This is a genomic window from Streptomyces sp. NPDC016469, from assembly GCF_040632905.1.
Taxonomy (GTDB): domain Bacteria; phylum Actinomycetota; class Actinomycetes; order Streptomycetales; family Streptomycetaceae; genus Streptomyces.
In genome coordinates this window covers 54,670-112,340 of the sequence record NZ_JBEYCQ010000021.1, presented here as the reverse complement: position 1 = coordinate 112,340, position 57,671 = coordinate 54,670, and the positions used below count along the sequence as shown (strand labels likewise).

The 57,671-nt window shown below is 72.8% G+C and carries 39 protein-coding genes (2 of these 39 only partly in view); 20 read left to right on the top strand and 19 right to left on the bottom strand.

Annotation, left to right across the window (positions count from 1 at the left end):
• The 4 genes from ABZ565_RS23865 to ABZ565_RS23850 form a co-directional block, all read right to left on the bottom strand.
• Window positions 1–283, bottom strand: the 5' portion of a protein-coding gene (locus ABZ565_RS23865) for a GNAT family N-acetyltransferase (protein ID WP_361030335.1). 221 nt of this gene lie to the left of the window's left edge; only the first 283 of its 504 coding nucleotides appear in the window; the start codon lies at window positions 281–283; its stop codon lies off the left edge, out of view.
• Between the two features lie 43 nt (window positions 284–326).
• A complete protein-coding gene (locus ABZ565_RS23860; RefSeq protein WP_361030332.1) occupies window positions 327–2,621 on the bottom strand; it encodes an excinuclease ABC subunit UvrA in 2,295 nt (764 codons plus the stop codon).
• Between the two features lie 77 nt (window positions 2,622–2,698).
• Entirely contained in the window at window positions 2,699–4,147 is a 1,449-nt protein-coding gene (locus ABZ565_RS23855; protein ID WP_361030329.1) for a glycoside hydrolase family 76 protein, read from the bottom strand.
• A gap of 229 nt (window positions 4,148–4,376) precedes the next feature.
• Window positions 4,377–5,156: an NAD(P)H-dependent oxidoreductase gene (locus tag ABZ565_RS23850; RefSeq protein WP_361030326.1), complete on the bottom strand. Its 780-nt coding sequence runs from the start codon at window positions 5,154–5,156 to the stop codon at window positions 4,377–4,379.
• A 144-nt stretch (window positions 5,157–5,300) separates the two neighbouring features.
• Between ABZ565_RS23850 and ABZ565_RS23845 the strand changes: the two genes are divergently transcribed.
• Entirely contained in the window at window positions 5,301–6,167 is an 867-nt protein-coding gene (locus tag ABZ565_RS23845) for a helix-turn-helix transcriptional regulator (protein ID WP_361030323.1), read from the top strand.
• Here the strand turns inward: ABZ565_RS23845 and ABZ565_RS23840 are convergent.
• Entirely contained in the window at window positions 6,164–7,102 is a 939-nt protein-coding gene (locus ABZ565_RS23840) for an aldo/keto reductase (RefSeq protein WP_361030413.1), read from the bottom strand. The genes ABZ565_RS23845 and ABZ565_RS23840 overlap by 4 nt on opposite strands.
• A gap of 113 nt (window positions 7,103–7,215) precedes the next feature.
• On the opposite strand from ABZ565_RS23840, the gene ABZ565_RS23835 reads away from it, so the two are divergent.
• Together ABZ565_RS23835 and ABZ565_RS23830 are read left to right on the top strand one after the other, a co-directional pair.
• Window positions 7,216–8,016 carry a GNAT family N-acetyltransferase gene (locus ABZ565_RS23835; RefSeq protein WP_361030320.1) on the top strand — a complete coding sequence of 267 codons (801 nt, stop codon included), beginning with the start codon at window positions 7,216–7,218 and terminating at the stop codon, window positions 8,014–8,016.
• 176 nt (window positions 8,017–8,192) lie between these two features.
• Window positions 8,193–9,359 carry a hypothetical protein gene (locus tag ABZ565_RS23830; protein ID WP_361030317.1) on the top strand — a complete coding sequence of 389 codons (1,167 nt, stop codon included), beginning with the start codon at window positions 8,193–8,195 and terminating at the stop codon, window positions 9,357–9,359.
• A 69-nt stretch (window positions 9,360–9,428) separates the two neighbouring features.
• Here the strand turns inward: ABZ565_RS23830 and ABZ565_RS23825 are convergent, their stop codons facing one another.
• Window positions 9,429–10,157, bottom strand: coding sequence for an alpha/beta fold hydrolase (locus tag ABZ565_RS23825; RefSeq protein WP_361030314.1), 729 nt, complete (start codon window positions 10,155–10,157; stop codon window positions 9,429–9,431).
• Between the two features lie 338 nt (window positions 10,158–10,495).
• Here ABZ565_RS23825 and ABZ565_RS23820 point away from each other — a divergent pair, with 338 nt between their 5' ends.
• Window positions 10,496–13,693 (top strand): TIM-barrel domain-containing protein, encoded by a 3,198-nt coding sequence (locus tag ABZ565_RS23820; protein WP_361030410.1) that lies wholly within the window; start codon window positions 10,496–10,498, stop codon window positions 13,691–13,693.
• An 18-nt stretch (window positions 13,694–13,711) separates the two neighbouring features.
• On the opposite strand, the gene ABZ565_RS23815 is transcribed toward ABZ565_RS23820, so the two are convergent.
• The 5 genes from ABZ565_RS23815 to ABZ565_RS23795 form a co-directional block, all read right to left on the bottom strand.
• Window positions 13,712–14,914, bottom strand: a complete 1,203-nt coding sequence (locus ABZ565_RS23815; protein WP_361030311.1) for a TerD family protein — start codon at window positions 14,912–14,914, stop codon at window positions 13,712–13,714.
• Between the two features lie 131 nt (window positions 14,915–15,045).
• Window positions 15,046–15,495: a spore-associated protein gene (locus tag ABZ565_RS23810; protein WP_361030308.1), complete on the bottom strand. Its 450-nt coding sequence runs from the start codon at window positions 15,493–15,495 to the stop codon at window positions 15,046–15,048.
• 107 nt (window positions 15,496–15,602) lie between these two features.
• Window positions 15,603–23,126 carry an amino acid adenylation domain-containing protein gene (locus tag ABZ565_RS23805; RefSeq protein WP_361030305.1) on the bottom strand — a complete coding sequence of 2,508 codons (7,524 nt, stop codon included), beginning with the start codon at window positions 23,124–23,126 and terminating at the stop codon, window positions 15,603–15,605.
• Window positions 23,123–37,420, bottom strand: a complete 14,298-nt coding sequence (locus ABZ565_RS23800) for an amino acid adenylation domain-containing protein (protein ID WP_361030302.1) — start codon at window positions 37,418–37,420, stop codon at window positions 23,123–23,125. The genes ABZ565_RS23805 and ABZ565_RS23800 overlap by 4 nt, the downstream gene beginning before the upstream one ends.
• A 384-nt stretch (window positions 37,421–37,804) precedes the next feature.
• Window positions 37,805–38,023 (bottom strand): MbtH family NRPS accessory protein, encoded by a 219-nt coding sequence (locus tag ABZ565_RS23795; protein WP_361030299.1) that lies wholly within the window; start codon window positions 38,021–38,023, stop codon window positions 37,805–37,807.
• Window positions 38,024–38,581: 558 nt separating this feature from the next.
• Here ABZ565_RS23795 and thpR point away from each other — a divergent pair.
• Window positions 38,582–39,211: an RNA 2',3'-cyclic phosphodiesterase gene (gene thpR, locus ABZ565_RS23790; RefSeq protein ID WP_361030296.1), complete on the top strand. Its 630-nt coding sequence runs from the start codon at window positions 38,582–38,584 to the stop codon at window positions 39,209–39,211.
• A gap of 137 nt (window positions 39,212–39,348) precedes the next feature.
• Window positions 39,349–39,909 carry a hemerythrin domain-containing protein gene (locus ABZ565_RS23785; RefSeq protein ID WP_361030293.1) on the top strand — a complete coding sequence of 187 codons (561 nt, stop codon included), beginning with the start codon at window positions 39,349–39,351 and terminating at the stop codon, window positions 39,907–39,909.
• Window positions 39,910–39,933: 24 nt separating this feature from the next.
• Here ABZ565_RS23785 and ABZ565_RS23780 read toward each other — a convergent pair whose 3' ends face one another.
• On the bottom strand, window positions 39,934–40,461 hold the full coding sequence (locus ABZ565_RS23780; RefSeq protein ID WP_361030290.1) for a hypothetical protein: 528 nt from the start codon (window positions 40,459–40,461) through the stop codon (window positions 39,934–39,936).
• A 144-nt stretch (window positions 40,462–40,605) separates the two neighbouring features.
• On the opposite strand from ABZ565_RS23780, the gene ABZ565_RS23775 reads away from it, so the two are divergent.
• Window positions 40,606–42,159 carry an FAD-dependent oxidoreductase gene (locus ABZ565_RS23775; RefSeq protein WP_361030287.1) on the top strand — a complete coding sequence of 518 codons (1,554 nt, stop codon included), beginning with the start codon at window positions 40,606–40,608 and terminating at the stop codon, window positions 42,157–42,159.
• A 16-nt stretch (window positions 42,160–42,175) separates the two neighbouring features.
• Here the strand turns inward: ABZ565_RS23775 and ABZ565_RS23770 are convergent, their stop codons facing one another.
• Genes ABZ565_RS23770 through ABZ565_RS23760 form a run of 3 tightly spaced genes read right to left on the bottom strand, consistent with a single transcriptional unit; the run spans window position 42,176 to window position 45,430 of the window.
• Entirely contained in the window at window positions 42,176–43,297 is a 1,122-nt protein-coding gene (locus ABZ565_RS23770; protein ID WP_361030284.1) for a peptidoglycan bridge formation glycyltransferase FemA/FemB family protein, read from the bottom strand.
• 40 nt (window positions 43,298–43,337) lie between these two features.
• Window positions 43,338–44,762, bottom strand: a complete 1,425-nt coding sequence (locus ABZ565_RS23765) for an MFS transporter (protein ID WP_361030281.1) — start codon at window positions 44,760–44,762, stop codon at window positions 43,338–43,340.
• Window positions 44,759–45,430 carry a TetR/AcrR family transcriptional regulator gene (locus ABZ565_RS23760; protein ID WP_361030278.1) on the bottom strand — a complete coding sequence of 224 codons (672 nt, stop codon included), beginning with the start codon at window positions 45,428–45,430 and terminating at the stop codon, window positions 44,759–44,761. Before ABZ565_RS23760 ends, ABZ565_RS23765 begins: the two co-directional genes overlap by 4 nt.
• A 125-nt stretch (window positions 45,431–45,555) precedes the next feature.
• Between ABZ565_RS23760 and ABZ565_RS23755 the strand changes: the two genes are divergently transcribed.
• From ABZ565_RS23755 to ABZ565_RS23705, 11 genes are all read left to right on the top strand, one after another.
• Window positions 45,556–45,876 carry a gas vesicle protein gene (locus tag ABZ565_RS23755; RefSeq protein ID WP_361030275.1) on the top strand — a complete coding sequence of 107 codons (321 nt, stop codon included), beginning with the start codon at window positions 45,556–45,558 and terminating at the stop codon, window positions 45,874–45,876.
• 33 nt (window positions 45,877–45,909) lie between these two features.
• A complete protein-coding gene (locus ABZ565_RS23750) occupies window positions 45,910–46,347 on the top strand; it encodes a gas vesicle structural protein GvpA (protein WP_361030272.1) in 438 nt (145 codons plus the stop codon).
• Window positions 46,348–46,350: 3 nt separating this feature from the next.
• A complete protein-coding gene (locus ABZ565_RS23745; protein WP_361030270.1) occupies window positions 46,351–47,100 on the top strand; it encodes a GvpL/GvpF family gas vesicle protein in 750 nt (249 codons plus the stop codon).
• A gap of 1 nt (window position 47,101) precedes the next feature.
• Window positions 47,102–47,359 (top strand): gas vesicle protein GvpG, encoded by a 258-nt coding sequence (locus tag ABZ565_RS23740; protein WP_361030267.1) that lies wholly within the window; start codon window positions 47,102–47,104, stop codon window positions 47,357–47,359.
• Window positions 47,360–47,366: 7 nt separating this feature from the next.
• Window positions 47,367–48,275: a histone protein gene (locus tag ABZ565_RS23735; protein WP_361030264.1), complete on the top strand. Its 909-nt coding sequence runs from the start codon at window positions 47,367–47,369 to the stop codon at window positions 48,273–48,275.
• A 6-nt stretch (window positions 48,276–48,281) separates the two neighbouring features.
• Window positions 48,282–49,382 carry an SRPBCC family protein gene (locus tag ABZ565_RS23730; protein ID WP_361030261.1) on the top strand — a complete coding sequence of 367 codons (1,101 nt, stop codon included), beginning with the start codon at window positions 48,282–48,284 and terminating at the stop codon, window positions 49,380–49,382.
• Window positions 49,375–49,725 carry a gas vesicle protein gene (locus ABZ565_RS23725; protein WP_361030258.1) on the top strand — a complete coding sequence of 117 codons (351 nt, stop codon included), beginning with the start codon at window positions 49,375–49,377 and terminating at the stop codon, window positions 49,723–49,725. Before ABZ565_RS23730 ends, ABZ565_RS23725 begins: the two co-directional genes overlap by 8 nt.
• 19 nt (window positions 49,726–49,744) lie before the next feature.
• Window positions 49,745–50,539 carry a GvpL/GvpF family gas vesicle protein gene (locus tag ABZ565_RS23720; protein WP_361030256.1) on the top strand — a complete coding sequence of 265 codons (795 nt, stop codon included), beginning with the start codon at window positions 49,745–49,747 and terminating at the stop codon, window positions 50,537–50,539.
• Window positions 50,540–50,541: 2 nt separating this feature from the next.
• Window positions 50,542–50,769 (top strand): gas vesicle protein, encoded by a 228-nt coding sequence (locus tag ABZ565_RS23715; RefSeq protein ID WP_164641421.1) that lies wholly within the window; start codon window positions 50,542–50,544, stop codon window positions 50,767–50,769.
• On the top strand, window positions 50,766–51,044 hold the full coding sequence (locus ABZ565_RS23710; RefSeq protein ID WP_361030253.1) for a gas vesicle protein K: 279 nt from the start codon (window positions 50,766–50,768) through the stop codon (window positions 51,042–51,044). Before ABZ565_RS23715 ends, ABZ565_RS23710 begins: the two co-directional genes overlap by 4 nt.
• Before the next feature lie 140 nt (window positions 51,045–51,184).
• Window positions 51,185–51,640: an Asp23/Gls24 family envelope stress response protein gene (locus tag ABZ565_RS23705; protein ID WP_361030250.1), complete on the top strand. Its 456-nt coding sequence runs from the start codon at window positions 51,185–51,187 to the stop codon at window positions 51,638–51,640.
• Between the two features lie 21 nt (window positions 51,641–51,661).
• On the opposite strand, the gene ABZ565_RS23700 is transcribed toward ABZ565_RS23705, so the two are convergent.
• Both ABZ565_RS23700 and ABZ565_RS23695 read right to left on the bottom strand, forming a co-directional pair.
• The gene (locus ABZ565_RS23700) at window positions 51,662–52,543 is read right to left on the bottom strand and encodes an RNA polymerase sigma factor SigF (protein ID WP_361030247.1); all 882 of its coding nucleotides are present in this window, start codon (window positions 52,541–52,543) and stop codon (window positions 51,662–51,664) included.
• Between the two features lie 128 nt (window positions 52,544–52,671).
• Window positions 52,672–53,274, bottom strand: a complete 603-nt coding sequence (locus tag ABZ565_RS23695) for an NAD(P)H-dependent oxidoreductase (RefSeq protein ID WP_361030244.1) — start codon at window positions 53,272–53,274, stop codon at window positions 52,672–52,674.
• A 194-nt stretch (window positions 53,275–53,468) separates the two neighbouring features.
• On the opposite strand from ABZ565_RS23695, the gene ABZ565_RS23690 reads away from it, so the two are divergent.
• Together ABZ565_RS23690 and ABZ565_RS23685 are read left to right on the top strand one after the other, a co-directional pair.
• Window positions 53,469–53,639 carry a hypothetical protein gene (locus tag ABZ565_RS23690; RefSeq protein ID WP_026171501.1) on the top strand — a complete coding sequence of 57 codons (171 nt, stop codon included), beginning with the start codon at window positions 53,469–53,471 and terminating at the stop codon, window positions 53,637–53,639.
• A 195-nt stretch (window positions 53,640–53,834) separates the two neighbouring features.
• Window positions 53,835–55,028, top strand: coding sequence for a PP2C family protein-serine/threonine phosphatase (locus ABZ565_RS23685; RefSeq protein WP_361030241.1), 1,194 nt, complete (start codon window positions 53,835–53,837; stop codon window positions 55,026–55,028).
• 12 nt (window positions 55,029–55,040) lie between these two features.
• Here the strand turns inward: ABZ565_RS23685 and ABZ565_RS23680 are convergent, their stop codons facing one another.
• The gene (locus ABZ565_RS23680) at window positions 55,041–57,077 is read right to left on the bottom strand and encodes a CocE/NonD family hydrolase (RefSeq protein WP_361030238.1); all 2,037 of its coding nucleotides are present in this window, start codon (window positions 57,075–57,077) and stop codon (window positions 55,041–55,043) included.
• A gap of 35 nt (window positions 57,078–57,112) precedes the next feature.
• Window positions 57,113–57,671, bottom strand: partial view of an ATP-grasp domain-containing protein gene (locus ABZ565_RS23675; RefSeq protein WP_361030235.1) — the 3' end only. It continues 755 nt past the right edge of the window; only the last 559 of its 1,314 coding nucleotides appear in the window; its start codon lies off the right edge, out of view; it ends in the stop codon at window positions 57,113–57,115.

The window sequence follows — 57,671 nt, the reverse complement described above, 5'->3', positions numbered from 1 at the left end:
AGGCGATCTCGGGCTCCTCCAGGGTGGAGCGGCCGATGATCAGTCCGCAGTACCCGATGAAGTCGCCCTCGTCGCGGCGCTGGATGGGCAGGAGTGCGATGCCGGTGTTCTCCGTGCCGGCGAGCAGACCGGCGATGCCCTTGCGGGCGCGCTCCACCGTGTAGGTCTCCTCGCCGCGTTCGGAGAGGAGTTCGCTGAACCGGGGTGCGTCGGTCCCGGCCCAGGGCCGCAGGATCAGCCGCTCGGTCTCCAGGTGGTACGGCATGGTCGCGTAGGTCGGCATGGACCTACTCTGCCGCACGGCCACGGGCCGCCTTCCACCGAGGTCAGGTCTCCGGTGCGGAGGCGAGCCGCAGCGCGCGGCCGGTCGGCGATGCGGCGTCACCCAGCAGGGCGGCGGGGGTGCCGGTGAAGACCACCCGGCCGCCGTCGTTGCCGGCGCCGGGCCCGATGTCGATGACGTGGTCGGCGCGGGCGATGACGCGGAGGTTGTGCTCGACCACGACGAGCGTGGCACCGGCCCCCAGGAGGTCGTCGAAGAGCACGTTGATCCGGTCCACGTCGCTGGGGTGCAGTCCGGTGGTCGGCTCGTCCAGGACGATCCGCTCGCCGGCCATGTCGTCCACGCCGTTGAGGTGGCGCGCGAGGAGCAGGCGCTGCTTCTCCCCGCCGGAGAGGGTGTCGAGGGACTGGCCGACGGCGATGTAGCCGAGGCCCACGCGTCGCTGCCAGGACATCGCCGCGACGATCTCGGGGTCATCGGGGAACTGGTCCGCGAGTTCGTGTGCGGCCATGGAGAGCACGTCGGCGATGGTCCTGCCGCGGACCGTGACGGCGAGGGCGGTGTCGTTGAAGCGCCGGCCCCCGCAGACGTCGCACGGCGTGGAGACGTCGTCCAGGAACGCCAGCTCGGTGGTGAGGTGGCCCTTGCCCCGGCAGGCCGGGCACGCGCCCTTGGAGTTGAAGCTGAACCAGGACGGGTCCAGGTCCGACGCCCGCGCGAACGCGCCCCTGACGTGGTCGGCCACGCCGAGGATGGACAGCGAGGTGGACCGCTGCCCGCCGCGCAGGGGGTCCTGGCCCACGACGGTGAACTCGGGGTGCTGGAAGGGCAGTTCCCGGGTGGCGAATGAGCTCTTGCCGGAGCCGGCGACTCCGGTGACGGCGGTGAGGACGCCGAGCGGGATTTCGGCGTCGAAACCCGTCAGGTTGTTGGCCCGGGCCTTCCGGACGACGACGGAGCCCTGCCACGGGCGGGCGGTCGTCGCGATCTCCAGCGGTGTCCCGAGCAGCCGCCCGGTCACCGTCCCGCTCGCGCGGAGGGCGTCGGGCGTGCCCTCGAACTCGATGCGCCCGCCGTCGCTCCCGGCGCCCGGGCCGACGTCGATGACGTGGTCCGCGATGCCGATCATCTGCCGGTGGTGCTCGACCACCAGCACGGTGTTGCCCGAGTCCCGCAGCCGGAGCAGCAGATGGGTGAGGAGGTGTACGTCCACGGGGTGCAGGCCGACCGAGGGCTCGTCGAACACATAGGTGACGTCGGTGAGGGCGCTGCCCAGGTGCCGGACGATCTTCACGCGCTGGGCCTCGCCGCCGGAGAGGGTGGAGGAGGCCCGGTCCAGGGAGAGGTAGCCCAGGCCGACGGAGCGGAGGGCGTCGAGCGTGGCGCGGATGCCGTCGAGCGCGGGTTCGACGCGCGGGTCGTGGGTGTCCTCCAGCAGCTCTCGTAACCGGGTGACCGACATGGCCGACCAGTCCGCGAGGGAACGGCCGTCGATCAGGCTGGACCTGGCCGCCTCGTTGAGCCGGGTGCCGTGGCACTCCGGGCAGGTGTGGCGGGTGGTGATGCGGTCCAGCTCCTCGCGGACCTGTGGCGAGATCTTCGTCGGGTGGTTCTTGACGAAGGTGTCGCGTACACGGGTGACGACCCCGTCGAACCGGGCGGTCTTCGGGAACTCCGGGTCCGGGTTCGGCGGTTTCAGCTGCTCGGCGTGGAGGAAGAGGTCCATCTCCTCGTCCGTGTAGTCCTTCAGCGGCTTGTCCCGGTCGAACAGACCGCAGTACGCGAACCGCTTCCACCGGTATCCGCCCCGCCGGAACAGGCTGAACCGGACGGGTCCCTCGTCGATGGACTTCTGCGGGTCGATGAGTTCGGCGGGGTCGATGTCGACCACGGTGCCGATGCCCTCGCACTCCGGGCACATCCCGGTCGGGTCGTTGAACGAGTACGCGGGCGTGTAGCCGGCGGAGGGTTCACCGATGCGTGAGAACACGAGCCGCATCAGCGGTGCGACATCGCAGGCGGTGGCCACCACCGACCGGGCGTTCCCGGTGAAGCGGCGCTGGTCGATGAGTGCGGTGAAGGTGAGCCCGTCCATCGACTGGACCTCGGGCGCGGGCAGTTGCGGCAGCCGGTTGCGTACGAACGTCGGGTAGGCGTCGTTGACCAGCCGCTGGGCCTCGGCCGCGATCGTGTCCAGCACCAGCGACGACTTGCCCGAGCCGGACACGCCCGTGACGACGGTGAGCGCCTTCTTGGGCACCTCTACGGTGATGTCCTTGAGGTTGTTCGTCGCCGCGCCGACCACGCGGATCACCCCGGCCGCATGCGCATCGCTCATCAGGGGAGCGTACCCAGCCGCCTGTGCCCTCATGGGTGAGGGCGCCCGGCATTTCGCGTACCGGGCGCCCCGGAAGGTCAGCCCGCGGCGGCGTTGAGCAGGTCGAGCGCGCTCTGCTGGCAGCCGTAGTCGGTGGTTCCGCCGCCGCCGTTCCAGTGCGGGCCGTACTGGTCGAGGGCGTTGCGGTCCCGGTCGTGGGCGCTGTCCGCCCAGCGGTCGAGCGGCACGGCGTACGGGTGGTCGGAGAGCGCGCGGTCGAGGGTGCCGAGTCCGCGCACATAGGCGCCCTTGAAGCTGGGGCCGTCTCCGGTGCAGCCGTCGCCCTCGCCGGGTTCGCGCAGGACGCCGTCCGTCTGGAGCCGGACGGTGGACGCGTCGGCCAGACCGCGCGCGGTCGTCAGGAGACCCTGGTCGCCGGTGGCCCGGTGCAGTTCGGTGAGCGCGCCCAGGATGACGCCCTGGTTGTAGGTCCAGGTGGGCTGGCCGTTGTTGGCGCAGTTGCCGTCCAGCCCATCGTTGATCATGCGGTCACCGTTGATCATGCCGCTGCGCCGGAACCAGTCCCACTCGTTCTTCGCCCGCTCCAGGTAGACGGTGTCGCCGGGGATGCGGTTGTGCAGGGCCGCGGTGAGGCCGAGGAAGAGTTCGTTGGTGATGGCGTTCTTGTAGTTGCCTCCGGTGTTCCACCGGACCCCGCCGCCGCAGGTGCCGTTCCAGTTGGCGAACATGTGGTCCGCGTCGGCCCGTGCGGTGTCGAGGTAGCGGCTCTCCCCCGTCAGGTCGTACGCGGCGATCCAGGCGAGGCCCCACCATCCGGTGTCGTCCAGGTATTCGTTGCGGAACCGGCCGCCCTGGGCGTTGATGTTCTTCTCGTACGTGTCGGAGATGGCGTACCGGTAGCTGCCCATGCCGCTGATCCGGATGTTGCCGATGACGGCGGTCAGCGCGTTGGCGGCCGTCCACCAGCCGTTGCCGCCGAAGAGTTTGGTGTTCCGGTCGTACGACATCATCAGGGCGGTCGCGGCGGCGGTGCTCCTGCTGCCCGCGTTCCAGGTGGTGCGGGCCCAGGGGGTGCACGCGATGGCGCCACCGCCCGCCGGTTGCCCGCAGGCGCGGAGGGCTCCGACACCCTGTGTGTTCCAGTCGTCCACGTTGTACATCTGGGTGCGCCAGCCCCGGCCCCCGGACGGCACGGCGGTGTCACCCAGCTTGCTGCCCGACGCCCAGGTCCTGCCGCCGTCCATGGACCGGTCCAGCCAGACGCGGTCACCCGCCCCGCCGTTGTCGAGGGAGCCCCAGCCCATCGCGTCGGTGTCGTCGAAGTGGAGGGCGATCGTGCGGGAGCCGACGGTGGCGGTGACAGGGGTCCGGTCCTGAGGGCTGAGCGCCGGGTCCCGCGCGTCGCAGTACGTGTTGCACACCGCCGCCTCCGGGGCAGCGGCGGCGGGCACGGCGCCGACGAGAAGCGTGGACAACGTTGTCAGGACGGCACCGACGAGGGCCGCCCGGGGGCGCGCAGGCTTCATGAAGGACTCCCGGAACGAGTGGGGGCGGCGGAGGGCACTCCGCCGAGGCTCAGGAGAACGCTCTCCGACGCTAGCGAAGCGCCATGGGCACGTCAACACTTCGGGCCTCCTGCCCCGGCCGCGGGCGCGCTCGGGGCAGGATCGAGCCGGCATGGCCGCCGTCGACGCGGAGGGCGCCGCCCGTGGTGGCGGCCGGATGCGGGCGGGGCCGCAAAGGGCAGCGGTCCCGTCAGCCCGACACGTGCAGCCCGAAACCCGTACGGCCCACCGGTTCCAGGCCCTCCTTCAGGTGCAGGGAGGGGATCTCGTAGTCGCCGAAGTTCTGGCGGCGGTACGGGATCGGGGCGGTCGACTCCAGCGTGAGCAGGCGTTCCTGCCATGCCTTGGCCGCTTCCGGGTAGTCCGTGGCGGTCATCCGGTCGGTGCCGTACAGGACGAACGGCGGAAGGACCTCCAGGCCGGGGTAGTGGAGGATGCCGTGCTGGATCGGGAACAGCAGGTCGTCGATGGGGCCGTTGATGCCTCGGGGCGAGTAGTGGGATTCCAGGCCGCCGACGGTCACCGAGAGGAGGGCGCGGCGGCCCGCGAGCGTGCCCTCGCCGTAGCGCTCGCCGTACTTGGTGTCGCTGTGCTCGCCGACGCCGTACGCGAAGTGGTACGTGAACACGCGGTCCACCCAGCCCTTGAGGATCGCCGGCATCGTGTACCACCACAGGGGGAACTGGAAGATGACGGTGTCCGCCCACAGCAGCTTCTCCTGTTCGGCGCGCACGTCCGGGGTGAGCGTGCCGGCATCGAAGGCGCGGCCGGAGTCGCGGGCCGGCTTGAGCGGGTCCGAGGCGTCGGGCCCGTAGTCCGCCGCGTCGACGGTGGTCTTCCAGTTCATCGCGTACAGGTCGCTCACCCGCACCTCGTGCCCGGCGGTCTCCAGGGTCGAGACCGCGAGGTCCTTGAGCGAGCCGTTGAGGGACTTCGGCTCGGGGTGGGCGTGGACGATGAGCGTCTTCATGGGAACCGCACTCCTTCGGATCGGATGGGTTCGATCCTGGACGCCCGGGCGCCCGGTGTTCAGGGGCGCCGCTTCCGTCGGACGGGACTTCCTGGTAACGGCAGGGCCACCCTTGTGCGGGACGGGCGTGGCCATACTGGGAGCATGGACGATCTCGCGGGATTCCTGCGGACCCGGCGCTCCCGGGTCGACCCGGCCTCGGCCGGCATCTCCGCCGACAGCCGTCGCCGGGTCGCCGGACTGCGCCGCGAGGAAGTCGCGCACCTGTCCGGAGTGAGCGTCGACTACTACGTACGCCTGGAGCAGGGGCGCGCGACCCAGCCCTCGGAGCAGGTCCTGGACGCGCTCGCCCGTGTCCTCGGCCTGGACGAGACCGAGCGCGAGCACCTCGACCGGCTCGCCCGCCAGCGGCGCCGGCGCGCGAAGATGCCCGGCGGGCGGGTGCGGCCGGAGCTGCTGCGCGTGCTCGGCCTGGTCACCGACGCACCCGCGCTGCTCATTGACCACCGCATGGACGTCCTCGCGGGCAACCGCCTGGCCCGGCTGCTGTACGGCCGGCCCCTGCCGGGCATGAACACCGCCCGGCACCTCTTCCTGGAGGAGACCGAGCGGGGTCTGTACGCGGAGTGGGAGCAGTGCACCCTGGACGCGGTCGGCCACCTGCGGCTGGCCGCCGGAAAGTATCCGGACGACGCGCGGCTGGCCTCGCTCATCGGGGAGCTGTCGATGGGCAGCGACCGTTTCCGCCGGCTGTGGGCCCGCGCGGACGTGCGCGCACGTACGCATGGGCGCAAGGTGTACCGGCACCCGCTCGTCGGCGTGTTGGAGCTGCACCAGGAGAACTTCAACCTGGCGGACGCGTCGGGCCGGGAGATGGTGGTGCTGTCGGCGGCCCCCGGCAGCCCGGCGGAGGACGGGCTGCGGCTGCTGGCCGGGCTGGGGGCCGACGCGGACTTGGAGAGCCGCAGCACACCCAGCCGGTCCCCCGTCCCCGAGGAACGCCCCCGTTAGCGCGCCGCCTCGAAGCGCGCGAGGTGGTCGTCGCTGAGCCGGACGTCCCGGGCGGCGAGTGCCTCCTCGACGTGTTGTACGCGGCTCACCCCGACGATCGGGGCGATGCCCTGGTGCAGCAGCCACGCCAGGACGACCTGGTTCCTGGTCGCGGAGACCTCATCGGCCACCTCGTCCAGGACCGCGAGCACCCTGGTGGTGCCGGGGTGGTCGTACGTGTCCGGGAACGGCTTGTCCGGGCGCGTGTAGGAGCCCCAGAGCAGGGAGCTGTACGCCCACACCTCAAGCCCTTCCGTCTCGGCGAGGTCCAGGTCCTCGGCGGTGAGCAGTCGGTGGCCGCCCTCGGCGAGCGGGGTGAGCGGGCGCGGCTGGACGAGGGAGTGGCGCAGTTGCAGGGCGGTCCACGGCTCCGCGCTCTGCTCGCGGGCCAGGGCCCGGGCCCGCTCGACGCGCCAGGCGGTGTGGTTCGCGGCGCCGACCCGCAACGCCACGCCCTTGGTGACCAGTTCGCCGAAGGCTCCGACCGTCTCGGTCAGGGGGACGGCCCGGTCCTCGGCGTGGGCCCACAGCAGGTCGACGTGGTCGACGCCGAGGCGTTCCAGGCTCTCCGCCACGCCCGCGTGGACGGCCCGGGCGGACAGCCCCTCCGCGCTCTGCGGCCAGGAGTGCGGGACGAGCGGGTTCTGCCGCACCTTGGTCGCGATCCGCACGGCTTCGCGAGCGCCGGGGCGGGCCGCGAGCCAGGCACCTATGACGCGCTCGCTGGCGCCGCCGACGCCGCTGGGGTCGGCCCAGAAGGAGTAGCAGTTGGCGGTGTCGAGCCAGTCGCCGCCGCCGGCGACATAGGCGTCGAGGATCGCGAAGGAGGTGTCGGAGTCGACCTGCGTGCCGAAGCCCATGGTGCCCAGAACGATCCGGGGGCTCATGTCGTTCATGTTCGTGTGGTTCATGTTCGCGTGGTTCGTGTCTGCGTGGTCCATGTCCGTCATGCTCGGCGTTGAAGTGCGCTCCAGGTCAAGCCGGCAGTTCGAAACCCTCAGGAGTCGTGGTGGCGGATCTCGCGGAATCGGTCGAGTCGATGGAACAACTCACCGTCGGCTGGCGGACCATGGTGCTGGACCGGAACGCCGGCGCGGATGTACGGGACCTGCCCGGGATCGCCGTGCGCTGGGCCGACTGCGGCTTCGTGTTCTGGAACTGCGTCACCCTCACCGATGTCGGCGCGGACGCGGCGCTCGCCGCCCGGCGCATGAGTGAGGCGGCCGATATCATGCGGACGAAGAGGCGGCCCGGCTTCCTCTGGGTCTTCGAGGGGCTGCTCGACGCGGAGGCGCGCGCCTCGCTGGACACGGCGGCCGAGCGCGCCGGTCTGGCGTACGCCTTCTCCGGCACGGGCATGGCGGGCGACCTGTTCCCGCTGCCCGAACCGGTCCACCCCGAGCTGGAGTTCGTTCGCGTGAGCGAGGAGGACCAGCTGTTGGCGTACGCGGATCTGAACTCGCGCGCGTACGGCTTCCCCCTGGAGGCGGGCCGCGACGGGCTGGCGGGGTCCTCGTTGTGGAGGAGCGGGGTGCACGCCTATCTGGGCCTGCGGCGGGGGGTGCCGGTGACGTGCGCCGCGACGGTGGAGGCGGCGGGCCGGCTCTTCGTCGTACTGGTCGCCACCGATCCGGCCTGGGAGCGCCGGGGGTACGGGGAGGCGGTGACGCGCAAGGCGCTGTACGAGGGAGCCCGCGCCACGGGCCTGACCCGGGCCACCCTGCACGCGACGGCGGCGGGTGCTCCGGTGTACCCCCGGATCGGCTTCACCCCGAATTCGGCCATGCGCTTCTACGGCTCGCAGGGGTGAGGCGAGGCGGCCGGCGCTGTCACAGAACCATGACATCCGGGGTCACAACCCGGGGCCCGGGTGGCCTGTCGAACTGTGTGAGACGGCGGGCCGATCCACCCGTCGCCGGCGGGACGCGGCAACCGGCCGCGCCGCCCACACTTCCTGGGGGAATCTTGCACACCCTTGCGCGCACCGTGCGTTCGTCCGTCGTCGCCTCGGCCGCCGGGCTGCTGCTGACCATCACCGGAGCCGCCCTGGCCCCGGGCGCCCTGGCCGACACCGCCCCGCCGGAGCTGGCGGTGTCCACCGAGGCACCCGCGGAGATCGGCCTCGGCGGCCTGCCGGTCGCCTTCACCACCACCGCGTCGAACACCGGCATGTCCGACACGTCCTCGGCCCGGTTGATCTACCGCATCGACGGCGGGGTTGCCCTGCCGGACAACGCGCTGAGTCTGGAGTACCGGCTCGACGGCTCGACGTGGAAGAAGATCCCGTTGGGTATCGTCGAGGGCACCGTCTGGGGCGGTGAGCTGCCCGAACAGCTCGCCCTGGCCGCGGGGAAGTCGCAGACCGTGCAGATGCGGATCGGCCTGCCCATGGGTACCCCGCACAACGGTGCCAGTAACGGGGGCACGGAGCATCTGAAGCTGACGACGATGATCTCCTACGGGGCCTCCGGCGCCGCCAATGCCACCGATTTCGACTTCGTCGGTGTGAACGGGCTGACCACCCGCCTGATCAACGTGCCCACCACCGCGACCGCCGGAGGGGCAGCGATCACCTTCAAAGCCACCGTCAACAACCCGACCTCGTCGGCGTACGAGAACGTCACGGACGTCCTGTTCACCAACCGCTACACCACCGTCCAGGTACGGCGCTCGGGCACGTGGACGACGCTGAAGCCGGTCACCGCCGCCGCCGAACCCGATGTCTACGGCTACGACGTCATCGGCAAGGACGCCTCCCTCGCCGCGCACGGCACCGCGACCGCCGACGTCCGCGTCTCCTACCGCAAGGACGCGCCACTGGGCAAGACCGAGCTGTCCCCGTGCGCGATCGTCAACGAGGGCTCGATCCCGTTCAGGGGCATCACCAGCTGCGGCGCGAAGGCCACGGTCACCGTGCAGAAGGCAGCGGCCACAACCGGCACCGCGTCCCCGTCCCCCTCCGCCACCGCGTCGTCCTCCCCCGCCACGACGGGCAACGGGGCCGACGCGACCTCCTCCGGCATGACCGCGCAGCTGGCCGAGACCGGGAGCAGCGGCCTCTCGGCGACGGCGCTGGGCGCGGCGGGCCTGGTCGCGGCCGGGGCGGGCGCCGTGGGCTTCACCGCGGTACGCCGCCGGCACGGCCGGGCCTGAGCGCACGGCGGACGGGCCCGGTCCCCGGCGGCAAGGCGTCGGGGGCCGGGCCCGTCCGGTCACGCGGGGTCAGGAGGCGATGAACCGCGCGACCTGGCCGAGGACGACCGTGTCGGCCAGGTACCCGATGTGGGTCTGGCAGAGCACGTTGTTGTTCGTCGCGCCGCTCAGGCGGGTGCTGGTGTACGGGAGGATGATGCCGTCGCACGCCGAGTACCAGGTGGCGTACTTGGTGTCGCCGGGGGTCTCGTCACCTGAGGTGATCTGCGAGATGAACGAGGAGCCCGGGTACATCTGCTGGCAGGTGGTGTAGATCAGGCAGGCACCGGCGTACGTGGTGCCGTGGTTGGCACCGGCGATGGACGCGAGGTGACTGACGCTGGTGTTGCCGCCGAGTACCTTCAGGTAGTACTGGCTGACGAGACCGCCCATGGAGTGGTTGACGATCGCGACCTTGCTCGCCCCGGTCCGGGACTTCACGTTGTTGACGAAAGCGGCCAGGCCCTGGGCGTTGGTGATGTTGTTGCCGTAGGAGTCGTACTCGTACGCGAACAGGTTGGAGCTCGACCAGCCGTTGAGGCGGAAGACGCTCATGGCGGTGACCCAGTTGGAGGCGCTGCCGGTGTAGCCGTGGACGAAGACGACCGGGGTGCTGGTCGACAGCGGCTGCACCGCGGCCGCGCGGGCCGGGGCGGGCGTCTCGGCGGCGCCGGCCGCGGACGCCGGGGAGAACAGGGTGAACGCGACCGTGACGGCCGCGAGGACGCCGAGGAGCCGACGCGGTGAACGACGAGGCATGGGGCACTCCTGAGGGGAACGCGGGGATGTGGTTGCCTGCCCGCACAAGGTGCCGGGCACCGGGTGCCCACGCCATCGGCTAAATCACCGGTCTTCGGGCCCGTCGCCTCCGCCGCGGCGGTGACGACGAGTCGTTGCCGTCCTTATGGACACCGCGCCATGGGCGTGCTCTCATGCCACTTGCACTTTTCCAACGATGCACAACGAGCGGCGCGGTGCTGAAGGACCTGCCGGTCGGCGTGAGAACGGAGTCCCACATGAAACCTCCATCAGCGAGGCGGCGCAGAGGGCTGCGGCGGTGGATCGGTGGAGCCGCCGTCCTCGGGACCGCCGCGGCCATGACGGTGACGGGCACGGCGGGCCCGGCGTCGGCGGGCGGTCCGCACAGCCACCGGATCCCGACGGTCACCTCGGGCGACGCCCGGTTCCAGGTGCTGTCCCCCACGCTGATCCGGACCGAGTACGCGGGTGACGGCGCGTTCACCGACGAGGCGACGTTCAACGCCATCGGCCGCGACTCCTTCGCCCCGGCGGCGTACACCGCGAAGACGGCGGACGGCTGGCTCACCCTCAGGACGAGCGCGGTGACGCTGCGGTACAAGGTCGGCTCCGGGCCGTTCGACGCGAAGAACCTGTCGGTCCGGCTCAATGCCGGCGACTCCCCCGTGGCCGCCACCCCCTGGCACCGGATCACCTGCGCGCCCGGTGCGCTCTGCGAGGCGGAGAACCTGCGGGCGGGCGGGGTCTCCGTGGCGTCGGACCACGACGGCTACACCGGGTCCGGGTTCGCCGCCGGCTTCGAGAGCACCGGCGCCTCCCTGTCCTCTGACATCGATGTCAAAGGGGCGGGCGCTTACCGGTTCGCCGTGCGGTACGCCAATGCGCGCGGCGGCGACGGCAAGAGCGAGCCGCGCACCCTCACCCTGTCGGTGGACGGCGGCGACGAGCAGCGGGTGACGCTGCCGCCGACGGCGGACTGGGACACCTGGGACACCGCCTTCGCCGATGTCCGGCTGGACGCCGGGCACCACACGGTGGGCCTGACCCGGGGCGCCGCGGACTCCGGCAGTGTGAACGTGGACAGCGTCGCGCTGCTGGGCGGGGGCGAGGCATACCCGCCCGCTTCCAGCACGGCGATCGCCGACTGCCGGTTCGGGGTGAGCTGTGAGGCGGAGGCCGGGCGCGTCATCGGTTCGGCGGCCGCCGCCACCGATCACCAGGGCTTCGCCGGGACGGGCTTCGTCGCCGAGCTCAACCAGGGCTCCTCGCTGACCACGCGTGTCGTGGAGGTCCCCTCGGCCGGCCCGTACACCCTGCGCGTCCGCTACGCCAACGGCCCGGGCGGCGACGGCCGGCACGAGACGCGCACCGCCACCGTGTCCGCGGGCGGCGCCACCGGCACCCTGTCGCTCCCCGCGACGGACAGCTGGGACACGTGGTCCACGGCCACCCTGCCCGTCCACCTCGATGCGGGCGCCAACGACGTCACCCTCGCCTGCCCGGACGCGGGGAGCTGCCATGTGAACGCGGACACCGTGTCCGTCGCCGCGACCGGCTCCCCGGCTCCGCAACCGCACCTGGCCCTCGGCGGATACCGGCGCGGCCTCGACGGCGTCACCGGCAACGGCGCGCCGCCCGTCACCACGCCCGGGCTCCTCAACCAGGACGGCTGGTACCTCCTGGACGACACCCCGTCCGCGCTCTACGACTCCGCGTCCCGGAAGGTGACCCAGCGCTCCGGGCACGGCGGCGCCCCGTACCAGGACGGCTACCTCTTCGGCTACGGGCACGACTACAAGCAGGGCCTCGGCGACCTGGCGACCCTCACCGGACCGCCCGCGCTGCTGCCCTCCTGGGCGTACGGGGTCTGGTACTCGGAGTACATCGACCGCACGGACGCGGACTACCGGAACACGATCCTGCCGAAGTTCCGGTCGGAGGGCGTGCCGCTGGACGTGCTGGTGACGGACACCGACTACAAGGCCGTCAACGCGTGGAGCGGCTGGGAGATCGATCCGGCCAGGTTCCCCGACCCGAAGGGGTTCTTCGACTGGTCCGCGTCCCAGGGCCTGCACAACACGCTCAACGTGCACCCGAGCATTCTCGCCGCCGACCCCCAGTTCGCCCAGGCCCAGAAGACCGCCAAGGGCAAGCTGAAGAAGGGCAGTTGCGGCGGCGGTGCGGGGCCGGACTGCTACGTCTTCGACTTCGGCGACCCCGATCAGTTGCAGGCGTACATGGATCTGCACCGGACCATGGACGAGCAGGGCAACGACTTCTGGTGGCTGGACTGGTGCTGTGACGCGGCGCAGTCGTCGCTGCCCGGCGTGACCCCGGACGCGTGGATCAACCAGCAGTACGCGGACGCCACCGGCCGGCACCTGGACCGGCCGTTCGTCCTCTCCCGCGCCTACGGGTCGCTCCAGGCCGCCGGGTACAGCGGCCAGCAGTCGGTGCCCACCGGGCCCTGGGCGGACAAGCGCACCACGGTCCACTTCACCGGCGACACGTCGTCCACCTGGGGCACACTGAAGTTCGAGGTGGGCTACACCCCGGCCGAGTCGGCGGCGACCGGGATGGCCAACGTCACGCATGACATCGGCGGCCACAACGACACGACGGGCCTGAAGGGCTCGGAGACGTACACCGACGGCGGCGGCACGCACACCACGACGAAGCTGCCCGACGACCTGTACGCGCGCTGGGTCCAGTTCGGCACCTTCCAGCCCGTCGACCGGCTGCACAGCAACCACAGCGACCGGCTGCCCTGGCAGTACGGCCCCGAGGCGTCGGCGTCCGCGAAGAAGTTCCTCAACCTGCGCGAGAGCCTGCTGCCGTACACCTACACGCTCGCCGAGGAGGCCAACCGGACCGGTGTGCCGATCGTCCGGCCGGTGTATCTGGAGTACCCGGAGGAGCGGCAGGCGTACGAGACGGCCGGCAGCGAGTACTTCTACGGCTCCGACCTGCTGGTCGCCCCCGTCACCACGCCCGGCGCCTCCGCGAAGACCTCGGTGTGGTTCCCGCCGGGGCGGTGGACGGACTACTTCACCGGTAAGACGTACGAGGGCGGCACCACGCAGGAGGTCACGACGACGCTGGACACCATGCCGGTGTTCGTCAGGGCGGGCGGGATCGTCCCGAGCCGCACGCATGACGTCGCCCACGACGGAGCGGCCGGCGCGAACGACCTCACGCTCACGATCGCCCCGGGCGGTTCCGGTTCGTTCAGCCTGTACGAGGACGACGGGGGCGCCCTCGGCAGCGTCCGGAGCGCCACGACGAAGATCTCCTACAAGGAGTCGGGCGCACGCCACACGGTGTCCGTCTCCCCGGCGAGGGGGTCCTTCCGGGGTCGGGCGAAGGACCGGGTGTGGACCCTGTCGGTCAAGGCGGACCACGCCCCCGAGCGGGTCACCGCGAGCGGGACTCGCCTGTCCGCGCACGCCTATGAGTGGGACGCCGCGTCCAAGACGCTGACCGTCACCCTGCCGAAGCGCAACGTGCACGCGCCGGTGACCGTCACGTACTGGTAGCAGCGGTCCGGCAGCCGGTCAGTCCTTGCTGGCCGGCTGCCAGGACAGGCCCCAGTCGTACGCGAGGTCGACGGCCTGCTGCTTGAGGATGCCGGGCGGGAGGATGATGTACTTCGCCTCCCGGCGGACGATGAGTTCGCCGTTGATGTTCTCGATGAGGGCGATCGCCGCCACGGGCGCGGGGACCGTGCACTCGTCCAGTTGCACCTCGATCGGCGGACCGGCGGGCGGGTGGAGGGTGGCCACGCCGTGCAGACCGGCGAAGCTGGACGCGCCGGAGTAGATGGCCACGAACACCAGGAGGCGCTTGATCTCGGCGGTGTGGTCGAGGTTGATGGTGAGGTTCTCGCCGTCCTCGCTGCCTCCGGTCCGGTCGTCCTGGTCCAGCTGGACGTAGGGCGGCTGGTCGTACGAGCCGAACTGGTTGTTGATGGGGTGGACGATCCCGCTCGCCCCGTTCTGCAGCTCCCACAGGCAGGAGAGGTCCAGGTCCACGTCTTCGAGGCGGACGGCGTCGCGGCCCTTGTTCATCCAGCCGCGCGGAGGCGTGCGGGCGCTCCAGGAGAGGTTGACCCGCATGGCGCCGGACGTCGCTCCCTGTTTGGTGAGGGAGACCGAGGGCGCGGTCTTGGTCAGCGTGATCTTCGACAGCCGTACGGGCGGAGGCGCGGGCGCGGCGACCGGCGCGGGGGCCGCGGGCTCGTCCACGGTGATGCCGAAGTCGGTGGCGAGACCGGCGAGTCCGGAGGCGTAACCCTGGCCGACGGCGCGGAACTTCCACGCGCCACCGCGCCGGTACAGCTCCCCGAGCACGAACGCGGTCTCCGTGGTGGCGTCCACCGGGTCGAACCGTGCCGTCTCGGCGCCGGTCGCCGCGTCCAGCACCCGGATGTAGAGGCCGGACACCCTGCCGAACGTCCCGTCCGTCGAGGCCGCGAGGACGACGGTCGCGATGTCCTCCTCCACCGCCGCCAGAGACACCTGGATCGTCTCGACCACGCCGGTGCCGTCCTGCCGCCGCCCCTCGTGCCGCACGGCGCCGCGGGGGTGCACGGGCTGGTTGTAGAACACGAAGTCGTCGTCCGAGCGGACCCTGCCACCCGCCGTGAGCAGCAGCGCCGAGGCGTCGACATCGGGTGCGCCGGGGCCGGTACGCCAGCCGAGCTCCACCCGCACGACCGGACTCGCGACCGGTGTGTTGGCTCCCTTGCGCAAGGACATGTGGCTCCCCCTCAGCAGTCCGCCCGTCTCCGGCAGCGTACGGAATGCGGAGTGCCCGTCATGGGCGAAGCGGGGAATTGGGTGGCCCCGCCCCGGCGGGACCCGGGGACGGGGCCGGTGAGCGGCGCGGATCAGCGGACTTCGAGGGTCCGCTGCTCCTTGAACGAGGCGCAGTTGGAGTTCTCCACGGACACGTACACGTTGGCGATGTGGCCGCCCCAGCTGACGCAGTGGCCCTTGCCGTAGACGTAGGCCGGGCCGGCGTACGACGTGTAGTTCCCGTAGTCCCCCGCCGACTCGTCGGTGTCCGAGACGTAGATGTTGGTGGACATCTCCTTCGCGGTGCCGGGGGTGGACCGGATGGTCACCACACAGTTCCTGCCGTTCGACGCGTTGTAGGTCAGGTAGACCGTGCCGAGGGAGCCCACGGCAGCGGAGTTGACGGTCTTGTACGAGCTGCCGCAGACCTTCTGCGGGGTGGTGTTGGGCGCGGCCGAGGCGGTCGGGCCGAAGGCGGCCGTCGCGCCCACCATGAGGGTGGTCAGGGCCCCGGCGGTAGCGAGAGTACGGATGTTTCGCATATTTCCCCCTTGTAGCTCCGGGAGTGGTTTGCTCCCACTTGTTGGGACCTCCGAGAGGCACGGATGGTTGTATACGGATTGCCGGGGACCTGCCGGTTGGTGATCGTTTACACCCCCGGGAGCGTTCCGGGGGCCGGTAGGAAGCCCGTGACCTGGAAGTACGTCAGGTAGCGCGTCAGGACATCGTCGGTGAGCGGCCGTTGGCGCACCCCCGCCTCCGCCGCCGCCCGAGCGGTGCGGCCGGAGTCGAAGCGGCGGTGGTCCGTCTCGTCCTCGCCGGCCCCCCCGTCATCACCGAGGAACAACTGTGCCGCGTTGTCCGGGTGTTCGGCCACGCAGGCCCGCCATTCCTCGGGCGTCACGGGGCGCAGCGCGTACCCGAGGCGGGCCGCGGCCTCGAAGACGCGGTCCAGGCCCGGCGCGTCCGGGTTGGTGTAGTGGTACGCCGGCGCCCCGGGCCGTTCGGCGGTACTCAGGGCCACCACGGCGGCGCTGACGTAGTCCACCGGCACCCAGTCGGTCGTCCCGTGCGCCAGATCGGGCACCGCTCCGGCCTGGAGGCAGCCCTTGATGAGCTGCCAGAGCAGGTCGCGGTCCTGGCAGGCACCGGTGGCGGTGTCGCCGCTGATGCGGCCCGGGCGGTGGACGGTCACCGGGAGGCCGCGCTCGCGGGCGAGGCCCACCAGTCGCTCGGCGACCCATTTGCTCTGCGCGTACCCGTCGGGCAGGTCGGCCGCCGGACCGGTCGGGGACGATTCGGTGAGCGGTGCGGGGTCCGTTCCGCGCGACGGGGCGTACACGCCGGTGGTGGAGACGTAGTGCAGGCCGGGCGAGCCGGAGTCCGCGAGGAGGCGCAGCAGTTCCTCGGTGCCGGCCACGTTGGGCGCGCGCAGATCGCCGTACGGGGCGGCGAAGTTGACGCGTGCCCCGTTGTGGAGCACGGGTCCCAGCCGCCGGGCGAGGGCGGTCCTTTCGTCGGTGGCGAGGCCGAGGCCGGGGGCCGCCAGGTCGCCGGGGACGGGGTGGATCAGGTCGGCGTACCGGGACTGCCACAGGCCGTAGTGCTCCAGGTTGGCCCGGAGCCGCTGGGCCGCGCTGTCGGGGCTCGCGGCCCGTACGAGGCAGTCGACCGGGCCGTCCGTGGCCTCGATGAGGTCGCGCAGGAGGAACGCGCCGAGGAAGCCGGAGGCGCCCGTGAGCAGGGGCCGCGCGGAGGGGCGCGCGGGACGACGTGCCCCGGGGCCCCGGCGTTCAGCGGTGATGTCGGGCGCGAGCCGCACCTCGGCGGCGAAGTCCGGCGCGGCCGCCTCCCGCTGCTCCTCCTCCCCCGGCGCCCGGCCGAGCAGGCGGTCGACGCCCTCGACGGTGGGCGTCGCGAACAGGGCGCGCAGGGAGGGCCGTACCCCGCAGCGTTCCCCGATCCGTCGGGCCAGGGTCACGGCGAGCAGGGAGTGGCCGCCCAGCGCGAAGAAGTCGTCGGTGACACCGACTTCGGGTACGCCGAGGGTCTGCGCGAACACCTCGCACAGTGCGCGTTCACGGGCGGTGCGCGGTGCCCGCCCGCCGGCCGCCGCCGGGCTCTCCGGGGCGGGCAGCGCGCGCCGGTCGGTCTTGCCGTTGGGCGTCACGGGGAGGGAGTCGAGCCGGACGTGGGCGGCGGGCACCATGTGTTCGGGCAGGGTGGCGGTGAGGTGGGCGCGCAGTCCGGCCCAGCCGGGGACCGCCTCGCCGGTGGCGGGCACGGTGTAGGCGACGAGGCGCCGGTCGCCGGGGCGGTCCTCGCGGACGGTGACGCAGGCGGCGGCGACCCCGGGGTGCGAGGTGAGCGCCGCCTCGATCTCGCCGAGTTCGATGCGGAAGCCGCGGAGCTTGACCTGGTCGTCCACGCGGGAGACGTAGAGGAGGCGTCCGTCGGGCGTCCAGCGCACCAGGTCCCCGGTGCGGTACATCCGGCCGCCCGCGCGGTCGAAGGGGTCGGCGACGAAGCGGGTGGCGGTGAGGGCGGCCCGGCCGTGGTAGCCGCGTGCGACGCCCTCGCCCGCCACGTACAACTCGCCGGTGACACCGGGCGGCACGAGGGCAAGCCGGTCGTCCAGGACGTACACGCGGGTGCCGTCGACGGGGGCTCCGATGGGGACGGTGCGGTCGGGGGCCAGGGGTCCTTCCGCGTGCTGGAAGGCGCTCATGGTGGCGCAGACGGTGGTCTCCGTCGGCCCGTAGGCGTTGACGAGGGAGCGGTCGCGGGCCCAGGCGTGGACGAGGGCGGGCGGGCACGCCTCTCCGGCGAGGACCATGGTGAGGCCGGTGGGCAGGGAGTCCGGGGGCATCACGGCGAGGGCGGCGGGCGGGATGGTGAGGTGGGTGACGCCCCGGTCGCGGACCAGGCCGGCGAGGGCCGGGCCGGGAAGCAGGGCGTCGCGGGTGTCGATCTCCAGGCAGGCGCCGGTGAGCAGCCCCATGCACAGCTCCCAGAACGCGGCGTCGAAGCTGACCGACGCCATGTGCAGCACCCGGCTGCCCGGTCCGACGCGCAGCCGCTCGCTCTGCGTCCTGGCCATCGCCCGCACGCCCCGGTGCGTGACGACGACGCCCTTGGGGCGGCCGGTGGAGCCCGATGTGTAGATGACGTACGCCGGGTGGGCCGGGTCGATGCGTACAGGTGCCGTTGTCGCGCCGCTCGCGCCGAGGTCGTCGGTGTAGAGGTGGGGCACCGCGTGTCCGGGCAGCCGGCGGTGGAGTTCCGGGGTGGTGAGGAGCAGGCGGGGGCGCGCGTCGTCGAGCATGTACGACAGGCGCTGGGCCGGGTAGTCCGGGTCCAGCGGCACATAGGCGGCGCCCGCCTTGAGGATGCCGAGGAGGGCCACCACGAGCTCGGACGTCCGGGGCAGGGCGACGGCCACCCGGTCCTCGGGGCCCACGCCTCGCTCGGTGAGGTGACGGGCCAACGCGGCGGCTCGGGCGTCGAGTTCGCCGTAGGTGAGGGTGGTGTGCGCGTCGCGGACGGCCGGGGCGGCGGGGGTGCGCCGGGCCCACTCCTCGAAGAGCGCGGGGACCGTCGTGGCGGGCAGGTCGTCGGCGGGCCCGGTGCCGAGGGCGGTGAGGCGGTTGTGCTCGGCGGGGGTGAGCAGGTCGTACGTGTGCAGGGGGCGGTCGGGGTCCGCGGTGACGGCGCCCAGGAGCAGGACGAGCCGGTCGGCGAGGCCCTGGACGGTGGGCGCGTCGAAGAGTTCGGTGGCGTAGTCGACGGTGCCCCGCATCCCGTCGAGTGCGCCGGTGTCGTCGTAGGTCTCGGTGAGCGCGAACGACAGGTCGAACTTGCTGACTTCCGCCTCGGCGGGTACCCCGGTGACGGTGAGGCCGGGCAGGTCGATGGCGGCGGGTGCCTGGTTCTGGAGGATCAGCATCGTCTGGAAGAGCGGGTGGTGGCTCTGGGCGCGCGCGGGGTTGAGGAGTTCGACCAGCCGCTCGAAGGGCACGTCCTGGTGGGCGTAGGCGGCGAGGTCGAATTCCCGCACCCGGCCGAGTAGTTCGCGGAAGGTGGGGTCGCCGCTCAGGTCGGTGCGCAGGACGAGGGTGTTGACGAAGAAGCCGACGAGGCCGTTCGCCGCCTCGTCGGTGCGTCCGGCGACGGCCGTGCCCAGGGGGATGTCCTCGCCGCCGCCGTGCCGGGACAGGACGGTCGCCAGGGCGGCCTGGAGGACCATGAAGACGCTGGACCCGCAGGTGCGGGCGAGCTCCGTCACATGGCGGGCGGTGGCGCGGTCCACGGAGAAGCCGAGGGTGGCGCCGGTGTGCCGGGAGGTGGCGGGGCGCGGCCGGTCCCAGGGCAGTTCGATCGCCTCGGGCAGCCCGTCCAGCGCGTGCCGCCAGTGGGAGAGCTGCCGGCAGACGAGGCTGTCGGGGTCCTTCTCGTCTCCGAGCAGGGCGCGCTGCCAGAGGGCGTGGTCCGCGTAGTCGACGGGGAGCGGCGACCAGTTGGGCTCCTCGCCCCGGGCGCGGGCGCGGTAGGCGAGGCCCAGGTCGTGGGCGAGGGGTGCGAGCGAGGTGCCGTCGGCCGCGATGTGGTGGACGACGAGCACCAGGACGTGGGCGTCGGGGGCCAGGCGCAGCAGGGTCGCCCGCAGCGGCAGGCTGCGCTCGATGTCGATGGTCTCGGCGGTGGCGGCGGCGACGCGGTGGCGCAGCTTCGCCTCCTCGACGCTCTCCATGGCGAACGGGATGACGACGTCGCCGGGTGCGGTGATGTGCTGGCACGGTCCGTCCTCGCCCTCGGGGAAGACGGTGCGCAGGGCGGTGTGCCGTGCGATGACGTCGGCCACGGCGGTGCACAGGGCGTCGGCGTCGAGCGGTCCGTCGATGCGTACGGCGAGGGGGATGTTGTACGTGGCGGAGGGGCCGTCGAGCCGGTGCAGGAACCACAGCCGCTGCTGGGCGTACGACAGCGGGAGTTCGGCGGGGCGCGGCTGCGGGACCAGGGCGGGGCGGGTGCCGCCCTCCGCACCCTCCAGGGCGGTGGCCAACGCGGCGACGGTGGGGTGTTCGAACAGGGTGCGGATGTCGGTCTCGGTGTGCAGGGCGGTGCGGATGCGGCCGACGAGGCGGGTGGCGAGCAGGGAGTGGCCGCCCAGGGCGAAGAAGCTGTCGTCGGTGCCGACCCGGTCCACGCCGAGCACGTCGGCGAACAGCCCGGCCAGGATCTCCTCCATGGCGCTGCGCGGTGCCCGCCCCGCCGCGGTGCGGGGTGCGGTGGGCGCGGGGAGGGCGGCCCGGTCGATCTTGCCGTTGGGGGTCAGGGGCAGGGCGTCCAGCGGCTGGACGACGGCCGGGACCATGTACGCGGGCAGCAGCCGGCCGACGTGTGCGGCGAGCAGCCCGGGGTCGGGGGTCTCGCCGGGCGCGAGGACGACGTAGGCGGTGAGGGTGCGGTCGCCGGGCAGGTCCTCGCGGACGAGGACGCAGGCGGCGCGTACCGCCGGGTGGTCGCGCAGGACCGTTTCGATCTCGGCGGGTTCGATGCGGTGGCCGCGCAGTTTGATCTGCTGGTCGGCCCGGGCGACGTAGCACACGGTGCCGTCGGCGTCCTGGCGCACCAGGTCGCCGGTGCGGTACATGCGGGCCCCGTCGCCCGCGAAGGGGTCGGCGACGAAGCGGGTCGCGGTGAGGGCCGCGCGGCCGAGGTAGCCACGGGCGACGCCGGGGCCGGCGAGGTACAGCTCGCCCTCGGCGCCGGGCGGGACGGGGCGCAGGGCGGCGTCGAGGACGTAGGCGCGCATGCCGTCGAGCGGGTGGCCGATGGGTGGGGCGCCGGCGGGGGTGTGGTCGGGGGCGACGTGGTGGGCGGTGGCGAAGGTGGTGGTCTCGGTGGGGCCGTACACGTGCAGGACGGTCGTCCCGGGGTGGGCGGCGGCGACGCGCTGCATGATCCCGGGCGCGGCGGCCTCACCGCCGGCGGCGACCAGGCGCAGCTGCCCGAGGGAGCCGGGGTCGGTCTCGGCCAGCACGTTGAAGAGGGCCGTCGTCAGGAAGGCGGCCGTGACGCCGTGCCGGGTCACCAGCTCCCGCAGGGTGTCCGGCTGGAGCGGGCCCTCCGGGGCGACGACGACGCGTCCGCCGCGCAGGAGCGGGGCCCAGAGCTCGAAGGTCGAGGCGTCGAAGACGTACGCGGAATGCAGCAGGACGGCGTCGGCGGCGCCGTCCCAGCGGTGGTGGGCGGCCAGGGCCGCGATGTCGCCGTGGCTGACGCCGACGCCCTTGGGCAGCCCGGTGGACCCGGAGGTGAACATGACGTACGCGAGCCGGTCGCCGGCCGGTGCGGTGGGGAGCGGGCCGGGGGCGGTGGGGCCGCCGGCGAGCACACGGCCGGCGCTGTCGACGGTCAGGAGCGCGGTGTCCGGGCCGAGTTGGCGGACCCACGGCAGCGATGCGGTCGTCCCGTCCACGACGAGGACGCGCAGGGGGACGACCTCGGTGACCCGGTTGAGCCGTTCGGTGGGCCAGCGGGGATCGAGCGGCACATAGGCCCCGCCCGCGCGCAGGGCGGCCAGCGAGGCGGTGACGGTGGCGGCGGAGCGGGCGACGAGGATGCCCACGCCGTCCTCGGCCCCGGTCCCGAGACCGGTCAGGGCGGCGGCGAGCCGGTCCGCGAGGCCGGTGAGCTGTGCGTACGTCAGCTGCTCTCCGGCGCCGGAGACGGCCACCGCGTCCGGGTGGCGGGCGGCCCGGCCGGCGACGGCCTCCGGGATGCTCACGGCCGTGGTGCCCTCGGGGAGGGGGGCGCCGGTCCCCCGGGCGATCAGCGCCTCGCGTTCACCGTCGAGCAGGAAGGGTGCGGTGTCGGCGCGCCGGCCGAGGTCCTGGGCCATGGCCGTCAGCAGCTGCCGCATGCGTGAGACGGTCTCGGCCACCTTCTGGCGGTCGAGCACGGCGGCCCGGTAGCCGAAGGTGATCCGCAGGGTGTCGCCGGGGGCGACGGTGAGCGTGAGCGGGTAGTGGGCGGCGTCGGTGCCGCTGAAGCCGGTGACGGCGAGGCCGGGCAGTCCGCGCTGGGCGGTGCGCAGGGCCTCGGCGTCCATCGGGTAGTTCTCGAACACGACGAGGGTGTCGAAGAGTTCGTCCAGGCCGGTGACGCCCCGGATGTCGCTGAGGCCCACGTGCTGGCTGCCGAGGAGCCGGCCCTGCTCGGCCTGGAGCCGGGTCAGGAATTCCGCCAGGGTCTCGCCGGACGCGGGGCCGGTCCGCACGGGCACGGTGTTGATGAACAGGCCGACCATGGACTCGACGCCGGGGAGCTCCGGCGGGCGCCCCGACACGGTGGTGCCGAACACCACGTCGTCGCGTCCGGTGAGGTGGCCTAGCAGCAGGCCCCAGGCACCCTGCACGAGGGTGTTGAGGGTGAGGCGGTGGGCGCGGGCCGTCTCCCGCAGCCGGTCCGTCACGGCCGCGTCCAGGTCGAGGACGAGCGTCTCGGGCAGTTCGGCGGCGCCGTCCGGGCCGTCCCGCTCCGCGAGGAGGGTCGGTGCCTCGATGCCGGCGAGGGCGTCGGACCAGGTGGCGAGGGCGCCGGCGCGGTCCTGCTGGGAGAGCCAGACGAGGTAGGCGCGGTACGGGGCGACGCGCGGCAGTGCGCTGTCGTCGCCGCCGGCCGCGTACAGCTCGAACAGCTCCCGTACGAGCAGCGGCAAGGACCAGCCGTCGAACAGGATGTGATGGCTCGTCATGACCAGGCGGTGCCGGTCGGGCGCGGTGCGCACCAGGGTGAACCGCATCAGGGGCGGCGTGGCCAGGTCGAAGCGGCGGGTGCGGTCGGCGGCGAGGAAGGCGGTGAGCCGGTCCGGGACCTCGTCGGAGCCGGACAGGTCCAGTTCCTCCAGTGGTACGGGGACCTCCGCCGCGACCGCCTGCACGGGTTCGTCCAGGTCCTCGTGGAGGAAGCCGACGCGCAGGTTGGCGTGGCGGCGGAGCAGGCCCGCGATGGCGGCGCGCAGGGTGGGGACGTCGACGGGGCCGTCGAGGTCGAAGACGAACTGCGCGGTGTAGACATCCACGGCGTGCGAGTCGTACAGGGCGTGGAAGTACATCCCGGCCTGCAGCGGCGTCAGCGGGAGTACGTCCTCCAGTCGGAACCCGTTCACTTGCGGCCACCCCACTTGTTCTGCAGTCGGTCGATCTGGGCCTGGTTGAGCGAGACCAGGGGAAGGTCGGACGGCGTGTAGCCGCCTGCTCCGGGCTGTTCGGCGTGTTCCGCGACGGCGCGCAGCGCGCGGTTGAACGCCTCGGCGAGTGCGCCCACGTCCTCCTCCTTGAGCAGGTCGCTGGGCCAGGTCCAGCGGGCCACCAGACGCGGGCCTTCCGGCAGGTCCTCGGTGTGCGCGTTGATGTCGAGGACGTGGTGCACGGGCATGTCGGGGTCCTGGCTGCGGGGTCCGCCGGCGTCGAGCAGGACCTCCCAGTCGCCGCCCGCCGCCCGGCCGGGGGCCGCGTACCGTCCGAGGTAGTTGAAGCCGATCTGGGGTGCGGGGGCGGCCAGGCGGGGCCCGGTGGCGGGGTTGAGACGGCGCAGCATGCCGTGGCCGACGCCGTGGTCGGGGACGGCGCGCAGCTGTTCCTTGACGCGCTTCACTGCGCGTTCAACGAGCGAGGCGTCGAAGCGTGCCGGGTCGCGGACGTCCAGGGGGCCGGGATCGACCCGGACGGGGTACAGGCTGGTGAACCAGCCGACCGTGCGGGACAGGTCGATGCGGTCGGCGATCTGTTCCCGGCCGTGGCTCTCCAGATCGAGCAGCACAGCGGTGTCCGGGCGGCTCCGCCAGGCGTTGACGGCGAGGGCGAGCGCGGTGAGCAGGATGTCGTCGACTCCGGCGTGGAAGGCTCCGGGGACGGTGGTGAGGAGGGGCTTCGTCCAGGTGGCGGGCAGGTGGGTGGTGAGGGTGCGGGTGCCGTCCGCGGTGTCCAGGAAGGGGTCGAGCGGCCGGTATCCGAGCTGGGGGTCGGGCGTCCTCAGCGCCTCCTCCCACAGGGGCAGTTCGGCGGTGCGGGCCGGGGTGCGGGCCTGTTCGGCGAGGAGCTGCGACCAGCGCCGGTACGAGGTGGTGGCGGCGGGCAGCGCGAGTGCCGTGCCGGTGGCCACTCGCCAGGCGTGGGCGAGGTCGTCGGCGAGGATGCGCCAGGAGACCGCGTCGACGGACAGGTGGTGCACGACGAGGAGCAGCCGCCCGCGCGCACCGGGTCCGGCGTCGCCCCAGACGGCCTCGAACACCGCACCGGCGGAGGGCCGCAGCCGTCTGCGGGCCCGTTCGCCCGCTTCGGTGAGCGCGGCCCGGGCGGCGTCGGCGTCGAGCCCGGCGATGTCGATACGGGTGAAGCGGCGCCGGGCCGTGACGGCCCCGGGCGGCAGCGTTTCGAGTACGGGGTCGGCCCCGGCGGTGCGGGTGACGCGCAGGCGGAGCATGTCGTGGTGGTCGGCGAGGAGCTGGAGCGCGGCGACGAGGGTGTCCTCGCGGGCACCGGCGGGGGTGCTGAGCACCCCGGACTGGTTGTAGCCGTCGGTGGTGCCGGGGCGTTCCAGGAACCAGGCGGCGATGGGGGTCGGCTCCATCGTTCCGGTGCCGTGTCCGTCCGGTTCGCCGGTGGTGTCGTCCAGCGGTGCGGCGACGGCCGCGATGGCCTCGGGGGTGCGGTGGACGAAGACGTCCCGGGGGGTGACGGAGAACCCGGCCTCCCGGACGCGGCTGACGAGCTGGATGGAGAGGATGCTGTCGCCGCCGAGCGCGAAGAAGTCGTCGTCGGTACGGACGGCGGGGGCGCGCAGGACGGAGGCGAACGCCTCGCACAGAACGCGTTCGGGCGCGGTGCGCGGCTCCCGGCCCGGCCGGGCGGCGTCCGGGCGCTCCGGTTCGGGGAGCGCGGCCCGGTCCGTCTTGCCGTTCGGCAGGGTGGGCAGCGCGTCCAGCCCGACGAAGGCGGCAGGCACCATGTACGGCGGCAGAGCCGCGGTGAGCCGGGTGCGCAGTGCGCCGTCGGCGAGGCGGGCGCCCACGGTGTACGCGACCAGCCGCCGTTCGCCGGGCCGGTCCTCGCGGACGAGCGCGCAGGCGGCGGTGATGCCGTCGACGGCGGTGAGGGCGGCCTCGATCTCGCCGAGCTCGACGCGGAAGCCGTTCAGCTTGACCTGGTCGTCGGCGCGGGAGACGTAGTGGAGGAGCCCGTCGGCGTCCCGGCGGACCAGGTCGCCCGTGCGGTACATGCGGCTGCCGGCGGGGCCGAAGGGGTCGGCGACGAAGCGGGTGGCGGTGAGGCCGGGGCGGCCGAGGTAGCCGCGGGCGAGGCCGTCACCGGCGAGGTGGAGTTCGCCGGTGACTCCGGCCGGTACGGGCTGGAGCGCGGCGTCCAGGACGTAGGCGCGGGTGTTGTCGACGGGGCGGCCGAGCGGAATGCCGCCCTCCTCCCTCGCGTCCTCGGGACGGACGTGGTGGGCGGTGGCGTCGATGGTGGTCTCGGTCGGGCCGTAGAGGTTGTGCACCTCGGCGCCCCAGGCCCGGCCTGCCCGGGCCGCCAGGGCGCGGGTCAGGGGCTCGCCGCCGCAGGCGACGGCCCGCAGTGCCGGGGGCGCCGCTTCGGGCCCGGTCTCGGTGAGCAGGAGCGCGAGGTGCGAGGGCACGAACTGGGCGAGGGTGACGCCCTCGTCGCGCATCCGGGCCAGCAGTCCGGCCGGGTCGTGGTTGAGCGCGGCCGGTACGGGGCAGGTGGCGCCGCCGTGCAGCAGGGGCAGCCAGGTCTCCCACACCGAGGCGTCGAAGCTGGGCGAGGTGCGGGCGAGGACGCGGTCGTCGTCGGTGAGGGCGAGGTGGCCGGCCATCCAGGCCATGTGGTTGGTGAGCGCGCCATGGGTGACGACGACGCCCTTGGGGCGGCCGGTGGAGCCGGAGGTGTAGATGACGTACGCGGCGTCGTCCGGGCCCGGGGCGTCGGCGGCCGGTGGCGCCCCGCGTCCGGCCGGCCAGGCGGACCGGTCCCCGAGCGCGAAGCGGGGCACGGCCGTGAACCGGGCGGCGCGCACCGCGTCGTGGACCAGGAACAGGGCCGGGCGGGCGTCGTCCAGCATGTGGGCGATGCGGGCCTCGGGGTAGTCCAGGTCGATGGGCAGGCAGGCGGCCCCGGCCTTGGCGACCGCCAGCATCGCGACGACCCGGTCCGCGGTGCCGTCGGCGGCGAGGGCGACGAGGTCGCCGCGGCCGACGCCCCGGTCGTGGAGGTGGTGGGCCAGGTCGTCGGAGCGGGCGTCCAGTTCGGCGAAGGTGAGCTGCTGGGAACCGGCCCGGACCGCGATCCGCTCGGGCGTCAGGGCGGCCCGGGCGCGGAACGCCTCGGGGGCGGTCCGGGCGTGGACCGGGCGGACGGGCCCGGGGGCGGCCCGGTCCAGTTCGGCGCGCTCGGCCGCGTCCAGGAACGCGGCCGTGCGGACGTGTCCGTCGGGGTCGGCGGCGAGCGAGGTGAGCAGGCGGGTCAGGCGCGCGGCCAGGGCGTGCGCGGTGGCGGGGTCGAACAGGTCGGTGGAGAACTCCAGGTGACCGTCGAGCCCGGTGGGCCGGCCCGCGTCGTCGCGGGTCTCCGTGAAGGTGAAGGTGAGGTCGAACTTGCTGATCCCGGTCCGCACGGGCTGCTCGGTGACGGTGAGACCGTCGAGGCGGAGCGCGGTGTCCGCCTGGTTCTGAAGGACGATCATGGTCTGGAAGAGGGGGTGGTGGTCCTGGGCCCGGTCCGGGGCGAGGGCGTCCACCAGACGTTCGAACGGCAGGTCCTGGTGGGCGTAGGCGGCCAGGTCGAACGCCCGGACCCGGTCGAGGACTTCGGTGAAGGTCGGGTCGCCGGTCAGGTCGGTGCGCAGGACGAGCGTGTTGACGAAGAAGCCCACCAGGTCGTCCAGGGCTTCGTCGGTGCGTCCGGCGACGGCGGTGCCGAGGGGGATGTCCTCTCCGGCGCCATGCCGCGAGAGCAGGACGGACAGGGCCGCCTGGAGCACCATGAAGAGGCTGCATCCCCGGGCGCGGGCCAGCTCGGCGAGCGCCCGGTGGGTGTCCGCGTCCACGGGGAACGCGAAGGCGTCGCCCCGGTACGTGAGGACGGCGGGGCGCGGCCGGTCCAGGGGCAGGGCGAGCAGGCCGGGGCTGCCGGCCAGCGCGGTGCGCCAGAAGTCCAGCTGTCGGGCGGCCCTGCTGCCCGCGTCGTTCTCGTCGCCGAGGAGGGCGCGCTGCCAGAGGGTGTAGTCGGCGTACTGGACGCGGAGTCCGGGCCGGTCGGGCGCCTCGCCACGGCTGCGGCGGCGGTAGGCGTCGCCGAGGTCGCGGGCCAGCGGGGCCAGGGACCAGCCGTCGCCCGCGATGTGGTGGACGAGGAGGACGAGCACGTGGGACTCGGCGTCCAGGCCGAGCAGCCGGGCCCGTACGGGCAGGTCCGCGGTGACGTCGAAGGCGTGCGCCACCTCAGCGGTCAGCGCCTCGTCGAGGCCGTCCGGGCGGACGGGCCGGGGGGCCAGGTCCAGGTCGGCGTGGTCGGCGGCGAGGACGAGCTGACGCGGCACACCGCCGGTCTCGGGGAAGACGGTGCGCAGGCTCTCGTGCCGTTCCACGACGTCCACGAGGGCGCGTTCCAGGGCCGGGGCGTCGAGGGGACCGTCCAGCCGCAGCACCATCGGCACGTTGTAGGTGGGGCTGGGGCCCTCGAACCGGTTGAGGAACCACAGGCGCTGCTGCGCGAAGGACAGCGGCAGCGGGTCCGGCCGGTGCGGCGCGCGCACCAGCGGCGGGGCGGCGGCGTCGGCGCCGTCCAGGGAGGCGGCGAGCGCGGCGGGCGTGGGGTGCTCGAAGACCGCCTTGACCTGGACCTCGACGGCGAGCGCGGTCCGGATGCGGGCGACCAGCCGGGTGGCGAGCAGGGAGTGGCCGCCCAGGGCGAAGAAGTCGTCGTCGGCGCCCACGGCCGGGAGGCCGAGGACGTCGGCGACGAGCCCGCAGACGATCTCCTCGCGCGCGGTGCGGGCGGCGCGCCCGCGTGGCGCGGTGTGCTGCTCCGGCGCGGGCAGGCCGCGCCGGTCCACCTTGCCGTTGACGGTCAGCGGCAGCGCGTCCACCAGGACGAACGCGGAGGGCACCATGTAGGCGGGGAGGGACCGCCCGACGGCGTCGGCGAGGTCGGCCGGGTCGGGACGGACGGCCCCGGCGGGCACCACGTAGGCGACGAGCCGCCGGTCGCCGGGGACGTCCTCGCGGACGACGGTGAAGGAGTCGGCGACCCCTTCGCAGCAGGCGAGGACGGACTCGATCTCGCCGGGTTCGATGCGGTAGCCGCGCAGCTTGACCTGGCTGTCGGCGCGGGAGACGTAGGCGATCTGCCCGTCCGGGGTCCACTTCACGAGGTCGCCGGTGCGGTACATGCGTCCGCCGTCCGCGTCGAAGGGGTCGGCCACGAACCGGGCGGCGGTCAGGGCGGGCAGGCCGGTGTAGCCCCGGGCGACGCCGCGCCCGGCGAGGTACAGCTCGCCCGTGACACCCGCCGGGACCGGGCCCAGCGAGCCGTCGAGCACGTACAGCCGCATGCCGTCCAGGGGCCGGCCGATGGGCGGCGGGCCCGACGGGAGGTCGGCGGCCACGTCGTAGCGAGTGGCGAAGGTGGTGGTCTCGGTGGGGCCGTACACATGCAGGACGCGGACACCGGGTGCCGCGCCCGCGACCCGCTGCATGGCGTCGGGCGAGGCGAGTTCGCCACCCGCGCAGACGAGGCGGAGTCCGGCGAAGGCGCCGGGGTCGGTGTCCGCGATCACGTTGAGCAGAGCGGTCGTCAGGAAGACGGCGGTGACGCCCTGTCCGCGTACGGCTTCGCGGAGCGTTCCGGCCTCCAGGACGCCTTCCGGTGCGACGACGACCGTGCCGCCGCGCAGGAGCGGCGCCCATATCTCGAACGTGGACGCGTCGAAGACGTACGCCGAGTGCATCAGGACCGCGTCGGCCGCGCCGTCCCGCCAGGCGGAGTCCCCGGCCAGTGCCGCCACGTCGGCGTGGGTGACCCCGACCCCCTTGGGCAGGCCGGTCGAGCCGGAGGTGAACATGACGTACGCGAGCGATTCCGGGCCCGGTACGGCGGCGGGTCGGCCGGGTGCCGGGGGCGCCCCGCGCAGGACGCGGCCGGCCCGGTCCACGACGAGGACCGGGATGCGGCGGGCGGCCTCGGTCACCCAGGCGGACTCGGCGGCCGGCTCGTCCACGACGAGGACCCGCACGTCCGCCACTTCGGCGACCTGGTCGAGCCGTTCCCGGGGCCAGCGCGCGTCCATCGGCACATACGCGGCGGCGGCGCGCACGGCGCCGAGGGACGCGGTGACGACGGCCGGTGACCGGGAGAGCAGCACGCCGACGCCGGTCTCCGGGCCCGCTCCGAGGCCGGCGAGGGCACGGGCGAGGTCGGCGGTGACGGAGTCGAGTGCGGTGTACGTGAGGGTGGCGCCGCCGCCGGTCACGGCCACGGCGTCCGGGGTGCGGCGGGTCTGCGCGGCGAAGAGCGCGGGCAGGGTGGTGTCCGGTGCGGGGGCGGGCAGTTCGCGTCCGGTGCCCCAGCCGGCGGTGCGGGTCCGCTCGTCCGGTGTCAGCAGGTCGTACTCCGCGAGGGGCCGGCCGGGGTCGGCCGCCACCTGTTCCAGGAGCCGCAGCAGGCGCGCCGTGAGGGCCTCGACGGTGACGCGGTCGAAGAGGGCGGTGGCGTACTCGATCCCGGCGCTGAGTCCGCCCCCGCCCCGCTCCTCGCCGAAGGCGAAGGTGAGGTCGAACTTGCTCAGGCCGTTGTGGACGAGCCGGTCCTCGACGTCGAGTCCCGGTAGTTCGGGACGTAAGGCATCCTGGTTCTGAAGGACCAGCATGGTCTGGAAGAGGGGGTGGTGGTTGCGGGCCCTGACCGGGTTGACGCTCTCGACCAGCCGCTCGAAGGGCACGTCCTGGTGTGCGTACGCGGCGAGGTCGAACTCCCGCACGCGTCCGAGGAGTTCGGCGAAGGTGGGGGCACCGGACAGGTCGGTGCGCAGGACGAGGGTGTTGACGAAGAACCCGACCAGGTCCTCCAGCGCCTCGTCCGTGCGGCCCGCGACGGGTGTACCGAGGGGGATGTCGTCGCCCGCGCCGTGCCGGTGCAGCAGCGTGGCCACGGCCGCCTGGAGCACCATGAACAGGGTGGTGCCCGACTCCCTTGCCACCCGCAGGAGTTCGGCGTGCAGCCCGGGCGGTACGTCGAAGGCGTGGACGGCCCCCGAGGGGTCGGTGGTGACGGGGCGGGGGCGGTCGAGCGGCAGGTCGATGAGCCCGGGCAGCCCGGCGAGCGCGGTGTGCCAGTGGTCCAGCTGCTCGCGCAGCACGCTGCCGGGCGCATCCGGGTCACCCAGAACGGTGCGCTGCCACAGGGTGTAGTCCGCGTACTGGAGCCCGTCGCCGGCCTCGGGCTCCCGCCCGGCGAGGCGGGCCCGGTAGGCGTCGCCCAGGTGGCGGGCGAGCGGGGCGAGGGACCAGCCGTCGCCCGCGATGTGGTGCAGGACCAGCACGAGGACGTGGTGGCCGGGCGCGGTGCGCAGCAGCCTGGCCCGCAGCGGCGGGTCGGTGACCACGTCGAACGGCTCGTCCACAGCATCGGTGACGGCCGCCTCCAGCCGGGTCGGTGCCGTGCTCTCCACGGGCAGCCGGGGCGCGACGACATCGGCGGGCAGCACCAACTGGTGCGGCACGCCGTCCTGTTCGGGAAAGACGGTGCGCAGGGCCTCGTGCCGCTCCACGACGTCCCGCAGGGCGGCGCGCAGGGCGTCGGTGTCCAGCGGCCCGTCGATGTCGAGCACCAGCGGGATGTTGTACGAGGAGCTGGGCCCGTCGAGCCGGTTCAGGAACCAGAGCCGCTGCTGCGCGTACGACAGCGGCATCGGTTCGGGCCGCTCGGCCACGGGCAGAACCGGCGGGCGGGAATGCCCCTGGGTGTCCAGGGCCCGGGCGAGCCCGGCGACGGTCGGGTGCTCGAACAGGGTGCGTACGGCGAGGCCGGCACCGAGGACCGTGCGGACCCGGCTGACGACGCGCATCGCGAGGAGCGAGTGACCGCCCAGGTCGAAGAAGCTGTCGTGCGGGCCGACGGCGGGACGGCCCAGCACATCGGCGAAGATCCCGGCGAGCAGGTCCTCGCGCGGGCTGAGCGCGCCGGAGCCCTCGGCGGTGTGCGCGGCCTCGTCGTCCGGCCTGGGCAGGGCGCGCCGGTCCGTCTTGCCGTTGGGCAGGAGCGGCAGATCGTCCAGGACGACGACCACGGCGGGGACCATGTAGTGCGGAAGCGCCTCCGCGAGGGCGTCGCGCAGGGCGGCCGGGCGCGGTCCCCGGTCCGTGGTGACGGCGTAGGCGACGAGCCGGCGCTCCCCCGGCGCGTCCTCCCTGATCACCGCGCAGGCGGCGGTGACCCCGGGCCGGGCGAGCAGGGCGGCCTCGATCTCGCCGGGTTCGATGCGGAAGCCCCGCAGCTTCACCTGGTCGTCGGCGCGGGACACGTAGTCGAGCGACCCGGCCCCGTTGAACCGGACGAGGTCGCCGGTCCGGTACATGCGGGCGCCGGCGCCGTCGAAGGGGTCGGCGACGAACCGGGCGGCGGTCAGCCCGGGCCGGTCCAGGTAGCCGCGGGCGAGGTTGGGGCCCGACAGGTACAGCTCACCGGTGACCCCGGGCGGGACGGGCCGCAGCCGGTGGTCCAGGACGTAGGCGCGCATGGTGTCGACGGGCCGGCCGATCGGCACGGTGTCGTACGGGGTGTCCGGCGTGGTGGGCACGCGGTGGGCGGTCGCGTCGATGGTGGCCTCGGTCGGGCCGTAGAGGTTGTGCACCTCGGTACGCCACAACGCGGCCGTCTCCTCGGCGAGGGCGCGCGGCAGGGGCTCCCCGCCGCACAGGACGGCGCGCAGACCGGGCAGGGGCGCGGCGTCGGCCGCCTCGGACAGGACGAGGGCGAGGTGCGAGGGCACGAACTGGGCGACGGTGACACCGAACCGGCTCATCCAGGAGACCAGCGTGTCCGGTTCCGTGTTGGCCCCGGACGGCAGCAGGCACACCTCGGCGCCGTACATCAGCGGGAGCCACACCTCCCACACGGAGGCGTCGAAGCTGGTGGACGTCCGGGCGAGGACCCGGTCCTGCGGAGTGACCGCCAGGTGACCCGCCATCCAGGCCATGTGGTTGGCCAGGGCGCCGTGGGTGACGACCACTCCCTTGGGGCGGCCGGTCGAGCCGGAGGTGTAGATGATGTACGCGGGATCCGCCGGGTGGGGGGTGTACGGGGGCGGAGTGGCGGGGTGTACGGGCGGCTGGAGCGGGGCGTCGACGGCGAGCCGTGGGATGTCGCCGGTGGGCACGTCCTCCGTGGTGAGGACCAGGACGGGCCGGGCGTCGTCCAGCATGTGGCGGATGCGGGCGTGCGGGTAGGCCGGGTCGACCGGCAGGTACGCGGCGCCGGACCGCAGCACGGCCAGCATCGCGACGACGGTGTGCACGGAGGGCCGCGCGGCGATGGCGACCCGGGTCTCCGGGCCCGCGCCGCGCTCGCGCAGCGCGTGGGCGAGGGCGTCGGCCCGGGCGTCGAGCTCGGCGTAGGTGAGGTGGGTGTGCGCGTCGCGCACGGCGACGGCTCCGGGCGTACGCAGGGCCTGTTCCCGGACCGCTTCGGGGGCGGTGAGTGCCGGCAGGGGCCGGGGCGTGCCCTGTCCTCGGGCGAGGAGGTCGTCCCGCTCGGCCGGGGTGAGGGGGTCCAGGTCGCCGATGGGCCGGCCGGGTTCGGTGACGGCCTGGGTGAGGACGCGCGCGAAGCGGGCGCAGAGGGCGCGGGCGGTGGCGGCGTCGAAGAGGTCGGTGGCGTACTCCAGGTAGCCGCCGATGCCCCCGGCGGCCTCCTCGGCCTCTGCGGTCCCACCGGTCTCGGTCAGCGAGAACGTGAGGTCGAACTTGCTGCCCCCGTGGTGCCGGGACCGGTCCCGGACGGTGATGCCCGGCAGCTCCGGCTCGGCCCGGTCCTGGTTCTGGAGGACCAGCATCGTCTGGAAGAGGGGGTGGTGGTCGCCGGACCGCTCCGGGTTGACGGCCTCCACGATCCGCTCGAAGGGCAGGTCGCTGTGGCCGAAGGCGGCGATGTCGGCCTGCTTGACCCGGTCGAGGAGTTCGCGGAACGTCGGCTCGCCGGACAGGTCGGTGCGCAGGACGACGGTGTTGACGAAGAAGCCCACCAGATCGTCCAGCGCCTCGTCGGTGCGCCCGGCCACCGCCGTACCCAGCGGGATGTCGCTGCCCGCTCCGTGGGCGCCGAGCGTCACGGCGAGCGCCGACTGGAGCACCATGAACGGCGTGCACCCGGCGGTGCGGGCGAGACGGACGAGCGCGGCGTGCGCCGGGGCGGGCAGCTCGAAGGGGACGGAGGCGCCCCGGTGGCTGGGCACGGCGGGGCGCGGCCGGTCGAGGGGCAGGTCGAGCAGGCCGGGGGCGCCGCGCAGCGCCTCCCGCCAGAAGGCGGTCTGCCGGGCGGCGAGGCTGTCCGGATCGCCGTCGTCGCCGAGCAGTTGGTGCTGCCAGAGGGTGTAGTCGGCGTACTGCACGCGCAGCGGCGCCCAGTCCGGGGTGCCGCTGCCCTCGGTCCGGGCCAGGTAGGCGGCGGAGAGGTCGCGGCAGAGTGGGGCGAGGGACCAGCCGTCGGCGACGATGTGGTGCAGCACGAGGACCAGGACGTGCCGGGCGGGCCCGTGCCGGAGCAGGTGGGCGCGGACGGCGGGGTCCCGGCCCAGGTCGAAGGGAGCGGTGCTCAGACGGCGTACCGTTTCCGCCTCCCAGGCGTCCGCGTCCCCGTCGGCAGGAGGGTGTTCGACGGTGAGGGGGAGGAGCGACGCGGCGGCGTCCGCGTCGGTGATCCGCTGGCGGGCGACGCCGTCGTGCTCGGCGAAGACGGTGCGCAGGCTCTCGTGCCGGACGGCCACATCGGCCAGGGCGCCGCGCAGCGCCTCGGTGTCCAGGGGGCCGTCGAGCTCCAGGACGAGCGGGACGTTGTAGGTGTCGCCGGGGGCCTCGGACCGGTTGAGGAACCAGAGGCGCTGCTGCGCGAAGGACAGCGGCAGCACCTCGGGCCGGGTCTGCGGTACGAGGACGGGCCGTGCGGCCCCCGCCGTGTCCAGGGCGGCGGCCAGGGAGGCGACCGTGGGGTGGTCGAAGAGCGTGGCCAGGGCGAGTTCGGCGCCGAGGGCGGCCCTGACCCGGCCGGTGAGGCGGGTGGCGAGCAGCGAGTGGCCGCCCAGGGCGAAGAAGCTGTCGTCCACCCCGACCGCGCTCACCCCCAGGACGTCGGCGAACAGCCCGGCGAGCACTTCCTCGTACGCGGTGCGCGGGGCGCGACCGGTGCCGGTGGTGGTCCGGGGCGCGGGCAGGGCGCGGCGGTCGACCTTGCCGTTGGGGTTGAGGGGCAGGTCGTCGAGGACGACGAAGGCGGACGGCACCATGTACGCGGGCAGGGTGCGCCCGACGCGGCGGGCCAGCGCGGCGGTGTCCGTGCGGGCTCCGGGGGCGGGCACGACGTAGGCGACGAGCCTGCGGTCGCCGGGGGTGTCCTCGCGGACGACGACGCAGGCGCCGCGCACGTCCGGGTCGGTGAGCAGGGCGTGCTCGGTCTCGGCCGGTTCGATGCGGAAGCCCCGCAGCTTGACCTGGCCGTCGGCGCGCCCTACGTACTCGATGTCCCCTGCGGCGGTCCAGCGCACGAGGTCGCCGGTGCGGTACATCCGGCTGCCGGGCGCCCCGTGCGGGTCGGCGACGAAGCGGGCGGCCGTGAGCGCGGGGCGGCCCTGGTAGCCGCGCGCGACGCCGTGCCCGCTCACGTACAGCTCGCCCACCACGCCGGGCGGCACCAGGGCCAGGACGCCGTCGAGGACGTACAGGCCCATCCCGTCCAGCGGGCGGCCGATGGGCGGCACACCGGAGGCGTCGGTGGTGACGGGGTGGCGGGTGGCGAAGGTGGTGGTCTCGGTGGGGCCGTACACGTGCAGGATCAGCGTGCGGGGCGAGGCGGCGGCGACCCGTTGCATGAGGTCGGGGGTGGCGGCCTCACCGCCGGCGGCGACCACGCGCAGCCCGGCGAAGACCGCGGGGTCCGTCTCGGCCATCACGTTGAACAGGGCCGTCGTCAGGAACAGCGCGGTGACGCCGTGCCGTTCCACCGCCTCGCGGACGACGCGCGCCTCCAGGACGCCACCGGGGGCGACGACCACCCGGCCGCCGTTCAGGAGCGGCGTCCAGATTTCGAAGGTGGAGGCGTCGAAGACGTACGCCGAGTGCATGAGGACCGCGTCGGACACCCCGTCGGTCCAGGTGCTGTCCGCGGCCAGGGCCAGGACGTCGGCGTGGGTGACTCCGACGCCCTTGGGCAGCCCGGTGGAGCCGGAGGTGAACATGACGTACGCGAGCCGGTCGGGTCTGCTGATCCGGGGCAGCGGTCCGGGCCGTTCCGGCGCACCGTCGAGCACCCGGCCGCGCGCGTCCACGACGAGGAGCGGCCGTTGGGCGGCGGCCTCGCGGACCCAGGGTTCGCGGGCGGTCCTCTCGTCGGCGATCAGGGCGCGGACGTGGGCCGACTCGGCGACGCGATCGAGCCGTTCGGCGGGCCAGGCCGCGTCCATCGGGACGTAGGCGGCACCCGCGGCGACGGTCGCGAGTGTGGCGGCCGGCACGGCGGCCGAGCGCCCCAGGAGCACCCCGACGCCGTCCTCGGCTCCGATGCCCCAGCCGGTCAGCGCGGTCGCGAGGTCGTCGGCCACCCGGTCCAGCTGCCGGTACGAGAGGGTGTGGGGCCCGTCCACGACGGCCGGGGTGTCCGGGGTCCGGCGCGCCTGGTCCCGGAACGCTTCCGGCAGGGTCCGCGCGACGGCCTTCCCGGGCAGGGCGGTGCCGAGCCCCTGGGCACGCAGGGCGGGGGCGGTGGCTTCGACCACGAGCGGCAGGCCGCCCAGGGGCAGGCCGGGGTCGGCGGCCGCCAGGGCGGAGACGAAGGACACGACGGCCTGCTCGTGCAGCCGCACGTCCTCGGGGCGGTAGAGGTCGGGCCGGGCGTCGAACCCGATCAACGGCCCCTTGCCCTCGGCCCGTTCGGAGACGAAGAGCGACACGTCGTCCACCGGACCGACCGACAGCACCCGGGAGGGTGCGGGGATTCCGGCGAAGTCCCGGTCGTAGTCGTAGCCCATGATGTTGACGACGATGCCGGTGAGGCGGGCCGCGTCCTCGGCCGTGTTCAGTTCACGGGCGAGTTGTTCGCGCGAGAAGCGGCGGTGGCGCAGGGCGCCGCGCATCTCGGCCGCGGCCGCGCGGACGAGATCGCCGACGGACATGGCGTCGGTGAGCGTCAGGCGCAGCGGCAGGATGTTGGCGGTCATGCCGACGATGTGCCGCAGCCCGCCGTGCCGGCCGTTCGAGGCGAGGCCCACGGTGACCTCGCGGGTGCCGGTGACCCGGGCGGTGTACGCGGCGACCGCGGCGACCAGGACGGCGCTCCACGTGGTGCGGTGGGCGGCGGCGAGCCGGCGCAGGTCCTCGAAGACTTCGGCGGACAGGGACTCGCCGGTGTGCAGCCGCGAGCCCGGGGTGCCGGGGGCGGTCGGCGCGTCGGGCCCGCCCGGCGCGGGGAGGCCGGTGCGGCGGCGGATGAGCGATCTGCCGCTGTGCGCGTCGTCGTCCGAGGGGGCGTCGGGGGCCGGGGCCGCGAACCTGGCGGTCCAGTAGGCGCGGTCGGCCTCGTGGCGGCCGGATTCCCGGTAGGCCGTCTCGTCGGCGACCAGTTCGCGCAGGGGGGCGGCGGGCAGCGTGACCTCGGCGAGGTCCTCGCCCCGCACCGCGCGTCCGTAGAGGTCGGCCACGGTGCGGGTGAAGACGGCGCCGCCGAGACCGTCGACGGCTATGTGGTGGAAGCGGACGTACCAGTAGGACAGCCCGTCGCCGGCGCGGAGCAGGGCCATGTGGTGGCGGGGGCGGTGCAGGGTGTCGGGTGTGGCCATGTCCGCCGCCAGATAGCGCTCGACCTCGGCGGCGGGGTCGGCGGCCCCGGACACGTCCACGACCCGGAGCCGGCGGGCACCGGGCTCGCGGACGATCCGCTGGAGGAGGACGTCGCCCTCCGTGACGAACTCGAGGTTGAGGCTGTCGCACAGCTCGTAGGCCCGGTCGACGGCGGCGGCGAATAGGGTTTCGTCCAGGTCGCCCCGGATCTCGAAGCATTCACCGATGTTGTATTTCGGGCTGTCGGGGTCGACGAGTTGCCCGTACCACACACCCTGCTGGGCTGCGGTCGTTCCGAAGAACTCTTCGGGAGCGGATTGCGGGGAGGCGGAGCCGTTTTCGCGCATGCCGGGACACACCTTCGGGGAGAGCTTTCGGGGACGAAGAGGGCAGGACGAAGCCGCCGTGCCGGTGCGGCGTCCATGGCCGGCAACGGGCGGGAAAAAGCGAGGAGAACGTCACCGCGCCCATGTCTGGGCACCACGGGAGCGGCTTCCCGTCAGGAAAACCGGAAGCGGGCCCGGTTTTCTTTGCTTATCGAGGACAGGCCGACGCACAGTCCAGCAATGAGGCAATAAAGCCGCGTGACTGCGGCATGAACATTTCTCGTCGGAACATGATCGATCACCACTCCAGACTGATCGACTTTGCCCGAATGGGAACGACACCGACCGAAAGGGGCAGGAGCGTGTGCCTGCGGGTCGGTTCGGCCCGCAGGCACACGCGCCGCTCTATCCGGCGTCGGCCTCCATGGCCCGTACCAGGCCGGCGGGCCGCATGTCCGTCCACGCGGCCTCGACGGCGTCCAGACACTCCTGCCGCGAACCCTCCGGACCGCCGACGCTCCAGCCGCCCGGAACCTCGATGTGCGCCGGCCACAGCGAATACTGGCCCTCGCCGTTCACCAGCGTCACGAACCGACCCGACTCGTCATCGAAAGGATTGGTCACGACCGTCCCCCCACTTGTTTTTCCACATGCCACCGCATGTTCCTCAGATATATGCGGGCCTGCCGCACGGATTCACCGCTCCCCCACCATCGAACCGCCGGCCCCTACCGCGCAAGCCCGGCCGCACGGGACGGAGATACGTTACGCCTCGGTATACCGACGTGACGCCGATGGCCGGCCGGTCATCCGGCTTCGCCCGTTCACGCCAATCACCATAGAGGACCACCGACAGCCCAAGAGTCGAATTCGGACCATTACTTATCGGCCCGTACGGCCGCGACGTGCAGGAAGGCCGGCCGGAGACATATGCCAAGGCCGCTCCCCCGGAAACTTTCAGCCACCCGATGTCCCGATTGTGCGCATTTCACTAAATACGACCCGCGCACATTCAGATAACCGCCGGCGTACACCCCCTCCTCCACGGGCACGCGCCGAACTCGTCGCGCTCCCGTGCGCCGGGTGCGCGCCCCATTCGGAATCAATGGCCATTCCCGTCACCCTGCGTCATACCCCGGGCCGTGGCGCAGGCAGTCACCCGGCCGGGGCGTCCGGCACCGCATGCGATACGAATGCCGTGTGACCGAAGAGATCCCGCCCGCGACCGTGCGCGTGTTCATCGCCCTCGCTCCGCCCGACCCGGCGAAGGACGAGCTGGCCCGGGAGTTGCGCCCCGTCTACGGGACGCACCCGCAGGTGCGGTGGAACCGGGTGGAGGACTGGCACATCACCCTGGCGTTCCTGGGTGCGCTCCCGGTGGACACCGTGCCGCTGCTGCGTCCGCCGCTCGCCGCCCTCGCCGCGTCCCACCCCGCTCCCCGCCTGGCGCTGCACGGCGGCGGCACGTTCGACGAGCGGGTGGCGTGGAGCGGGATCGCCGGCGACCTCGACGGACTGCACCGGCTCGCCGACGACGTACGGGCCGCGGTCCGCGACTGCGGGATCGGCCTGGAGGACCGGCCGCTGCGCCCCCATCTGACCCTGGCCCGGGTGCGCCGGGGCGACCACACATCGGCCGGGGAGATCGCCGCGCGGCTCACGGAGTTCCGGGGCCGCCCCTGGCCCGCCGAGCGCCTGCACCTGGTCGGCGGCAACGCGGGGCAGGGCCCCGGGCACATCCGCTACCGCGACATCGAGGCCTGGCCGCTCGGCACGGCTGCCGGTGCCGCCGCGCCGCCCGCACGTCCCTGAGAGGGGCCGCCCCGGCCGTTACGCCAGCCTGACCGGAGTGGGGCGTGGCTCCGTGTGTTGGTGGGGTTCGGGGGTACCCCTGTGGAACGGTGGGCTGACTTCGGCTCGCACCACACAAAGCGGAGAGGGTTGCACTGATGGGACACGGCGGAAACGTGATCGCGGAGCTCACCACGGACCACCGCGAGGTCGATGAACTGTTCGCGAAGATCGAGGCCCAGCCGGTCGGTGACGAGCAGCGCAGGAAGCTCGCCGACGAGCTGACGGTCGAGCTGGTCCGGCACTCCGTCGCGGAGGAGATGCACCTCTACCCGGCGGTGCGGCGATTCGTGGACGACGGCGACGACATGGCCGACAAGGAGCTGGAGGACCACGCGAAGGTGGAGCAGCACCTCAAGGAGCTGGAAGGGCTGCCGGCGGACGACCCGCAGTTCGACCACCTGGTGGCCAAGCTGAAGCTCGAGGTGAGCGAGCACGTGCGCGACGAGGAGAACCGGCTGTTCCCGCTGCTGGCGGCGGCCGTCTCCCCCGAGGCCCTGGACGAGCTGGGCGAGAAGGTGCGCGCGGCGAAGAAGACGGCCCCGACGCGTCCGCATCCCTCCGCCCCCGACACCCCGCCCGGCAACAAGATCCTCGGCCCCGGCGCCGGTCTGGTGGACCGGGCCCGCGATCTGCTGAGCGGTCGCGGCAAGGGCTGAAGCATCTCCGCGCTTCCCGGGGTCTCAACAGGCGCGGGCCGGGCCGAGGCGCAGGCGGTCGAGCAGGCCCGCGTGGTGGAGGCGGGCTATCGGCTCCAGCAGGTCGGGGTGGCGCAGCAGTGCGGTGGCGGCCAGGTCGTGCGCGCTGGGCTCCGTCAGGCGGCGGAATTCGGCGGGGGCGGTCACACCGTGCTCGGTCTCTTCGAGCGCCTTCACCGCTTCCCGCGCCGCGTCGGGCGCGGTGAGCAGATGGGCGGCCCAGCTGGCGACGACCTCGTCGACCCAGCTGCGCCAGGCCGCGTCCGTCGGGCCGGCCGCCGCCCGGCCGTGGCCGCCGGTGACCTCGTCCAGGCGGGCGGATCCGCCGGGGCCGGTCAGGACCACGAGAGCGGCGTCCAGGTCGGTCGGGTAGCGGAGCCAGGTGGCGACCGTGACGGCCTGGCGGGCCTGCGCCTCGGCGAGGGCGGCGGTGAGCGGGCCCCCGCCGGCCGGGAACGCGCGCGTCAGCCACCGGGTGGTGGCAGCGATGAGCGGGGCAAGGTCTGCGGGCATCGGGGCGTCCCCTCGGGTGCTGGATCGCCGTGCAGCGTACTGCGCCCTTCCCCGGCCCCCCTATGACGCAGAGCACCTTCCGGCCGTGGTGTGCGCCATGACCGGCGAGACACCCCGGGCCCTGAACGATTGGGAGAGCACACGATGAACCACCCCCGCCCCCTTCCGGGGCTGGACGAGTCCTTCTGGATGGACAGCACCGACGCACCCGGCCACCCGCCCCTGGCCTCGGACACCGATGCGGACGTCGTCGTGATCGGCGGCGGCATCGCGGGCCTGAGCACGGCGTGGGAGCTGGCCAGGGCCGGCCGGAACGTCGTGGTCCTGGAAGCGGATCGCATCGCCGCCGGGGTGACCGGCTACACGACGGCCAAGGTCTCCGCCCTCCAGTCGCTGGTGTACGACCGGCTGCGGCGGACCCGCGGCGCGGACGCGACCCGGCTGTTCGCGGCGTCGCAGCTGGACGCGGTGGAGCGGGTGGCCGGGATCGTGGAGGAGCTGGGGATCGCGTGCGACCTGGAGCGGGTGAGCGCGTACAGTTACGCGGCCGGGGCGGAGTCCCGGCACCTGGTCGAGGCGGAGGCGCGGGCGGCAGCCGACGCGGGACTCGACGTCGCGTACGTCTCCGAGACGGAACTGCCGTTCGCGATCGGCGGGGCGGTCCGGGCCCACGGCCAGGCCCAGTTCCACCCGCGCAAGTACCTGCTGGCGCTGGCCCGGGATCTGGTCGCTCAGGGCGGCCGCGTCTTCGAGCGCAGCCGGGTGACCGGGCTGTCCGAGGGGACGCCGTGCCGGGTGACCACCGAGTCGGGGCGGAGCGTGACGGCCCGGGACGTGGTCGTCGCCACGCATTACCCGGTCTTCGACCGCGCGATGCTGTTCGCCCGGCTCTCGCCCCGGCGGGAACTGGTCGTCGCCGCGCCCATCCCCGCCGATCTGGCGCCGAAGGGCATGTACATCACCGAGGACGAGGGGAAGCGCTCGGTGCGCTCCACCCCGCTCGATGACGGCCGGCGCCTGCTGATCGTGACCGGGGAGAGCTTCACTCCGGGTACCGGGGACCCCGGCGAGCGGTTCCGGCGGCTGGACGCATGGATGCACGAACGGTTCCCGGCGGCCGGCCCGACCGCGTACCGGTGGGCGGCACAGGACAACGATCCCAGCGATACGGTCCCGCTGATCGGGCCGTTCCACATCGGGGCCCGGCACACCTATGTGGCGACCGGGTTCGGCGGCTGGGGGATGACCGGCGGGGTGCTCGCCGGCCGGCTGCTGACCTCGCTCATCGCGGACGGCGTCCCGCCGCTGCCCTGGGCGGAGCTGTACGACCCCCGGCGGCTGGGCAGCGCGGTCCGCGAGGCGGGATCCTTGCTGGGGGCGCAGGCGGAGGTGGCGAAGCACTTCGTCGGCGACCGGCTGCGCGTCAGCCACCTGGACTCGGTGAGCCAGGTGGCTCCGGGAACGGGGGCGGTGGTCCGGGTGAAGGGCCGCCGCTGCGCCGTGTACCGGGAGCCGGACGGCACCGTGCGGGCGGTGTCCGCGCGGTGCACGCATCTGGGGTGCTTGGTGGCGTTCAACGAGGCGGAGACGGCGTGGGAGTGCCCGTGCCACGGCTCGCGCTTCGGCGTCGACGGCTCGGTCCTCCAGGGCCCGGCGGTGCGGCCGCTGGAGGCGCTGGACCCCGGCGACGAGGGGTGACGGCCGGCGAGGACTGCTACCGCCGCGCCATGTACAGGCTGAACGCCTTGTGCAGGACCTTGTTGAGCGGGTAGTCCCACTCGCCCACGTACTCGGCGGCCTGCCCGCCGGTGCCGACCTTGAAGCGGAGCAGCCCGAGCAGGTGGTTGCTCTCGTCGAGGGTGTCGGTGGTGCCCCGGAAGTCGTAGACGTGCGCGCCCATGGCGTGGGCGTCCCGGATCATCTGCCACTGGATGGCGTTGTTGGGCTGGACCTCGCGCCTGCGGCTGGTGGACGCTCCGTACGAGTACCAGACGTGCCCGCCGACGGTGAGCATGGTGGCGGCGGCCAGCACCTCGCCGTCGTGCGCGGCGAGGTAGAGCCGCATCCGGTCGGGGTGTTCGGCGGTGAGCGCCTTCCACATGCGCTGAAAGTACTCCAGGGGGCGGGGGATGAACCGGTCGCGCTCGGCGGTCTCGGTGTAGAGCGTGTAGAAGGTGTCCAGGTCTGCGTAGTCGCCCCGGACGACCTTGACGCCGGCCTTCTCGGCCTTCTTGACGTTGCGGCGCCACAGCTGGTTGAACCCGGCCAGGATGTCGTCGGGCGAGCGGCCGGCGAGGGGGAGCTGGAAGACGTGACGCGGCTGTCCGACGGCGAATCCGTCCTCGCCGTCGCCCCCGGACCGCTGCCACCCCATGGCTCGCAGGCGGTCCGTCAGCGCGAAGGCGCGGGGGTCCTGTTCGGTGGGTGCGACCTCGCCGAGGCGGTGGGCGTGCGGGTCGGCGATGGCCTCCTTCACGGTGGCCGCGTCCCAGCGGCGGACGACGACGGGCGGGCCCATCTTCACGGTGAACGCGCCCTGCTCCTTGAGGTGGTCCAGGAGCGGGTCCAGCCACCGGTCGAGGTCGTCGTCGTACCAGTCGATGACCGGGCCCTCGGGGAGGTAGGCGAGGTGGCGCCTGACCTTCGGCAGCGGCCGGTACAGCACCAGGGCGGTGCCGGTGATCCGGCCGTCGCCGTCGAACCAGCCGAGGCTCTCCGCCCGCCAGTCGGGCTTCACCTCGCCCCAGGACGGGACCTGCATATGGCTCGCGGACGGCAGACTGTCCACGTACGCCAGGTGCTCGTCCCGGCTGATCGTCCTCAGGCGGAGGTCCATCGGTCTGCTCCTCGTCCACGGGTCGTGATCCTTCGGCAGCCTACTGGCGGTCGTCGCGCCCCACGAGGCGAGCGAGTCGGGGGCGGGCGTTCGGGCTGGGCAGCAGCGACGCCGGGATCAGGCCGAGCGCGGCGAGCGCCGCGACGGCGGGCAGGGCGTGGCCCACGGCGAGGTCCGTCACCGCAAGGGTTCGGTGGGCGTGGCCGGTGACGGCCGACGGGGTGAGCGGCATCAGTCCGGCGGCCACGGCGATCCCGAGAGCGGGGCCCACGTTCATGGCGGTCTGCTTGAGGCCGCCGACCACTCCCGCGTACCCGGGCGGCGCGTCCCCGACGACGGTCCCGGTGGCGGTGACCATGACAGCGGTGAAGCCCGCGCCCAGCACCGCGAAGACGAGGCCGGTCTCCCACACGGAGCCCGGGCGGGAGAGGCCCAGAACGGCGAGGACGACGCACAGCTGACCGGTGATCGCGGTGCGGCGCGGCCCGAACCGGCCGAGCGCGGCCGACGCCATGGGCGCTCCGGCGATCATGAGCAGGGTCAGCGGCAGGCAGCGCAGCCCGGTGGCGAGCGGATCGAGGCCGAGCCCCTGCTGCAGGTGGAACGTGACGACGAACAGCGCGCCGAACAGGCCGCCGGACGTGGTGAGGAGCAGCGCCATCGAGGCCGTCACGGGCACCGAGCGCCTCACGGCCGGCGGTACGACCGGCTGGGCGCTGCGGCGTTCGTGCCGGACGAGCGCCGCCCCGAGGAGCACGCTCAGGAGCAGCCCGAGCCCCGTCCGGGTGCCGGTCCACCCCTCGTCGGGGATGCCGGCCAGGGTGTGCACGAGGGCGGCGAGCGCGGCGGCGAGCAGGGCGCCGGCGGTGAGGTCGAACCGCCGGTGCGCGGCTCGCGGCGCTCCGGGTGTCCGCACGGCGAGGGTGAGCGCGGCGATGACCAGGGCGGCCGGGACGTTGATCAGGAAGACGGCGCGCCAGCTCCAGTGCGTGACGAGGACTCCCCCGAGCACCGGACCGGCCGCCGCGGCGACTCCGATCGCGCTGGTCCGGACGGCGACGGCCCGGCCGAGCCGGTCGGCGGGGTGGGCGAGCCTGAGCAGGGCGAGGGTCGCGGGCTGCAGGAGCGCGCCGAACACCCCTTGTGCGGCGCGCAGGGCGATCACGAGGCCGATGCCCTGGGCGAGCGCGATGCCCGCCGACGCGGCGCCGAAGCCGAGCGCTCCGACGCACAGCAGCCGTCGGTGCCCGTACCGGTCCCCGAGCCGTCCGGCGATCACCAGGAGGGCGGCGACCGCGAGAAGGTAGGCGGTGCTCGTCCACTGGACCTCGGTGACGGTCGCCCCGAGGTCGCTGCGCAGGTCCGGCTGGGCGACGAGCAGCACGGTGCCGTCCAGGGCGACGATCATCGCGCCCGCCACCGAGGCGAGGAGCGCGGTGCGGGGCCGTACGGCGGTGCCGGTCACGCGTCCGCCCGGCCGAGGTGGGCGTCGAGCACCGCCGTGACGAGCGGGGCCGTCCCCTCACCGGCGCCGGGAAGGGCGAGTTGGAGGCTGCCGCTCGCCCGGAGTACGGCGATGCCGTGCAGGTTGGTCCACAGGGCGGCCGCGGCCAGGGCGGGCGGCGCGGCGGAGTCGTACGCGGGTCCGGTGCCGCCTTCCGCGCGGTGGGCGCGGTCCCGGGTGACCAGCTCGACGAGCCGCGCGAACAGCGGGAGGGTCGACTCGCGCAGGCGCGGCCGGTCCGGCGCGCCCGTGTCCGGGTCACTGGCGTGGACCTCGCTGTCCAGCAGGTCGTGGCGGAACATCAGCTCGAACATGCCGCCGTGCTCACCCGCGTAGTCCAGGAAGGCGTCGGCGAGGCCCCGCAGCTGCTCGCGCGGTGTCCCGGCCTCGTCGGTCGCCGCCGCGAACCGGGCGGCGAGCTCGGTGAAGCCGCGCCGGGCGATAGCGGAGAGCAGGGCGTGGTGGGTCGGGAAATAGCGGCGCGGGGCGCCGTGGGAGACCCCGGCGCGACGGGCGATCTCCCGGAGGCCGAGTGAGGCCGAGCCTTCGGTCATGACGAGGTCCACACCCGCGTCGATGAGGCGTTCCCGCAGGGAGTGGGCTCGGGCCGCTTGGTTCACTTGGTCCATAGACAGTGTCTACCAGCTTTCCGTAGACGGTGTCTACGCCCCTGTGCCCCGCGTATCCGTGGGGCACACACTCCGATGCCGTCGCCCAAGATGCGGGCGCGGCGGGAGTGAGCAGACTGGGTGCCATGGCAGATCAGCGGCGCTCCCAGGCGGGAACCACGAAGACGGCGACCAAGCGGCGTACCCCGTCCGCACGGGGCCCCGAACACGCGGCCCGCGCTGCCATCCAGAGCCTGGAGGGTCTCATCGACCACCACGCGGAGGGCGTGTCCGCCGTCCGGCGCACCGACGACGGCTGGTGCGTTGTCGTGGACGTTCTCGAAGTGCCCCGGATTCCGGACACCACCAGCCTCCTCGCCTCCTACGAGGTGCAGCTCGACCGGTCCGGTGAGCTCCTGGAATACCGCAGGGTCCGCCGGTACCGCCGGGGCGCCGCCGACGAGTGAGCGGCGTCCACTCCCCTGCCGGAAGGACATTTCATGACCGCGACCACCTACTCCGACGAAGTCGTCGCCTGCCCGCCGCGCGCCGGCACCCTGTACGACGTACTGGAGCTGATCCTCGACCGGGGCATGGTGATCGATGTCTTCATCAGGGTCTCCCTGGTCGGCATCGAGATCCTGAAGATAGACGCGCGCATCGTCGTCGCGAGCGTGGACACGTATCTGCGGTTCGCCGAGGCGTGCAACCGGCTGGACCTCGAACGGGACTCCGGCAGCACCACGGTTCCGGAGCTGATCGGCGGCGGCGCCGTCAAGTCCATCGGCAAGCGGAAGGTGCGCCGGGCCGCCGAGTCGGTGGGCGACACCGTGCGCAAGGCGGTCGGCGGCGACGACGAGGAGCCGGAGGAGCGGCCGAAGAAGCGGCGGGCCCCGGCGCGCGACAGCGAGAGCCGACGCCGCCGTGCGGAGGCGTGAGCCGTGACAGCCGACGGTGTGTACGTGTACGCCATCACCCGGGCCGGGGCCGCGCTGCCGGACGGTCAGGGCGGTGTGGGCGGCCCGCCCGCCCGGCTGCGGACGGTACGGCAGGGCCGGCTCGCCGCGGTCGTCAGCGACGCTCCCCCGGACCTCCGGGCGCGCCGCCGCGATCTGCTCGCCCACCAGGAACTGCTGCTGCGCCTGATGGACGAGGGGCCCGTGCTGCCCATGCGGTTCGGCATGGTGGCCCCCGACCAGGACACCGTGGAGCGGCAGTTGGCCGCGGGTGAGGACGGCCATGTGGCGGCCCTGAAGCGGCTCGCCGGCTGCCACGAGATCAACGTGAAGGCCCTCGCCGCCGAGGACGCGCTCGCCGATGTGGTCGCCGAGGACGGGACCGTACGCAAGCTGCGGGAGGCCGCGCGGCGGCGTCCGGGCTACGAGGCCAGTCTGCGGCTGGGCGAGGCGGTGGCCGCCTCACTCGCGCGGCGGGCCGCCGAGGCGGGGCGGCGGGTGCTGCGGGAGCTGACGCCGAGGGCCCGGGCGGTGGCGGCAGGCCCGGAGGTCCAGGGGTGCGCGCTCAACGTGTCGTTCCTGGTGGAGCGCGAAGCCAGTGACGCGTTCCTGGCCGAGGCGCGGCGGTTCGCGGGCGACAACCGCGGCCATGTGGAACTCCGCCTCGCCGGGCCGCTGCCGTGCTACAGCTTCGTCTCCGCCGAAGCCCGGCCGGCCCCCGTGGGCGGTGGCTGAGATGGGCCTCATCACCGGTCTGCTGACGCTGCCCGTCGCACCCGTCCGGGGGGTGGTGTGGGTGGCGGAGAAGCTGAACGACGCCGCCGAGCGGGAACTGCACGACCCCGACGTATTGCGCGCCCAATTGGCCGTACTCAACCAGGAGTTGGAGGCCGGAGACATCACGATCGAGGAATTCGAACGGGAAGAGGAGCGGCTGCTCGACCGGCTGCACGCCGTTCGCGCAGCCGGCCGAGTGCCAAGCGATCGAAGGTGACGTGCTCATGGATGACGAGGCCAAGGTAGCGCTCGCAGCCGCGGTGGTCGGCGGCTACGTGCTGGGCAGGAGCAAGAAGGGCCGGATGGCCCTGACCGTCGCGACGTACCTGGCGGGCCGGAGGTTCGGGCTCCAGCCCCGCCAGCTCGCCGCCGAGGGCATGCGCCGCCTCGGCGAAGTCCCCCAGGTCGCGGAGCTCCAGGAACAGCTGCGGGGCGAGGTCATGGACGCGGGCCGCAAGGCCGTGACGGCGGCGGCGAACCGCGGCATGTCCTCGCTGGCCGACGCGATCGGCGACCGCACCGCCCGGCTCACCGAGGGGCAGGGCGACGAGGAAGAGGACCAGGACGAGTACGACGACGAGCCGTACGAGGACGAGTACGACGACGCGTACGAAGAGGAACCGGAGGACGAAGAGGAACCGTACGAGGACGAAGAAGAACCGTACGAGGAAGAGCCCCGGGACGAGGACGAGGAGGACGACGAGGACGAGGGCGAGGGATACGACGACGAGGGCGAGGACGAGGAAGACCAGGAGTCCCCCGAGCCCCCCGCCGAGAAGGCACCGCCGAAGAAGGCACCGTCCAAGAAGGCAGCCGCCAAGAAGGCCCCGGCCAAGAAGACCCCGGCGAAGAAGCAGGCCGCCAAGAAGTCCGCCCCGGCCAAGAAGGCTGCCACCGCACAGAAGACCCCCGCCAAGAAGACAGCGGCGAAGAAGAGCGCGGACAAGAAGCCCGCGGCGAAGAAGGCCGCACCCGCGAAGAAGGCGGCCCGGGCCAAGAAGGCGGCGCCGAAGAAGTCGGCGCCCGCGAAGAAGGCCGCGGCCAAGAAGACCGCCCCGGCGAAGAAGTCCGCAGCGAAGAAGACGTCGTCGTCCAAGCGGACCGCTTCCAAGCGCACCGACCGTCGGAGGTAGCACGTCATGGCCAGGACAGATCAGGACGAGTCCGGGACGCAGGAATCGGGTCTCGACCGGCTCCGCGAGGAGGTGTCGGGCTTCCTCAGCGCGAAGATGGAGGACCTCGCGGGCAAGGCGAGCGGCAAACTGACGGATGTCGCGCAGCAGCTCACCGACTCCGCGGAGGGCGGCGGCTCCCTGCCCGCCGTGGCCTCCCGGGTGCTCCAGGGCGAATCACCGCTGAAGTCGTTCGTCTCGGAGAAGGCCAAGGGCGTGAAGGACAACGTCACGGAGAAGGCCAAGGAGGCGTTCGGCGGCGGCAAGGGGAAGAGCAAGTCGAGCGGTGGCGGCAAATCGATGAACATCGTGGAAGTCCTCGATGTCGGCGTGCCCCTGCGTACGGCGTACGACTACTGGACCCAGTACGACCGCTTCAGCAGCTTCGCCAAGGGTGTCCAGGACGTCTCGACGGAGGACGAGGCCAAGAGCGACTGGAAGGTCAAGATCGGTCCGTCCTCACGCAGCTTCAAGGCGACCGTCCAGGAACAGGTCCCCGACGAACGCATCGTCTGGACCTCGGAGGGCTCGAAGGGCACCACGCGCGGTGCCGTCAGCTTCCATGAGCTGGCACCGAACCTGACCCGCATCGTGCTGGTGGTCGAGTACTACCCGTCCGGCTTCTTCGAGAAGACGGGCAACCTCTGGCGGGTCCAGGGGCGCCGCATCCGCCTGGACTTCAAGCACTTCCAGCGGTACGTCACCCTCACCGACGAGGAGCCCGACGGCTGGCGCGGCGAGATCCGCGAGGGTGAGGTCGTCGTCTCCCACGAGGACGCGGTGGCCGAGGAGGAGTCCGAGGGCGACGAGGAGCAGCCGGAGGACGAGGGTTACGAGGACGAGGACGAGGACGAGGACGAGACCGAAGGCGAAGAGGACGAGGACGAGGGCGACGAGGACGAAGACCAGGACGGCGAGGAGGACGACGAGGACGAGTGGGAGGGCGACGAGGAACCGGAGGAAGAAGAAGAGGACGAGGAGGACGAGGAGGACGAGGACGAGGACGAGGACGAGGACGAGGAGCCCGCCCCCAGCAGGCGGCGCGCGCGGAGGTCCCGTCGTGACTGATCTCGACTTCCGGCAGGACACGGCCTACGCGCCCGCAGGCCCGCACACGACCAACCTGGCCGACATCCTCGAACGGGTCCTGGACAAGGGCATCGTCATCGCGGGCGACATCAAGATCGATCTGCTGGACATCGAACTGCTCACCATCCGGCTCCGCCTGTTCGTCGCCTCCGTCGACACGGCGAAGAAGGCCGGGATCGACTGGTGGGAGACCGATCCCGCGCTCAGTTCGCACGCGGCGCGCAATGCCCTGCAGGACGAGAACCGGGAGCTGCGGGCCCGCCTCGACGCCCTTGAGTCACAGGCGTCCGAACCGAAGCAGTCGTCACCGTCGCGGAACTGAGCAGAGGAGACCCCCGCACATGACCGAGGACACCCGCTCGTCCGCGGATGCCCGTGCCGTCTACGTCTACGCCGTGTGCCGCACCGAGGAGCAGCCGGACCCCACCGGTCCGGCGGGCGTCACGGGTGACAGCCCGTTGCGCGCTCTGCCCCTCGGCCCCGCGCTCACCGCGGTCGTCCAGACCGTGCGGGCGGCGGACTTCACCGACGAGGCGTGGCAGGCCCGGCTCGCCGACGAGCCCGAACTGGAGCGGTACGCACGGGCCCACCACGAGGTCGTGTGCGCGATGGCCGCCCGGCACCCGACGGTGCCCCTTCCGCTGGCCACGCTGTACCACGACGAGGAGCGGGCCCGGGCGGCGCTGAACATGGAGGCCCGGCGCTTCCACGCCGCGCTGGAGCGTACGGCGCACCACTCCGAGTGGGGCGTGAAGGTGTACGTGGCCGACGCACCGGCCCGGGAGGCGGCCGAGGCCGCCCCGCAGCGCCCGGCGACCGGGGCCGGCCGGGCCTACCTCGACCGGAAGCGGAGCCTGCGGGACCGGCGCGAACGGAACCGGACGGACGGGCTGCGGATCGCCGAGGTGGTGGACGCGGACGTCAGCGGCCTGGCCACCGCCTCGCGCCGGCTGCCCTTCCACGGCCCCCGGGTGCCGGACGAGCGGCGCACCCAGGTGCTCAACGCCACGTATCTGGTGGCCGAGGACCGGGCGGCGGAGCTGGCGAGGCTGGCGGACAACCTCCGCGAGCGGACCGGGGCGCACGTCGAGCTGTCGGGGCCCTGGGTCCCGTACTCCTTCGTCGGTGAGGTGTAACGGTGGAACGCGCCGTCGTGCCGTGGGACGAGCCGGAGCCGCTGAGCGGGCCGATCGGGGTGCCCCTGGTCGATCTGCTCGACCGGGTGCTGGCGACCGGGGTGGTCATCAGCGGTGACCTGGTCATCGCGATCGCCGATGTGCCTCTCGTGCGCCTGTCGCTGCACGCGCTGCTGTCGTCGGTCAGCGAGCGGGTGCCGGCGCCCTGGGCGGACGGGGGGCCGTTGTGACGGACGCGCGGGTCGATCTGGACTCCGGCAAGGTGGGCCAGGACCTCGTCACGCTGGTGCTCACCGTGGTGGAGCTGCTGCGGCAGCTGATGGAGCGCCAGGCGATCCGGAGAATCGACGAGGGTGACCTCACCGAGGAGCAGACCGAGGAGATCGGCACGACGCTGATGCTCCTGGAACAGCGGATGACGGACCTGTGCGAGCAGCACGGGGTGCGGCCCGAGGATCTGAATCTCGACCTCGGGCCGCTGGGGACACTGCTGCCGCGCGACTGAGCCGGCAGGGGCCGCGCCCCCCTGCGCCGATCACCCGAATGGCGGGGGCGCGGGAGCCGGAGGAGAGTGGGATGAGGGGCGGAACGGCTTCCGCCGGGCAGCCCCTCATCCCACTCCAGCTCTTTCCGTGTGAGGAACTCATGGCGACCAACGAAAGCGTCGGCGGCACGCTGCTGGATGGCGGCGCGGCGGGCGGCACACGAGGGACGACGACCATCGCGGACAACGTGGTCGCGACCATCGCCGGTATCGCGGTACGGGAGACCGACGGGGTCCATTCCGTCGGCAAGGGCCCTTCGCGAGCGCTCGGAGCCGTCAAGGACAAGGTCTCCCGCTCCAGCGACCCGGGGCGGGGCGTCAAGGTGGAGGTCGGCGAGAAGCAGACCGCCGTCGACGTCGACATCGTCGTGGAGTACGGCGCGCCCATCCTGGACACCGCCCGCAGCCTCCGTACCAACGTCACGGACGCCGTCGAGACGATGACCGGTCTCGAAGTGGTCGAGATCAACATCAACGTCACCGACGTCCATGTGCCGGGAGAGGACGACGACGAGGACGAGGACGAGACGTCCACGCGTTCCTCGCGCGTCCGGTGAGGCAGTCCCGGCGGGCGGGTCTCAGTCCTCGGTGAGGATGCCTTCGCGGAGTTTGCCGAGTATGCGGGCGATGAGCCGTGAGACGTGCATCTGGGAGAGACCGAGACGTTCACCTATCTGGGACTGCGTCATCTCCTGGCCGAACCGCATCTGGACGATGGCGCGCTCCCGTTCGTCCAGCGTCTCCAGCAGGGGCGCGAGGGCGTGCAGGTTCTCGACCAGCTCGATCCCCGGGTCGCACTCGCCGGTGATGTCCGCGTGGGTGCGGCTCACCCCGCTCGGGCTGTCGGACTCCGCCCCGTCGAGGGGCACGTCCAGCGAGTGCGCGGTGTAGCCGTTCGAGGCGACCAGGCCCTCGATGACGTCCTCCTCGCTGATGCCGAGGCGTTCGGCGAGTTCGGCGACGGTGGCCTCCCGGCCGAGCGAGGTGGCCAGTTCCTCCTTGGCCTTGGCGAGGGTGACCCGGAGTTCCTGGAGACGCCGGGGCACATGGACGGACCACGTGGTGTCCCGGAAGAAGCGCTTGATCTCACCGACGATGTAGGGGATGGCGAATGAAGTGAATTCGACTTCCCTGGTGAGTTCGAAGCGGTCGATGGCCTTGATCAGGCCAATGGTGCCCACCTGGATGATGTCCTCCATCTGGCCGTTGCCGCGATTGCGGTACCGGGCCGCGGCGAAGTGCACCAGGGTGAGGTTCATCTCGATGAGCGTATTGCGGGCGTACTGGTACTCCGCCGTTCCCTCTTCGAGGGTCTGCAACCGGTCGAAGAACAGCTTGCTGAGTGCCCGGGCGTCCTTGGGCGCGACCTTCAGCGGATCGGCGATCTCCGGGAGTTCGGCCGGCGCACCTGTCGTGGTCCCCGGCACCTGCGCAGATACGGATATCGACATGGCGATCATTCCCTTCCGTCGGACAGCGGCTGCTTACGCATACGCGAAGCTGCGACTACCCGGAGCCATGCGTTCCACACACGCCTGCGCCAAAAGTCCCGGGACTCACCCTCTGACGCGCCCCCGGCAGGGAGGGGTCAGCGCGGGGGGTAGGGCGAGTCGGCGAGGACCCGGGCGAGGTGTGCGGCGTTGAGGGCCATCTGGTGGGTGGTGGACCTGACGGCGTCGGGTGTCTCCTCCAGGTCGCGGTAGTCGGTGCCGTGCATGGCCTCGCCGACCCAGTAGCTCACCGCGCCGGGTGCGAGGGTGAAGCCCAGGTCGTTGAGGCCCTGGAAGAGGTCGGCGCTCACCTTGTGGGCGCCGTCCTCGTTGCCGACGACGGCCACCATGCCCACCTTGCCGTAGGGCAACTGCCGTCCCTCTTCATCGGTTTCGGAGATGTCGGCGTTCAGCCGTTCCAGTACGCGCTGGCAGAGGCTCGCCGGGTGCCCGAGCCAGATCGGGGTGGCCAGCAGCAGGATGTCCGCCGCCATCACCTTCTCGCGCAGCCGGGGCCACTCGTCCCCGTCACCCATGTCCTGGGCGATCCCGGGCCGCACGTCGTGGTCGGCGACCCGCACCGTCTCCCCCTTCACACCCAGGCCGGTGAGTTCGGCCATGATCTGGTCGGCCAGCAGCTGACTGCTGGACGGCTTGGGCGACGGGGAGAGGGTGCAGACGAGCGCGAGTGCTCGGGTCATCGGAAGGCTCCTCACGGTGTGGGGTCGCTCGGCCCGGGTGTTCCGGCGCCCTTCCCACTATGGGAGGTCCACACGGAGTGCGCCCGGCGCCCCGGGTCCGGAATCTCCTTCCCGTTCTTTCCCGAGAAAGTCGGGAGCTTTTCAGGAATACAGCGAGAGGGCCGGGGCATCTGATGCTTCGGAGGTTGATACCCATGGTTCCCGTGATTCTGGTTCTTCTGCTCGCGCTCATTCTCTTCGGGGCGGGTTTCGCCCTGAAGGCCCTGTGGTGGATAGCCATCGCCGTACTGGTGGTGTGGCTGCTCGGGTTCGTCGTCCGCCCGGCGGGCGGTGGTGGAAAGCGGGGCCGCTGGTACCGCTGGTAGATCTGACCGCGCGGTACGTCACAGCGGCACATAAAAGTGGGGGCCGGCCGGGATTTTCCCGGCCGGCCCCCACTTTTCCGTATTCCGGCGGAGTGCGGGCGGTCAGCCGAATGGCGTCCACGACTGGCGCCCCCGGGTGTCCGGACGGTTGGCTCTTCTTCAGTGCGCACACATCTGCCGGACGGGTGATACCCCATGACACACTCCCCCACCAGCGACGGCGAACGGTTGCTGCACGGGTTCATGGCCGAGGTGCACGCCACGGCGCCGACGGACATCCCCGCTCTCGTCAACCGGTATGCCGGGCTGCTGGGTCTGCGCCGGGTGGAGATCTACATCGTCGACCTCCAGCAGCAGCGCCTGACTCCGCTCTCGGGCGAGACGCAACTGCGCGTGGATACCTCCCCGGCGGGTTCGGCCTTCCGCTCGGTGGCCCTGCGGGTGGAGACGACGGACACCGAGACGCTGATCGTCTGGCTGCCGCTGGTGGACGGGGTGGAACGGCTGGGTGTCATCGGCGTCCAGGTGGACGCGCTGGACAGGACGCTGCTGGAGCGGTGCGCGAGTCTGGCGTCCGTCCTGGCGATGGCGATCACGTCGAAACGCGCGTTCAGCGACCGGTTCGTGCAGCGGGCCCGTACGGAGACGATGACGCTGCCCGCCGAGATGGTGCGGGCCCTGCTGCCGCCGCGCGCCGTCGGTGAGGACCGGGCGCTGTCCACGGCTGTGCTGGAACCGGCGTACGAACTGGGCGGCGACGCCTTCGACCATTCCCTGACCGAGTCGACGCTGCACGCGGTCATCCTCGACGCGATGGGGCACAACCTGGCGTCCGGGATGACCAGTGCGATCGCGATGGCCGGCTGCCGCAGCGCCCGGCGCAAGGGGTCGGGGCTGCGGGAGCTCGTCAAAACGGTGGACGATGTGCTGGCCGAATGGCTGCCCGACCAGTTCTGCACCGGCATCGCCCTGCAACTGGACATGTCCAGCGGCATCCTGAGCTGGATCAACTGCGGCCACCCGCCGCCACTGCTGATCCGCGAGCACCGCGTCCTGGACAACGCCCTCGACCGCCCCAGCGAACCGCCCATGGGCACCCCGGGCATGCTCTCCGAAGCGGACCGGGTCGTCCATGAGGTGCCCCTGCTGCCCGGAGACCGGATCCTGCTGTACACGGACGGGGTGACCGAGGCCCGCATGGCGGACGGCACCCAGTTCGGCCTGAACCGCTTCACGGCCTCGATCATCCGCGCCACGGCCGCCGGGGAGCCCGCGTCGGAGGCCCTGCGGCAGCTCATCCACTCCATCCGCGAGTACCAGCACGACCGGCTGAACGACGACGCCACGATCATGATGCTGGAGTGGCGCCCGAGTCCCCGGGGGACCTAGGCCGTCACGGACTCAGAGGCTCGACCTCGGCACGCTCTCGTTCCAGGTGCGCGAGAAGACCCGCCGGCCGTCCTCGTAGCCGTCGAGCGTGGCATCCACGTGGAACGCGGTGTCGTCCGAGGTCAGCATGGTGCGGGTCTCCACGCGTACGTCCCAGCCGGTACGCCGGAAGCGCATGGTCCAGGCGGACTCTCCGCTCACCGAGCCGAAGTCGTCCGCGACGGAGGTGTACCTCTCGCAGGCCCGCAGCCCGACCTCGATGCCGTTCTCCTCGAACCGCTGGAGCCCCCGGTCCTTCACGATGTCGAGCGTGGAGTGGTAGTCGACCAGATTCCTGGACACGGTCCACGCCTGTTCGGGTTCGGTGAGCTGGGTGACCTCGGGCGGCGCGCACCCCTCCGGCTCGCCGAAGGGCACCTCGGGCACCCCGTCCGGTGCCTCGGCCGGGCGGACGGGCAGCGTGAGGCGGCTGCCGCTCTCGTACACGCTCAGGCAGGCGGGAGCGGCGGCGGGCCAGACCAGCGGCCAGTACGAGGTGGAGAGCGAGAGGCGGATGCGGTGGCCCGCCGGGAAGACCTGGGCGACCCCGTTGAGCGGGACCCGTACGGGGTACGGCTCGCCGGGCTCCAGGGGTTCGGGCCGGTCCGCGCCGGAGCGGTGGGCGAGGTTGAGCACGCCGTAGGTGACCCGGGTCGCCCGTCCGTCGGGGGCCACGTCGGAGAGCCGCACCGCCACCTGCCCGGTCTCCCGGGACGAGGAGACGAGCAGGTCCACCGAGGGCGCGCCCAGGATCTCGACGCGCTCGGTCAGCGGCGCGGTCTCGAAGACCAGCGAGCCGCCGTCCTCCTCGCGCTGGTCGTAGGGCAGGTCGGGCGGGGCGTTGTACGAGGCCCACTTGCCGGCGAACTGGCCCACGGACAGCGGCGACTGCACGGTGTGGACGCGCTCCTGCGTCCCGGTCGCCGGTTCCTCGTCACCGCGGACGATGCTGTGGTCCCGGAGGGGGTGGGGCACCTCCTCGATGTGCGGGGACGGCCAGCTCGGCTCCCCCACCCAGCGGCCCGGCCGCTCCTGGTAGGAGGTGGAGGGGGGCACGCTCTCCTGCATCCAGGCGCGGATCATGGGCCCGTCCATGACGCCGTTCTCGACGCCCTTGAGCCAGTGGTCCCACCACCGCACGACCTCCTGGAGGTAGCCGATGGCCGGGCCGGGCTCCCCGAGGTGGGGCAGCTTGTGCGACCAGGGCCCGATGAGGCCCTTGCGTGGGACGTCGACGCGGCTCAGGAGCCGGGTCACGGCGTTGGAGTAGCCGTCGGCCCAGCCGCTGGACGCGAGCACGGGGCAGCGCAGCGCCTGGTAGTCCTCGCTGAGCGAGGCGTGCCGCCAGTAGTCGTCGCGTTCCTGGTGGCGCAGCCATTCGAGGACCCAAGGGCGTGCGGTGTCCAGCCGTTCGTGCCACATGGAGCGCCACCGGTCGCCGACGGCGGCGGGGTCGGGCGGGCAGGTGGAGTAGGCGAACATGGTGCCCGCCTCGGCCAGGTTGTCGGAGAGCATGGCGCCGCCGACGTAGTGCATGTCGTCCGCGTACCGGTCGTCGGTGAAGGACGCGATGACGATGGCGCCGAGGCTCGGCGGGCGGCGGGCGGCGACCTGGAGCGCGGCGAACCCGCCCCAGGAGATGCCCATCATGCCGGTCCTGCCGTCGCACCAGGGCTGCTCCGCCAGCCAGGCGAGGACCTCCTCGGCGTCGAGCTGTTCGCGTTCCAGGTATTCGTCGAGCAGGACGCCCTCGGACTCGCCGGTGCCGCGCAGGTCGACGCGTACGCAGGCGTAGCCGTGGCCCGCGATGTAGGGGTGGTGGATCGCGTCGCGGGTGGAGGTCAGGTCGTTCTTGCGGTACGGGACGGCTTCCAGGATCGCCGGGACCGGTTGGCGGTCGGAGGTGGTGGGGCGCCAGATTTTCGCCGACAGCCGGACCCCGTCCGACATGGTGATGGTGACGTGGTCCTCTTGGCCTACCTCGTACGGCAGTCGGTCGACATGTCGCATACCTGTGCTCTGTTCCTTCCTCTTCGCGGTCCGGTTCACGACGCCTTGACGTCACGACCGCCCGGTGCGGTGTCCTCGAAGGTGAGGCCGAGCGCGGCGACGCACTGGTCGAACTTGCGCCGCAGGCCCTCCTCGTCGTCCGCTCCGGTGAAGATGTGGGCGATCTCGTAGCTGTAGCTGTCCTGCTGGGGGACGGTGGAGAGCTTCTGGCCCTCGGACGGCACCACGTCGATGCGTACGCCCGGTATCTCGCGCTCGATGGCCGCGATCCGCTCCGGGGTGGGCACCTCGCGGACCGTTCCCTCGCCGAACCAGCGGTAGTACCACTTGGCGGCCATCCGGTACGGGCCGTCGCCGCCGGGCACCACGGGGTCCTCGCCGAGGGCGAGGCGGATCATCCGGTGGTGGTTGGGGACGCCGTCGACGTAGTGGAACAGCTCCGCGTGGGACTGGGAGTGGCGGGGGTTGATCTCCAGCAGGCTGACCCGGCCGGTCTTCGGGTCGTAGAAGTACTCGATGCTGAACGTCGCCGCGTCCATGCCGATCTGACGGATGGTCCGCTCGCTGACCTCGTGGAGCTGGTGGACGACCGAC

Coding starts and splice junctions, on each gene's coding strand:
- ABZ565_RS23690 (WP_026171501.1), top strand. CDS start 53,469: ATGGTTCCCGTGATTCTGGTTCTTCTGCTCGCGCTCATTCTCTTCGGG.
- ABZ565_RS23755 (WP_361030275.1), top strand. CDS start 45,556: ATGGCAGATCAGCGGCGCTCCCAGGCGGGAACCACGAAGACGGCGACC.
- ABZ565_RS23740 (WP_361030267.1), top strand. CDS start 47,102: ATGGGCCTCATCACCGGTCTGCTGACGCTGCCCGTCGCACCCGTCCGG.
- ABZ565_RS23680 (WP_361030238.1), bottom strand. CDS start 57,077: ATGCGACATGTCGACCGACTGCCGTACGAGGTAGGCCAAGAGGACCAC.
- ABZ565_RS23810 (WP_361030308.1), bottom strand. CDS start 15,495: ATGCGAAACATCCGTACTCTCGCTACCGCCGGGGCCCTGACCACCCTC.
- ABZ565_RS23735 (WP_361030264.1), top strand. CDS start 47,367: ATGGATGACGAGGCCAAGGTAGCGCTCGCAGCCGCGGTGGTCGGCGGC.
- ABZ565_RS23815 (WP_361030311.1), bottom strand. CDS start 14,914: ATGTCCTTGCGCAAGGGAGCCAACACACCGGTCGCGAGTCCGGTCGTG.
- ABZ565_RS23820 (WP_361030410.1), top strand. CDS start 10,496: ATGACGGTGACGGGCACGGCGGGCCCGGCGTCGGCGGGCGGTCCGCAC.
- ABZ565_RS23850 (WP_361030326.1), bottom strand. CDS start 5,156: ATGAAGACGCTCATCGTCCACGCCCACCCCGAGCCGAAGTCCCTCAAC.
- ABZ565_RS23785 (WP_361030293.1), top strand. CDS start 39,349: ATGGGACACGGCGGAAACGTGATCGCGGAGCTCACCACGGACCACCGC.
- thpR (WP_361030296.1), top strand. CDS start 38,582: ATGCGATACGAATGCCGTGTGACCGAAGAGATCCCGCCCGCGACCGTG.
- ABZ565_RS23775 (WP_361030287.1), top strand. CDS start 40,606: ATGAACCACCCCCGCCCCCTTCCGGGGCTGGACGAGTCCTTCTGGATG.
- ABZ565_RS23825 (WP_361030314.1), bottom strand. CDS start 10,157: ATGCCTCGTCGTTCACCGCGTCGGCTCCTCGGCGTCCTCGCGGCCGTC.
- ABZ565_RS23855 (WP_361030329.1), bottom strand. CDS start 4,147: ATGAAGCCTGCGCGCCCCCGGGCGGCCCTCGTCGGTGCCGTCCTGACA.
- ABZ565_RS23695 (WP_361030244.1), bottom strand. CDS start 53,274: ATGACCCGAGCACTCGCGCTCGTCTGCACCCTCTCCCCGTCGCCCAAG.
- ABZ565_RS23720 (WP_361030256.1), top strand. CDS start 49,745: ATGACCGAGGACACCCGCTCGTCCGCGGATGCCCGTGCCGTCTACGTC.
- ABZ565_RS23780 (WP_361030290.1), bottom strand. CDS start 40,461: ATGCCCGCAGACCTTGCCCCGCTCATCGCTGCCACCACCCGGTGGCTG.
- ABZ565_RS23705 (WP_361030250.1), top strand. CDS start 51,185: ATGGCGACCAACGAAAGCGTCGGCGGCACGCTGCTGGATGGCGGCGCG.
- ABZ565_RS23750 (WP_361030272.1), top strand. CDS start 45,910: ATGACCGCGACCACCTACTCCGACGAAGTCGTCGCCTGCCCGCCGCGC.
- ABZ565_RS23860 (WP_361030332.1), bottom strand. CDS start 2,621: ATGAGCGATGCGCATGCGGCCGGGGTGATCCGCGTGGTCGGCGCGGCG.
- ABZ565_RS23770 (WP_361030284.1), bottom strand. CDS start 43,297: ATGGACCTCCGCCTGAGGACGATCAGCCGGGACGAGCACCTGGCGTAC.
- ABZ565_RS23685 (WP_361030241.1), top strand. CDS start 53,835: ATGACACACTCCCCCACCAGCGACGGCGAACGGTTGCTGCACGGGTTC.
- ABZ565_RS23845 (WP_361030323.1), top strand. CDS start 5,301: ATGGACGATCTCGCGGGATTCCTGCGGACCCGGCGCTCCCGGGTCGAC.
- ABZ565_RS23700 (WP_361030247.1), bottom strand. CDS start 52,543: ATGATCGCCATGTCGATATCCGTATCTGCGCAGGTGCCGGGGACCACG.
- ABZ565_RS23760 (WP_361030278.1), bottom strand. CDS start 45,430: ATGGACCAAGTGAACCAAGCGGCCCGAGCCCACTCCCTGCGGGAACGC.
- ABZ565_RS23730 (WP_361030261.1), top strand. CDS start 48,282: ATGGCCAGGACAGATCAGGACGAGTCCGGGACGCAGGAATCGGGTCTC.
- ABZ565_RS23840 (WP_361030413.1), bottom strand. CDS start 7,102: ATGAACGACATGAGCCCCCGGATCGTTCTGGGCACCATGGGCTTCGGC.
- ABZ565_RS23800 (WP_361030302.1), bottom strand. CDS start 37,420: ATGCGCGAAAACGGCTCCGCCTCCCCGCAATCCGCTCCCGAAGAGTTC.